Source organism: Variovorax sp. GW460-12-1-14-LB1, from assembly GCF_059423605.1.
Window position 1 is genome coordinate 55,004 of record NZ_JBWKYF010000007.1, and the last position, 54,016, is coordinate 109,019.

General features: G+C 65.1%; 59 protein-coding genes, 1 pseudogene and 1 riboswitch (2 of these 61 cut by a window edge). Of the genes and pseudogenes, 25 read left to right on the forward strand and 35 right to left on the reverse strand.

Annotated features, from left to right (window positions below):
- The 5 genes in view from AC07Y4_RS05535 to AC07Y4_RS05555 are tightly spaced (at most 33 nt apart) and all read right to left on the reverse strand, a layout consistent with a single transcriptional unit that may run on beyond the window.
- Positions 1–87: the beginning of a LysR family transcriptional regulator gene (locus tag AC07Y4_RS05535; protein ID WP_005304543.1), read on the reverse strand. 858 nt of this gene lie to the left of the window's left edge; only the first 87 of its 945 coding nucleotides appear in the window; its start codon is at positions 85–87; its stop codon lies beyond the left edge, outside the window.
- A 33-nt stretch (positions 88–120) separates the two neighbouring features.
- On the reverse strand, positions 121–432 hold the full coding sequence (locus tag AC07Y4_RS05540; RefSeq protein ID WP_005304546.1) for a DUF3861 domain-containing protein: 312 nt from the start codon (positions 430–432) through the stop codon (positions 121–123).
- Between the two features lie 30 nt (positions 433–462).
- Complete coding sequence (locus AC07Y4_RS05545) at positions 463–1,497, reverse strand: HlyD family secretion protein (RefSeq protein ID WP_005304549.1); 1,035 nt, start codon at positions 1,495–1,497, stop codon at positions 463–465.
- 7 nt (positions 1,498–1,504) lie between these two features.
- Positions 1,505–3,076: an MFS transporter gene (locus AC07Y4_RS05550; RefSeq protein ID WP_005304552.1), complete on the reverse strand. Its 1,572-nt coding sequence runs from the start codon at positions 3,074–3,076 to the stop codon at positions 1,505–1,507.
- Positions 3,073–4,608, reverse strand: coding sequence for an efflux transporter outer membrane subunit (locus AC07Y4_RS05555; protein WP_005304555.1), 1,536 nt, complete (start codon positions 4,606–4,608; stop codon positions 3,073–3,075). The genes AC07Y4_RS05550 and AC07Y4_RS05555 overlap by 4 nt, the downstream gene beginning before the upstream one ends.
- A gap of 212 nt (positions 4,609–4,820) precedes the next feature.
- Between AC07Y4_RS05555 and AC07Y4_RS05560 the strand changes: the two genes are divergently transcribed.
- On the forward strand, positions 4,821–5,480 hold the full coding sequence (locus AC07Y4_RS05560) for a TetR/AcrR family transcriptional regulator (RefSeq protein ID WP_005304557.1): 660 nt from the start codon (positions 4,821–4,823) through the stop codon (positions 5,478–5,480).
- 50 nt (positions 5,481–5,530) lie between these two features.
- Complete coding sequence (locus tag AC07Y4_RS05565; protein ID WP_258015702.1) at positions 5,531–5,929, forward strand: MarR family winged helix-turn-helix transcriptional regulator; 399 nt, start codon at positions 5,531–5,533, stop codon at positions 5,927–5,929.
- Here the strand turns inward: AC07Y4_RS05565 and AC07Y4_RS05570 are convergent.
- The 9 genes from AC07Y4_RS05570 to AC07Y4_RS05610 all read right to left on the reverse strand — a co-directional run bounded on the left by AC07Y4_RS05570 (position 5,918) and on the right by AC07Y4_RS05610 (position 13,366).
- On the reverse strand, positions 5,918–7,903 hold the full coding sequence (locus AC07Y4_RS05570; RefSeq protein ID WP_043373731.1) for a relaxase/mobilization nuclease and DUF3363 domain-containing protein: 1,986 nt from the start codon (positions 7,901–7,903) through the stop codon (positions 5,918–5,920). The genes AC07Y4_RS05565 and AC07Y4_RS05570 overlap by 12 nt on opposite strands.
- A gap of 448 nt (positions 7,904–8,351) precedes the next feature.
- On the reverse strand, positions 8,352–8,939 hold the full coding sequence (locus AC07Y4_RS05575) for a S26 family signal peptidase (RefSeq protein ID WP_068681399.1): 588 nt from the start codon (positions 8,937–8,939) through the stop codon (positions 8,352–8,354).
- A complete protein-coding gene (locus AC07Y4_RS05580; protein WP_043373725.1) occupies positions 8,936–9,481 on the reverse strand; it encodes a DUF2840 domain-containing protein in 546 nt (181 codons plus the stop codon). The genes AC07Y4_RS05575 and AC07Y4_RS05580 overlap by 4 nt, the downstream gene beginning before the upstream one ends.
- The gene (locus tag AC07Y4_RS05585) at positions 9,478–9,762 is read right to left on the reverse strand and encodes a hypothetical protein (RefSeq protein ID WP_043373393.1); all 285 of its coding nucleotides are present in this window, start codon (positions 9,760–9,762) and stop codon (positions 9,478–9,480) included. Before AC07Y4_RS05585 ends, AC07Y4_RS05580 begins: the two co-directional genes overlap by 4 nt.
- A complete protein-coding gene (parA, locus tag AC07Y4_RS05590) occupies positions 9,759–10,397 on the reverse strand; it encodes a ParA family partition ATPase (RefSeq protein WP_068681381.1) in 639 nt (212 codons plus the stop codon). Before parA ends, AC07Y4_RS05585 begins: the two co-directional genes overlap by 4 nt.
- A gap of 241 nt (positions 10,398–10,638) precedes the next feature.
- The gene (locus tag AC07Y4_RS05595) at positions 10,639–11,496 is read right to left on the reverse strand and encodes a replication initiator protein A (RefSeq protein WP_156867395.1); all 858 of its coding nucleotides are present in this window, start codon (positions 11,494–11,496) and stop codon (positions 10,639–10,641) included.
- A gap of 26 nt (positions 11,497–11,522) precedes the next feature.
- Positions 11,523–11,807 (reverse strand): helix-turn-helix transcriptional regulator, encoded by a 285-nt coding sequence (locus AC07Y4_RS05600; protein ID WP_026069907.1) that lies wholly within the window; start codon positions 11,805–11,807, stop codon positions 11,523–11,525.
- Positions 11,808–11,882: 75 nt separating this feature from the next.
- Entirely contained in the window at positions 11,883–12,680 is a 798-nt protein-coding gene (locus AC07Y4_RS05605) for a DUF2285 domain-containing protein (protein ID WP_028240160.1), read from the reverse strand.
- A gap of 335 nt (positions 12,681–13,015) precedes the next feature.
- Positions 13,016–13,366 carry a DUF2958 domain-containing protein gene (locus AC07Y4_RS05610; RefSeq protein WP_015476702.1) on the reverse strand — a complete coding sequence of 117 codons (351 nt, stop codon included), beginning with the start codon at positions 13,364–13,366 and terminating at the stop codon, positions 13,016–13,018.
- Positions 13,367–13,684: 318 nt separating this feature from the next.
- On the opposite strand from AC07Y4_RS05610, the gene AC07Y4_RS05615 reads away from it, so the two are divergent.
- Positions 13,685–13,978, forward strand: a complete 294-nt coding sequence (locus AC07Y4_RS05615; RefSeq protein ID WP_015476703.1) for a helix-turn-helix domain-containing protein — start codon at positions 13,685–13,687, stop codon at positions 13,976–13,978.
- A 70-nt stretch (positions 13,979–14,048) separates the two neighbouring features.
- Here the strand turns inward: AC07Y4_RS05615 and AC07Y4_RS05620 are convergent, their stop codons facing one another.
- From AC07Y4_RS05620 to AC07Y4_RS05635, 4 genes are all read right to left on the reverse strand, one after another.
- A complete protein-coding gene (locus tag AC07Y4_RS05620; protein WP_014646114.1) occupies positions 14,049–14,363 on the reverse strand; it encodes a DUF736 domain-containing protein in 315 nt (104 codons plus the stop codon).
- A 758-nt stretch (positions 14,364–15,121) separates the two neighbouring features.
- Complete coding sequence (locus AC07Y4_RS05625) at positions 15,122–15,331, reverse strand: hypothetical protein (RefSeq protein WP_028240162.1); 210 nt, start codon at positions 15,329–15,331, stop codon at positions 15,122–15,124.
- A 61-nt stretch (positions 15,332–15,392) separates the two neighbouring features.
- Positions 15,393–17,456, reverse strand: coding sequence for a ParB/RepB/Spo0J family partition protein (locus AC07Y4_RS05630; protein WP_028240163.1), 2,064 nt, complete (start codon positions 17,454–17,456; stop codon positions 15,393–15,395).
- 79 nt (positions 17,457–17,535) lie between these two features.
- The gene (locus AC07Y4_RS05635; RefSeq protein ID WP_028240164.1) at positions 17,536–18,363 is read right to left on the reverse strand and encodes a DUF932 domain-containing protein; all 828 of its coding nucleotides are present in this window, start codon (positions 18,361–18,363) and stop codon (positions 17,536–17,538) included.
- Positions 18,364–18,988: 625 nt separating this feature from the next.
- On the opposite strand from AC07Y4_RS05635, the gene AC07Y4_RS05640 reads away from it, so the two are divergent.
- From AC07Y4_RS05640 to thcA, 4 genes are all read left to right on the forward strand, one after another.
- Positions 18,989–19,465 (forward strand): TIR domain-containing protein, encoded by a 477-nt coding sequence (locus AC07Y4_RS05640; RefSeq protein WP_033041353.1) that lies wholly within the window; start codon positions 18,989–18,991, stop codon positions 19,463–19,465.
- Between the two features lie 105 nt (positions 19,466–19,570).
- Positions 19,571–20,173: a TIR domain-containing protein gene (locus AC07Y4_RS05645; protein ID WP_033041352.1), complete on the forward strand. Its 603-nt coding sequence runs from the start codon at positions 19,571–19,573 to the stop codon at positions 20,171–20,173.
- Positions 20,174–20,187: 14 nt separating this feature from the next.
- Positions 20,188–21,357 (forward strand): Thoeris type III anti-phage system protein ThcB4, encoded by a 1,170-nt coding sequence (gene thcB4 / locus AC07Y4_RS05650; protein ID WP_158407679.1) that lies wholly within the window; start codon positions 20,188–20,190, stop codon positions 21,355–21,357.
- Positions 21,354–21,923 carry a Thoeris type III anti-phage system protein ThcA gene (gene thcA / locus AC07Y4_RS05655; protein WP_033041349.1) on the forward strand — a complete coding sequence of 190 codons (570 nt, stop codon included), beginning with the start codon at positions 21,354–21,356 and terminating at the stop codon, positions 21,921–21,923. Before thcB4 ends, thcA begins: the two co-directional genes overlap by 4 nt.
- Positions 21,924–22,005: 82 nt before the next feature.
- Here the strand turns inward: thcA and AC07Y4_RS05660 are convergent.
- The 12 genes and pseudogenes from AC07Y4_RS05660 to dnaA form a co-directional block, all read right to left on the reverse strand.
- Positions 22,006–22,119 (reverse strand): annotated as a pseudogene (locus tag AC07Y4_RS05660) (JAB domain-containing protein); the annotation flags it as partial.
- 60 nt (positions 22,120–22,179) lie between these two features.
- On the reverse strand, positions 22,180–22,842 hold the full coding sequence (locus AC07Y4_RS05665; RefSeq protein ID WP_071534888.1) for a uracil-DNA glycosylase: 663 nt from the start codon (positions 22,840–22,842) through the stop codon (positions 22,180–22,182).
- 2 nt (positions 22,843–22,844) lie between these two features.
- Positions 22,845–23,975, reverse strand: a complete 1,131-nt coding sequence (locus tag AC07Y4_RS05670; protein ID WP_028240166.1) for a nucleoside triphosphate pyrophosphohydrolase family protein — start codon at positions 23,973–23,975, stop codon at positions 22,845–22,847.
- A 3-nt stretch (positions 23,976–23,978) separates the two neighbouring features.
- Complete coding sequence (locus AC07Y4_RS05675; protein WP_033045760.1) at positions 23,979–24,605, reverse strand: Nmad2 family putative nucleotide modification protein; 627 nt, start codon at positions 24,603–24,605, stop codon at positions 23,979–23,981.
- Positions 24,605–25,072, reverse strand: coding sequence for a TIR domain-containing protein (locus AC07Y4_RS05680; protein WP_028240167.1), 468 nt, complete (start codon positions 25,070–25,072; stop codon positions 24,605–24,607). Before AC07Y4_RS05680 ends, AC07Y4_RS05675 begins: the two co-directional genes overlap by 1 nt.
- Before the next feature lie 79 nt (positions 25,073–25,151).
- Positions 25,152–25,454 carry a helix-turn-helix domain-containing protein gene (locus AC07Y4_RS05685; protein WP_028240168.1) on the reverse strand — a complete coding sequence of 101 codons (303 nt, stop codon included), beginning with the start codon at positions 25,452–25,454 and terminating at the stop codon, positions 25,152–25,154.
- Positions 25,438–25,821 carry a type II toxin-antitoxin system RelE/ParE family toxin gene (locus AC07Y4_RS05690; RefSeq protein WP_028240169.1) on the reverse strand — a complete coding sequence of 128 codons (384 nt, stop codon included), beginning with the start codon at positions 25,819–25,821 and terminating at the stop codon, positions 25,438–25,440. Before AC07Y4_RS05690 ends, AC07Y4_RS05685 begins: the two co-directional genes overlap by 17 nt.
- A 13-nt stretch (positions 25,822–25,834) precedes the next feature.
- A complete protein-coding gene (locus AC07Y4_RS05695) occupies positions 25,835–26,134 on the reverse strand; it encodes a hypothetical protein (RefSeq protein WP_033045758.1) in 300 nt (99 codons plus the stop codon).
- Entirely contained in the window at positions 26,131–27,330 is a 1,200-nt protein-coding gene (locus AC07Y4_RS05700) for a tyrosine-type recombinase/integrase (protein WP_028240170.1), read from the reverse strand. Before AC07Y4_RS05700 ends, AC07Y4_RS05695 begins: the two co-directional genes overlap by 4 nt.
- Positions 27,331–27,579: 249 nt before the next feature.
- Positions 27,580–30,201: a DNA topoisomerase (ATP-hydrolyzing) subunit B gene (gene gyrB / locus AC07Y4_RS05705; RefSeq protein WP_062480420.1), complete on the reverse strand. Its 2,622-nt coding sequence runs from the start codon at positions 30,199–30,201 to the stop codon at positions 27,580–27,582.
- A 134-nt stretch (positions 30,202–30,335) separates the two neighbouring features.
- Positions 30,336–31,442 (reverse strand): DNA polymerase III subunit beta, encoded by a 1,107-nt coding sequence (dnaN, locus tag AC07Y4_RS05710; protein WP_056574900.1) that lies wholly within the window; start codon positions 31,440–31,442, stop codon positions 30,336–30,338.
- Positions 31,443–31,531: 89 nt separating this feature from the next.
- Complete coding sequence (gene dnaA / locus AC07Y4_RS05715; protein ID WP_062480418.1) at positions 31,532–32,911, reverse strand: chromosomal replication initiator protein DnaA; 1,380 nt, start codon at positions 32,909–32,911, stop codon at positions 31,532–31,534.
- A 308-nt stretch (positions 32,912–33,219) separates the two neighbouring features.
- Here dnaA and rpmH point away from each other — a divergent pair, with 308 nt between their 5' ends.
- The 7 genes from rpmH to AC07Y4_RS05750 all read left to right on the forward strand — a co-directional run bounded on the left by rpmH (position 33,220) and on the right by AC07Y4_RS05750 (position 38,918).
- Positions 33,220–33,354, forward strand: coding sequence for a 50S ribosomal protein L34 (gene rpmH / locus AC07Y4_RS05720; RefSeq protein WP_007834827.1), 135 nt, complete (start codon positions 33,220–33,222; stop codon positions 33,352–33,354).
- A 101-nt stretch (positions 33,355–33,455) separates the two neighbouring features.
- Positions 33,456–33,878, forward strand: coding sequence for a ribonuclease P protein component (locus AC07Y4_RS05725; protein ID WP_062480416.1), 423 nt, complete (start codon positions 33,456–33,458; stop codon positions 33,876–33,878).
- Positions 33,875–34,162 (forward strand): membrane protein insertion efficiency factor YidD, encoded by a 288-nt coding sequence (yidD, locus tag AC07Y4_RS05730; protein ID WP_056574909.1) that lies wholly within the window; start codon positions 33,875–33,877, stop codon positions 34,160–34,162. The genes AC07Y4_RS05725 and yidD overlap by 4 nt, the downstream gene beginning before the upstream one ends.
- A complete protein-coding gene (yidC, locus tag AC07Y4_RS05735; RefSeq protein WP_070063368.1) occupies positions 34,159–35,841 on the forward strand; it encodes a membrane protein insertase YidC in 1,683 nt (560 codons plus the stop codon). The genes yidD and yidC overlap by 4 nt, the downstream gene beginning before the upstream one ends.
- A 74-nt stretch (positions 35,842–35,915) precedes the next feature.
- Positions 35,916–37,328 (forward strand): tRNA uridine-5-carboxymethylaminomethyl(34) synthesis GTPase MnmE, encoded by a 1,413-nt coding sequence (gene mnmE / locus AC07Y4_RS05740; protein WP_487847710.1) that lies wholly within the window; start codon positions 35,916–35,918, stop codon positions 37,326–37,328.
- A 101-nt stretch (positions 37,329–37,429) separates the two neighbouring features.
- Positions 37,430–37,891 (forward strand): Crp/Fnr family transcriptional regulator, encoded by a 462-nt coding sequence (locus AC07Y4_RS05745; protein WP_095948399.1) that lies wholly within the window; start codon positions 37,430–37,432, stop codon positions 37,889–37,891.
- An 88-nt stretch (positions 37,892–37,979) separates the two neighbouring features.
- Positions 37,980–38,918 carry a zinc ribbon domain-containing protein gene (locus AC07Y4_RS05750; protein ID WP_487847709.1) on the forward strand — a complete coding sequence of 313 codons (939 nt, stop codon included), beginning with the start codon at positions 37,980–37,982 and terminating at the stop codon, positions 38,916–38,918.
- A gap of 16 nt (positions 38,919–38,934) precedes the next feature.
- Here the strand turns inward: AC07Y4_RS05750 and AC07Y4_RS05755 are convergent, their stop codons facing one another.
- Positions 38,935–40,920 carry a monovalent cation:proton antiporter family protein gene (locus AC07Y4_RS05755; protein ID WP_487847708.1) on the reverse strand — a complete coding sequence of 662 codons (1,986 nt, stop codon included), beginning with the start codon at positions 40,918–40,920 and terminating at the stop codon, positions 38,935–38,937.
- Between the two features lie 86 nt (positions 40,921–41,006).
- On the opposite strand from AC07Y4_RS05755, the gene AC07Y4_RS05760 reads away from it, so the two are divergent.
- The 4 genes from AC07Y4_RS05760 to AC07Y4_RS05775 are packed head-to-tail and all read left to right on the forward strand — an operon-like array spanning position 41,007 to position 44,032.
- Complete coding sequence (locus AC07Y4_RS05760) at positions 41,007–42,008, forward strand: KpsF/GutQ family sugar-phosphate isomerase (protein ID WP_144004542.1); 1,002 nt, start codon at positions 41,007–41,009, stop codon at positions 42,006–42,008.
- The gene (locus AC07Y4_RS05765; RefSeq protein WP_062473615.1) at positions 42,008–42,556 is read left to right on the forward strand and encodes a KdsC family phosphatase; all 549 of its coding nucleotides are present in this window, start codon (positions 42,008–42,010) and stop codon (positions 42,554–42,556) included. The genes AC07Y4_RS05760 and AC07Y4_RS05765 overlap by 1 nt, the downstream gene beginning before the upstream one ends.
- Complete coding sequence (gene lptC / locus AC07Y4_RS05770) at positions 42,553–43,203, forward strand: LPS export ABC transporter periplasmic protein LptC (protein ID WP_062473614.1); 651 nt, start codon at positions 42,553–42,555, stop codon at positions 43,201–43,203. The genes AC07Y4_RS05765 and lptC overlap by 4 nt, the downstream gene beginning before the upstream one ends.
- 43 nt (positions 43,204–43,246) lie before the next feature.
- On the forward strand, positions 43,247–44,032 hold the full coding sequence (locus AC07Y4_RS05775) for an SDR family oxidoreductase (protein ID WP_487847707.1): 786 nt from the start codon (positions 43,247–43,249) through the stop codon (positions 44,030–44,032).
- Positions 44,033–44,141: 109 nt separating this feature from the next.
- On the opposite strand, the gene rbp is transcribed toward AC07Y4_RS05775, so the two are convergent.
- Complete coding sequence (gene rbp / locus AC07Y4_RS05780) at positions 44,142–44,543, reverse strand: RNA-binding regulator (protein WP_495269350.1); 402 nt, start codon at positions 44,541–44,543, stop codon at positions 44,142–44,144.
- A 259-nt stretch (positions 44,544–44,802) separates the two neighbouring features.
- Positions 44,803–44,989, forward strand: a riboswitch (yybP-ykoY riboswitch).
- A 9-nt stretch (positions 44,990–44,998) separates the two neighbouring features.
- On the opposite strand from rbp, the gene AC07Y4_RS05785 reads away from it, so the two are divergent.
- From AC07Y4_RS05785 to AC07Y4_RS05800, 4 genes are all read left to right on the forward strand, one after another.
- Positions 44,999–45,562 carry a TMEM165/GDT1 family protein gene (locus AC07Y4_RS05785; protein WP_095747370.1) on the forward strand — a complete coding sequence of 188 codons (564 nt, stop codon included), beginning with the start codon at positions 44,999–45,001 and terminating at the stop codon, positions 45,560–45,562.
- Positions 45,563–45,689: 127 nt separating this feature from the next.
- Positions 45,690–46,847 carry a homoserine O-succinyltransferase MetX gene (metX, locus tag AC07Y4_RS05790; RefSeq protein WP_487847706.1) on the forward strand — a complete coding sequence of 386 codons (1,158 nt, stop codon included), beginning with the start codon at positions 45,690–45,692 and terminating at the stop codon, positions 46,845–46,847.
- Complete coding sequence (gene metW / locus AC07Y4_RS05795) at positions 46,844–47,431, forward strand: methionine biosynthesis protein MetW (protein ID WP_070063357.1); 588 nt, start codon at positions 46,844–46,846, stop codon at positions 47,429–47,431. The genes metX and metW overlap by 4 nt, the downstream gene beginning before the upstream one ends.
- 37 nt (positions 47,432–47,468) lie before the next feature.
- Entirely contained in the window at positions 47,469–48,056 is a 588-nt protein-coding gene (locus AC07Y4_RS05800) for an IMPACT family protein (RefSeq protein WP_487847705.1), read from the forward strand.
- Here the strand turns inward: AC07Y4_RS05800 and AC07Y4_RS05805 are convergent.
- Positions 48,001–48,933: an ion transporter gene (locus tag AC07Y4_RS05805; protein WP_159279256.1), complete on the reverse strand. Its 933-nt coding sequence runs from the start codon at positions 48,931–48,933 to the stop codon at positions 48,001–48,003. The genes AC07Y4_RS05800 and AC07Y4_RS05805 overlap by 56 nt on opposite strands.
- A gap of 115 nt (positions 48,934–49,048) precedes the next feature.
- On the opposite strand from AC07Y4_RS05805, the gene AC07Y4_RS05810 reads away from it, so the two are divergent.
- Entirely contained in the window at positions 49,049–49,564 is a 516-nt protein-coding gene (locus tag AC07Y4_RS05810; protein WP_062473600.1) for a bactofilin family protein, read from the forward strand.
- 33 nt (positions 49,565–49,597) lie between these two features.
- Here AC07Y4_RS05810 and AC07Y4_RS05815 read toward each other — a convergent pair whose 3' ends face one another.
- A complete protein-coding gene (locus AC07Y4_RS05815) occupies positions 49,598–50,452 on the reverse strand; it encodes a DUF72 domain-containing protein (RefSeq protein ID WP_495274297.1) in 855 nt (284 codons plus the stop codon).
- Between the two features lie 92 nt (positions 50,453–50,544).
- Between AC07Y4_RS05815 and AC07Y4_RS05820 the strand changes: the two genes are divergently transcribed.
- Together AC07Y4_RS05820 and AC07Y4_RS05825 are read left to right on the forward strand one after the other, a co-directional pair.
- Positions 50,545–52,056, forward strand: coding sequence for a M20 family metallopeptidase (locus AC07Y4_RS05820; RefSeq protein WP_487847703.1), 1,512 nt, complete (start codon positions 50,545–50,547; stop codon positions 52,054–52,056).
- Positions 52,053–52,928, forward strand: coding sequence for an alpha/beta hydrolase (locus AC07Y4_RS05825; protein ID WP_369645713.1), 876 nt, complete (start codon positions 52,053–52,055; stop codon positions 52,926–52,928). Before AC07Y4_RS05820 ends, AC07Y4_RS05825 begins: the two co-directional genes overlap by 4 nt.
- Before the next feature lie 3 nt (positions 52,929–52,931).
- Here the strand turns inward: AC07Y4_RS05825 and AC07Y4_RS05830 are convergent, their stop codons facing one another.
- A protein-coding gene (locus tag AC07Y4_RS05830) for an MFS transporter (RefSeq protein ID WP_487847702.1) crosses the window boundary here: on the reverse strand, positions 52,932–54,016 show its 3' portion. It continues 94 nt past the right edge of the window; only the last 1,085 of its 1,179 coding nucleotides appear in the window; its start codon lies beyond the right edge, outside the window; the stop codon is at positions 52,932–52,934.

The window sequence follows — 54,016 nt, forward strand, 5'->3', positions numbered from 1 at the left end:
TTGTTCAATATGCAGCTTCTCCGCCGCACGAGCGAAACGGAGTTCTTCGGCCACGGCCAGGAAGTATCGAAGGTGACGAAGCTCCATGGCGATTCACATCCCATTTCGCAAAGAGAACAATCAGTCTTTTCTTTGGCTGTCGGTTGATCCTGCTTTCAAATCCTTGACAAACTGATATAGCTGCGGCAGGAATGAAAATAGAAGCGGGTTGTCTTTGTTCGCCAGGATGGCTCCGCCAAACAGCTTCAGGCCAACCGCAAATGCCGCCGCATCTGCCTGGCTGCTGAAATCACCTCTGCTGCGAATCCACGTCACGACAGAGATGATGTCGTCATGATTCCCAACCTTAAACTGCAGAGGCTTGCGTTCACTGGGGACGCCATGTGAATCCGTCAATTGCTCCAGAGTTACGCGATAAAGGTATTGCCTCATTTGTGTGGCTCCTCATGTTGGAGTGATGACCTAGTCGCCGATGCGGATCTTCGGCGTTACGGACATACCGACGCGCAGATTCGCCGCATCAGGCTGGTCGGAGTCGATGCGAATACGCACAGGCAGGCGCTGGACGATCTTGGTGAAGTTGCCCGTGGCGTTGTGTGGCGCGACGGCCGAATAGCTGACGCCACTGGCCGGCCCCAGGCTCTCCACGGTTCCCTTCAACTCGGTACCCGGCAAGGCATCCACCTTGATGTCCACCGGCTGCCCAGGCCGCACGCGCGCCAACTGCGTTTCGCGGAAGTTGGCCGTGATGTAGACCGCATCCAGCGGAACGACGGCCGCCAATGGTTTGCCGGCATTCACGAACGATCCGACGCGCACTGACTTCTGGCCGATCACGCCACTGATGGGCGCCGTGATTTGGGTATAGGAGAGCTTCAACTCCGCTGCGGCCTGTGCGGCTTGCGCTTGAGAAAGCGCAGCCTTGGCCTTTTCAAGATCGGCTTTCAGGATGTCCGTCTGCTGCCGCGCCGCTTGCAGGCCCGCGCGATTCTTGTCCCGGCTGGCCAGCCGAATGGCCAACTGCGCCTCGGCCTGTTGCTGTGCCTGGATCGAACCTGATCCATCGGAGGCCAGGTTCCGGTAGCGTTTCTGGTTGGCCTCTGCCAATTTGAGTTCTGCATCGTCCACCGCAACGGCCGCCTGCGCCTGACGTATCGCGGTTTCCTGCTGCACCACACGCGCGGCAAGCCCCTCGACACTGGCCTCGGCAGCGGCGACCTGTGCCTTTGCCGTGTTCACCGCAACGATGAAATCCCGGTCGTCGATGGCGACGAGCAAATCCCCAGCCTTCACTGGCTGGTTTTCTTCGACCAGTACCTTTCCGATCACGCCGGACACCTGCGGCGCGACGAGGGTGAAATCGGCTTGGACGTAGGCATCGTCCGTAGATTGGGTCGATGCGCTGGACTCGGGACGATTCAGATAAATGACACAGCCCACTGCGACTGCGAGCAGCAGCACGGCACTGGTAATCTTGGCTTTCTTCGGCATGGCCATGGTGAAACTATCCTTGGGGCAAAGGTTTGGATTGAGGAGCAGCGGCCTGCAAGTCGGGGGCGGGAATGCAGGTCAGCCGCAATACGAAGGGGACCATCACCAGCGCCAGAACGCCGAGTACGCGATAGGCATCCGCGACTGACAGCACCAGCGCCTGCTGGCCGATGATTCCCATCAGTTGAGCGGGCTCCGGAGCAAGCGGGACGGAGTTGCCTACCAACGCAGCGTGGTCCAGCAGCATTTCCGCGTGGAACCGCTGTCTCACGGTCACGAGTTGCCCAACCACCGCGCCCCCGAGTACCGACCCCAGGGCGCGCAGCGTGTTGATGTTCCCCGACACATACGGGCCTTCGCTGGGATGTACGACGCTGGTACACAGGAACAGCATCGAGACGACAGCCATGGGCTGGCCAAAGGCTTGCAGCGTCTGCGTCATAACGAACTGGTCGCGGTTCCAATCGGAAGTCAATTGCGCACCAAAGAAGCACGCCAGGGCGATCAGCAGCAGGCCGCCCGCGAACACGAATCGGGCATCGACCCATTTCCGGTACAGGAACAGCGCCACCACGGAACCCAGGACCAGTTGAGGCAGCGCGACGATGAGCCCGATTGGTGCCATCTGAAGCGGTCGGTAGCTTTGGAGCGGCCCGAGATAGGTCATCGGCAACATCACGCCAGAGGTCAGCACGACCAGAAGGCAGATGAACAAGGTGAAGCCCAACGCCAGGTTGCGGCGGCTGAGCATCTGCAATTTGATGAACGGCGCCGGGTGATACCACTCCGTCAGCAGATAGGCCGCCAGCAGCGTCAGCCCGGCCACCAATGAGACGACGATGAGGGGGGAGTTGAACCAGTCCAGCCGCACGCCCTGATCCAGGGCGACGGTAATCAGGGCAAATGCCGGCATGCCGAAAGCCATGCCCGGCCAGTTGGCCTGCGGGAAGCGGTCTGTCTGGATCGGGTCTTTCGGCAGGCCCCATCCGATCAACAAGGCGGCAATGGCCGCGAGCGGAAGGATTTGCCAGTACACCCAGCGCCAATCGAACAGGCCATCCGTCCATTGCCCCGCCAGCCAGATCGAGAGGTTGGGGGCGAAGGTGGCCGTCAGTGCATACAGCGCCAGTCCGTGCAGCCGTATGTGGGGTGGCAGGAACTTCAACGCCGCCATCATCAGCACGGGAATCATCGTGCCGCTGGCGATGCCTTGCAGGAAGCGCATGGCCAGCAGCAGATCGAGGTCATGGATGAAGGGAATGCACACCGCCAGCAAGGTGCATGCGCCGATCATCCACAGCTCGAAGCGGCGCACTGAGAGCGTGATGGCGAACCATGCCGCAAACGGCATGGCGATCACTTCGCCGGCGCTATAGACGGTCGTGAGCCAGGAGGCGTCGTCCAGGCCGAAGCCCAGCGCGCCACGCACGTCCGCCAGCGCCAACGCGCCCACGCGGTTGTTCAGTCCGGCCATCATGGCCGCGATGAGGATGCCGACCAGCCCGGCGATCGCCCGCTTCGGAGGGGCTACCGCAGCAGCGGGTGCGGGTGGCGCCGCTGTCGGCTGCAACGCTGCGGCACTCATTGGCCGGCCTTTGATGGCGAGGTGGCAGACGACGCAGTGGTCGTCAGGGGCGCATCGCCGCCGGCCTGCCGGTCGGATGTGAGTGCGTCAGGGTCCCAGCCACCGCCCAGCGACTTGTAGAGATTGACCAGGGTGAGCGCGGCGTTGGTGGCGCTGGCATTGAGGCTGGTCTGGCTGGCAAGGACGCCACGCTGCGCGGCCAGGACATTCAGGTAGTCGGCAGCGCCTTCCTGATAGCCGCGCTCGGCAGCATGCAGCGCCTGCTTGTTCTGTTCATACGAAACCAGCAATTCGGCATGTCGGTGCTGCTGGGCTGCCCAGGCGTCCAGGGCGTTGTCCACTTCATGCCAGGCTTGCAGCACCGTCTGCCGATAGGCAATGGCGGCTGTTCTTTGCCGTGCCTCGTTCAGCGCCAGGCGCTGCTTCAAACGACCGCCCTGAAAGATCGGGAGATAGACTGTCGGGCCAACGGAGAAGAACCGGGAATCCCAACTGTCGAGGTCGTTGAACTCGAAGGCCTCGACGCCGACTCTTCCCCGCAAGCCGATCCGCGGGTAGAAATCGGCCTTGGCGACGCCGATGGCCGCCGTCGCGGCATGGAGCTGGGCTTCGGCGCGCTGTATGTCCGGCCGCCTGTGCGCCAATTCGGAGGGCAGGCCCACCGGCACATTGGAAGGAAGCGAAGGCAAGGGCATCGCCTCAAGCAACTGCGCATCGAGGGCGCGCGGCTCCTCCCCCTGCAGCAGTGCCAAGGCGTTCATCAGCGTGTTGCGGCGCTGGACCAGTTCTGGCACCAGCGCCTCCACCGTTGCCAGTTGCGCGCGCGCCGAAGCGGTTTCAAAGCGCGTGGCGACACCGTTGCGCTCACGGCTTTCGGCAAGGCGCAGGGTGCGATCGGCGACCTCCAGGTTCTGCCGGGTGATGTCCAGTTGCGCCTGCGTTCCTCGCAATTGGAGGTAGGTGCGGGCCACTTCGGCGGACAAGGCCACCCGTGCCGCCTCGCGCTCATACACAGTGGCCTCGAAGGCGGCTGCGGCGCCTTCGCGCGATCGCCGCGCGCGGCCCCACAGATCGAGTTCCCAACTGGCGTCGAATCCCAACTGCCAGAAATCGCTCGCGCTCGTCGGTGCACCCAACGCGGCAAACTTGCCGTGCTCGCTGAGGGCCTCGCGGGAATAGCCTGCCGATGCGCCCACGCTGGGCAGCAGCAGCGAGGAAGCAATCCCCAACTGCGCCCGGCTTTGCTCAATGCGCTCGGAAGCGATCTGCAGGTTCAGGTTGCCCGCCTGCGCACGGGCTTGCAGATCCGCTAACACGTCATCGTTGAACAGCGTCCACCATGACGATGGGAAGTTCGCAGCGGATGTTTCCTGAGCCTGCGCGTAATCCGCCCTGGGCGACAGTTGAACGGCTGCAAGCCTGTCGTCGGGTTTCACGAAGTCAGGACCCACCGCACAGCCGACCAGTGAGATCGTGCAGAGCGCCGTGCCTGCTTGTCGCAGCAGTTGTGAGAGCAGCGGTTGTGACGTCATGAAGGTTTATCCAATGCGCGAATAGTACCGAACCGCTCGGTGTGATTTACGATAAAAGTTAAGCCGACGGCTCACAAGAAACCTGCTTAGGTGCAGATGCCTGTGAGACGAATGGTTAGGTTGATGCGTACCGAGCGGTTTGGTACTATATAGAATCCTGGCCACCGTGTCAAAACTTCCGACCCAAGCAGATGCGACGAACCAACCAAGTCATGACCGCCCCGCCGCCGAGCAGCGGCGAGCTGAACGCCAAGGCTCTCACCGTTCTGCGCGCTGCGCGAAACGTCTTCCTGACCCATGGGTTCAGCGCGGCAACAACCGACATGATCCAGCGCGAGGCTGGCGTGTCCAAGTCCACGGTTTACGCGCACTACGCGAACAAGGAAGCACTCTTCACCGCGGTAATCGAAGCCGAATGTGCAGCGTTCACGAACACGGTGCAGGGCATCGAGTTCCGCCCGGGGAAGCTGCGAGAAACGTTGACCCTGTTGGCTCGGGCCTACTTGAACATCGTGCTGTCTCCGGGCGGGCTGGCTGTCTTCCGCGTCGTGATCGCCGAAGGCCCACGCTTTCCCCAGCTCGCACGGACGTTCTATCTGGCCGGCCCGCAGGTCATGACGGCGATGGTGGCCGAACAACTGGCCAATGCGGCAGCATCCGGCGAGGTCGATCTTGGCGAGATTGGCCGCGAGACGGCCGCCAGTCTGTTCATCAACCTGGTTCGGGGTGAACCCCAGCTTCAGTGCCTGACTCATCCGGATGCCGCGCCTTCCTCGGCGCAGATTGACCAGTGGGCGAATGCAGCCGTAATGACATTCATGCGTGCCTATGGTTGCGGCGAGGACTCGCCCAATAAGCGTTCCCGGTCATGATGCCGAATGGGTCAATCGGCACGGAGAAATCAGACGACGCCCTTCGGGTGATGGAGCTTTCTACGGCCATCACGCGGCTTTGCACAGCAAGGAATCAAGTGCTGAATCGCGTGGCTGCTCCGTTCGGTTTGACCGCTGTGCAGGTGATGGCGCTACACCATATTTCAGCCACTCCAGCATGTACGCCTAGCACTTTGGCCCGCAGTCTGGCAGTCGACTCAGCCTCTGTGACAAGGCTATTGGACCGTCTTGAAAACAAGGGCATGCTCCAAAGAGCAGCACAAGAGCGCATGGATCGCACGCATGACCGCAGAGTTGTCGAGATTATTCTGACTGAACATGGATGCAACGCGATACGTGAGTTGAAGTCACATTGGCAGTCCGCTCGCTCGGAATTGACCGAGGCTTTCAAACAAAGCGAAATACATGGGTTAGCACTAGCTGATTGACGGCCCACGCTGCCGCCCAATCTCCCACGACACCCCGCCGCCGCGCACCGTGGCGGCAAGTTGCTGCCCCAAGCGTTGTTCGATCACGGGTTTCCACGGCACCAGTGAGAACCCCATGCCGTCATCGAGCATCGCGTAGCGCCCACTGGCGAGCATGACGGAGCGCCGGTAGATGCCAGCCACGCGCTGCCCGTCGGCCACCGGGCGATGCTCTAAGCCGGTGTCGGCCGCAATGTCTTTGGCGACCTGCGCCAGGTCCTGGTTGCGCAGCGTGCCCAGCAGGTTGCGCGCGAGGATCACACGCTGCCCGTGCCGCTCGGCCAGCCCCTGTTCGGCCAGAAAGTCGGCGCGTTGCTGCATCGCCTGTCTGGCCTCGCCACCAAAACCCAGGTCGCCCAAGCCCGAGCCACCAGCGATCAGTTGCTGGTCGAGCCAGGTGGCTCCGATCACGCGGGCCTGCCGCTCGATGGGCAGGTGCGATTTCAGTTCCACGGCCACGCCGCCCAGGCGCTGTGCGTCATAGCGGCGGCCCTGTTCGGCCAGGTCGTCCGGCACCTTCCATAGCCCCTCGGCCACGCGCTCCACGATGCCTGCGCGGCGCAGGGCTTCCAGCCGGCGGACGTGGGCCGCGACGACTTCCTGCGGATCGCGGCCGGGCACGGCTTGACCCTGCGCAACGGCCAGGTGATGGTCGGTGCGGTATAGGCCGCCGCTCGCCAGTGCGGTGATGTTCTTGTCGGCAGCGCGCACGTCAGCCGATCCCTTCACCTCCACCACCGCGCCGGTCGGATAGTTCGCCAGTTCGTCGCGGGCATTGAGCGCGACGTAATGGGCTTTGCCGTCCACGCCGTCGATGACCAGATAGCCCCGGTCGCGCAGCTCGTCGGCCAGCCCCTTCGCGGCCACGCGACCGACGATGGTTCGGCCATCGTCCCCCGGCTCGAACACCGCCAACTCGCGCGGCTCGCCACGCATGGCCCGCTGCATGGTGCGGATGATGTCGCCACGCTCGCCCAGGGCACGCAAGGTCTTCTCGGCGTCGGCATGGAAGGCCAAGGTGCCCGGCCGCAGCTCGTCGGCCAGGCCAAGGCGCTGCAAGCGTTGCAGGCGGCCGATCAGCAGCAGGCGCTGACGTTGCAACCGCGGTTCGTTGAGGCGTTCGACATGCACTCGGCCATCATCGCCGGCCTCACGTTGCAGCGTGCGGTCGAGGCTCGTCCATCGCTCTTGCTCGACCTCGCGCTGCAAAGTCTGCTGGATCTCCAGTTCGGTGCGCGGCCCCAGCCATTCGGTCGCCAGTTCGGCGGCGCGATGGCGGAAGCCATCGGCGATGTAGTCGCCCGCGATGATGAGGTCTTTGCCGGTGTCATCGCGCCCGCGCACGACGATGTGCGTGTGCGGGTTGTCGGTGTTCCAGTGAGTGACGGCCACCCAATCGAGGCCCGTGCCCAGGTCGGCCTCCATGCGGCCCATGAGGTGCCGCGTGTAGGTGCGCAGGTCTTCCAGTTCCGCGCCATCCTCGGGCGAGAGGATGAAGCGGAAATGGTGTCGGTCGTCGGCGCAGTGTTCCTTGAAGGCGTCGAGGTCGGCAGCATCGGTCTGCGGCCCATAGGCTTGGCCCGGCTCGCCATCGCGGCCCACACCGTCGCGCTCGATGTAGCGCAGGTGCTTGGCGAGCGACTGCGGGCTGGCTTGGCGCTGGTTGACCAGCAGCGTCTTGATGGTCACGCGCCGCGACATGGGCGTGAGCTTCGCTCCGGCGAAGCGCGCCGCCGTGTGGCCGCGCCCCAGGCGCGAGCCGGGCCGCTGGCCGGTGCCCCTCCCGGTGCCGCTCGCAGTGCCAAGACGGCGCACAGTGGACTTGCCGCTGCTGGCCTTGCCTGCCTGCTTGAGCACCTTGGAGACGAAGCCCTGGCCCCGGTTCTTTGGGGCGCTGGGGCGGATGCGGAAATCATCGTCGCGGCGGTCGGTCATGGCTGCGCTCCCTGCAAGCTCTGGCGTGTCCGGTCGTGCGAAGCACGCGGACATGCCTGCATTGGCGCGGGCCTCGCGCCCCAAGCGGCACGGTGGCGAAGCCGCTGCGTGCCGCGCCACCCCCATGTGCAGACTGGCTTTCGACGCGGCCCGGTGCCGCGTCCTTTTGTCTTGCCTTCCGCCTTTGCCCCTCGCTGGCGCTCCGGGCAGCGGCGGCCCGGCGGCGCTGCTGCGCGAGCGGCCAGCGCGCCGGCGAACGCGGCGACGGCCACAGGCCGGGCGCGTTCGAGGCAAGACGCCTGCACGTTGGACGGCTGCGCCGAAGGCAGCGCGAAGTGCGGTGCGAATGCACCCGCACTGCATGCGCGACGACACGGCGACGAGCAGCAGAACGACACGCCCGATGGCACGATGAGATGCACGGCGACGTGCAGCGAATCGAAGGCCATCATGGGCGAGATTCCAGCCAGACCGGATGCGCGATGCCGATCACGGCGCCCGCATTGATCGGCCCGAAGTACCTGCTATCGAACGACGCCGGGTTGGTCACACTGAGCAGGAACAGTTCGCCGGGTTCAAGGCGACGGCATTGCTGCCAGGATGGCAGCGGCCGGCCCCAGCGGTCGGCAGGCAGCACGGCGGCCGCAGGCACGCCGTCGATGCGGACGATGCGGCCAGTGATGCACACCTCCTGCGGCGCGACTGCGCCCACGCGCTTGAGCAGCGGCACGCGCGCCGGCAGGTAGCCGCGCTGCGCGGCCAGCGCGGCGGCGTCTGGCGGCAGCGTGGTCAGGACGATGCTGCCGACGGAGAAAGAACGCGGCAGCGAGTCGGTGCCGTCGCCCAGCGGATCGACGCGATACCAGCCGACCGCCACGCTGTCGGATGGGTTGTAGATCAGGCGCGGCAGCGGATGCACGAAGGACGCCCAGGCCAGCGCAGCGAGGCCGCAGGCGGACAGACCCGTCAGCACGATACGAGCGCGCAGGCGCGAGCGAGGACGCGGCGCGGTGCCGGCAGTGGAAACGGCGGTCATGGCAGTGCCCTCGCGGTCAGCCAGGCGGCGTGCCGCTCGGCGGTGTATTCGGGCAGCGGCAGGCGGGCAGCGAGCCGGTTGGCGAGCGTGCGCCAGTACGCGGGCGAGACAGCGGCGGGGGCGATGTCCAGCGCCTCGATGGCGTCGATGCGCTCCAGCACGGCGCGCACCTGGTTCTCGCCCTCGGCGTGCAGCAGCAGGCGTGCGCCGGGCTGCACGCCGGGGATGCGCTGTGCCGCATCGAGCGGCGTACAAGCCTGCATCACCATGAGCTGCCAGCGAACGGTGCCGTAGTCGTTGGCCTGCCAGCGGATAAGGCACAACATGGCGCCTGGCAGGAACACCGCGCAGCGACGCCAGCGGTCGAGCTGGTGCGTGCGCGCAGGTTCACCGAAGCGCAGGTAGAGCTTGAAGCGCGGTTCGATGTAGGCCAGCGCCACGCGCGTCAGCGGCGCGCCGGCAGGCTGGTCGAAAGGTACTGCGAGCTCAGCCGTAGCCGCGAAGGCAACAGGCGCGGGAGCAGACGAAGCGGATGCAGTCATGGCGTGTTCTCCCTGCGGTGTTCTGGAAACTCCCGCTCCAGCAGGCCGCGCAGCAGGTCGGCTACGGTCACGCCTTGCGTGAAGGCGGAAACCTTGATGCGCGCCCGCATGGCGGGCGTGATGTCGAGGGTCAGGCGTGCCGTGTAGAGGTCGCCCTTGTTCAGCGCATCGGCGTCGCCCTGGCGAATCCACGCCTCGGCGTGCGGATTCGCGGGCGGACGCGCGCCGATGCCGACGCGCTTGGCCGTGCGTTTGCTGTTCGGTGGCGGCTTCGCTGTCATGTCGGCCACCGCAGCAGTTCGTCCGCCAGTGCGGTGATTTCGCGGGTGGCGGCGCTGTCCGGTGCCGTCTCGCGTGCAAGCCGGCCAGCGGCCACGCTGTCGGCGAACACGATGCGCTGATGCACTTCCGCGCGCAGCGCAGGAAGCGGCTGGTCAGCAAGCGCCTGGCGCGCTTCGCGCCCGATCACGGTGGTGCTGACGCGCCGATTGATGACGAAGGCCGCGCGCAGCGCAGGCCGAAAGACCTGCGCCTCGCGGATCAGCGCCACCATCTCGGCGCTGGCCCAAAGGTCATACGGGCTGGGCTGCACGGGAATCAGCACGCGCTCGGCCGCCAGCAGCGCGGAACGCGCCAGGGCGGCGATGCGCGGCGGGCCGTCGATGATGATGTGATCGGCGCGGCGGGCCAGCTCCGGCGCTTCCTGATGCAGCGTTTCGCGGGCGAGGCCCACGGCGCTGAACAGCCGTGGCAAGCCCTGCTGGCTTCTGCGCTGCGTCCAGTCCAGCGAAGAACCCTGCGGGTCGGCGTCCAGCAGGATGACGTGCAGCCCGCGCATCGCCAGCTCGCCCGCGATGTGGGTAGCGAGTGTGGTCTTGCCGACGCCGCCTTTCTGGTTGAGAAACGCGAAGATCATGGCGCGGCCCTCCCTGCTGGAAAGCCGGCCTGGCCGTGCCGTTTCGTGGTTGTCCACCGAAACGACGCGTTTCTACTAAAAGTTAGAGATTTATAGTTAGGTAAGTTAGAGGGGTCGCAAACCCGCGCCGTTACTGGCTTTGCGGCGTTTTCGTACTCCTGATAGCACGATAGGCGTACTCCCGATAGCACGATACCCGGCACTCCTGATAGCACGAGGCCGTCCACAGCTTTTCCCGCAGTTATCCCCGTGCCGTGAACGGCACGGGCCGGAAGGTCAGCAGTTCCAGCTTCTCGTCCGGCATCGACTCGATGCCCAGGACGTAGCCGGGCAGCGACTGCCGCGCGACCAGCACGCGCAGGTCGTAGGCGAAGTCCGAGAAGCGCGCCGCGCTGCCGGACTTGCGGTGCAGATGCCGGAAGTCGAATTGCCAGCCGTGTTCCTGCCGCCCGCCGTGCTTGCGCACCAGGCGATACAGCCAGCGTTCGATGCCACCTTTCAAGCGGAAATAGGCCGGGTCGATGGTCAACACCAGGGCGGCATCGAGCACGCCGGCATAGAACCAGTCCGGCAGGATCAGCTCGATGCCCAGCGGCGTGCCGCTGGCGTCGGCCAGCTCGCGCCATTCGTTCACCCACGAAAAGCGGTGCAAGCGCCTCCCGGTGGTTTCGCGGATGGAAGTCGCCACGCTGGTCGATTGCAGCCGGTCGAGCGCGGCTTTCAGGCGCTGGTAGTCGTTCAAGGACGTGCCGCGCCCGATGAAGCGCAGGATTTCGTAGGGCGTGGCGTGTATCCAGCGCGACGGGCGAATGCCTGCGTCGCGCGCCTCCACGATCTGCGAGGCCGCCCAAATCAACACGTCGGCATCCCATATCGTGGCGATGCCGTGCTCGGCCGTGCCTTCCACGCGGATGGTGATGTTCCCGCTGCGGAAGTCGATCGGCGCCGTGCGCCGCGACTTCGCCAGCGAGAAGAACGGAAAGGCCATCAAGTCCTGGCTGTCGCGCGGCGCCATGCCGTCGCCCGGCAGCGCGCGGAACAGGTCGAGCTGTTCCCGCTGCTGCGATCGCTGCCCCGACGGCAGCGATGGGCTGGACATGACGATGGCCACCGGCGAGCCGACGATCAGCGGCCATCACGGTAGTCGCCCGCGTGACGCTCGGCATATTCCGGGTCGGACGTGGCCTCGTAGCTGCGCTGGTCGGCCCAGGCATCGAGGTCGGCCACCGCGTACATGACGCGGCGGCCGAACTTGCGGAACTTCGGGCCGCCGCCGATCACGCGCTGTTTCTCCAGCGTGCGCGGCGACAGACGCAGGTATTCGGCGGCTTCGTCGTTGGTCAGGTAGCGTTGGGGCTGCACGGGCGCAGCGACAGCAGCGGCGGCAGGCCGCAAGGGAGCGGGTCGCATGGGATGTACCTCCATCAAGCCCGGCCACACCACGCGGCCGGATAGAGGCACTTTCAAGAAAGCAAGGCTTCCTGCTCAGGGACGTTTTGCAGGGGATGCAGCGCGTCCCTGTGCAACGGGCGGAAGCTGTGCCAGGCGGCGATAGCCGCCGCGCATCAGCGCATCGCCCCGGTGCACCAGTCGCCGCACGCGGGCGCGCAAGGCGCTATCGGCGTACCAGTCGGCGGCGACAGCATCGACGCCGAACAGCCCTTCGGCCACGTCGCGCAGGGACGCGCCCGCGAGGGTGCCGTCGAGCGCCTGGAGCGTGTTCAACTCCAGCAGCGCAGCGGGTGCCGGCCGCGACCGTGCCGTTCCCGCTGGCGCTGCATCGCCAGCGGCGGCCAGCTTGTCCAGTTCGGCCGCCAGCGCCTGATAGCGTCCGCAGGATGCGGCGCAGGCGCGAATGGCATAGGCGTAAGCCATGCCGTCGGCCAGGCCGGGAGCGATCACCAGCCGCAGGCAGCAGCCCAGCCAGCGTGTCAGCAGCACCAGGCGCTTGCCGTCGTGGATCAGGTGCTTCTGGCCGGGAAGGCACCAGAACGCGAAAGCCACCGCGTCGGGCGGCGGGTCGGCGTCCGGGTAGAGCTGCACTACCGCATCGTGATCGGGGAACCAGGCCGGGTGCGCGTCGCGCGCATCCAGGGCGGGATCTTCCAGCAGGCGCAGTCCCCAGCGCGCGGCGGCCTCTGGCCGGCGGCGGCGGCGCAGCCAGTCGCGGCGGTAGTCGGGGTGGCGACGCAGGTATTCCCACGCCAGCGCGGGGCCGTCGAGGTGCAGCATGTAGAGATACGCGGCGGTCGGATACCAGTGTTCGGCGCTCGGGTCAGCCATGACGCAGCCTCCTGTCATTCAGCAGGAACGTCGCCACGGATTCCGCTGTGCGGGAGCTATCGAGTCGCCATCAAGTCGTCATCGAAATCGGGGTACTCTGTAACTGCGGTGTCAAGACCGATTGGCTCCAGGGCATTGCGGAAATCGTCTGAATGCGACGGTTGCGCGCCACAAAAATGGTGCGCAGCATGGAGCACCGTGCAGCAGCCCGCGCCATAGATCATGACTGTTTGCATCAGAAGCGCACCGCTTCGGTGCAAGAGTGCGGATTCAGACCAATCAGGTCTTGGGTAAGACTGAAATAGTCAGAATGCGCCGTCGTTGGCTGGGACTGCTCAGTCGGTGATCGAACCGTTTTCCTCGGCCAGCCGCAGGTACTCCGACAGCCGCCGCACGGGCTGGAAGTAGCGATCGCGCATCACAGGTTGCTTGTGCGGCCCGACGATGGACGCCAGATCGGACAGCTTCACATGGCCCAGGCCGGGCATGCCTATTCCCAGGTCGATCAGCCCCCATGCCGTATCGCCATCGGCCGGGTCGAGCGCGGCCAGCAGCCAGGTGGCGTGCGCGTCGGGGGTGAACAGTCGCACCGCCGGCATTGGGTCGATGCTTCGGCCAGCGGCGCGTGCCGCGCCGACGGCGAGCAGTTGCGCCCGCTGTTCAGCGGTGACGAGCGGCTGGGTCATGGCCCGAATCCCCACGCATCCGAGGATGCACGGATACGATTTTCCACCGAAGCGCGGAACCGCCGAAGCGGATGCGTGCTTTGGCGGGAAAGCACGAAGGCGCAAGCCATCGAATCCGTACATGCACGGAAACGCGGAAGCGGAATTGCGCAGGCCAGGAAAGACACAGATGCGGTTCCCAGATTCTGTCGGAATCCGCCCATGCGGATTTCTGCAAAGGCACGAATACGGAAATCAACGACACCAAATGCGCACTATAGTTTGTAGCCCTATAGTGCGCAATCGGCTGTCATCTTGGTTTTCTAAGGAAAACCATAGGTGGCGGCGAAAGACTCATTGGCGACAGCAATACGGACGGTCAGGAAAGCGCGCGGCTTGAGCCAGGAAGCGTTCTCCGACGTGTCCAGCCGTACCTACCTGAGTTTGCTGGAGCGCGACCTGAAGAGCCCGACCATGCACAAGCTGACCGAGCTGTGCGAGGTCATGGACGTGCATCCGCTCACGTTGCTGACGCTGGCCTATGCCGGCGACAGCACGCGCAGGGCCGATCAGCTTCTGGCGCAGGTGCGCCAGGAGCTGGAGGCGGTGTTGAAGGAACGCGACACGCCGTAGGCGCGTGCGTGACGTGCTGCGCCAGCAGCACGGCGCCCCGCCGCAATGGACGGGGCGCGGTGGGCGGCCGTCAGGCTGCCTTGGGCTTGCTGCGCGACCAGATCAGGTCGTGCGTGCCGTCCTCGTTCTCGATCAGGCGGGCATAGACCGTCGCCGGGAACGAAGGGTCGTCGATGCTCACGGACAGGTACTCGCGCCCGGCCTCACTGGTCTTCTTCCACGCCGCGCCGATCTCGTGGCCGGCCGCCTGAAGGTGGAAGTCGGGGGCGTTCTCGCTGTCGCCCTTGTCGTTGGGAACCAGCTTGACCTTGACGTTCAGGGTCAGGGTGCGGAGCTGGCCGGTGAAGCCGTCTTTCTCTGCGGTGAAGGTGCCGATGTTAGCCATGATGTTTCTCCTTTCGGGTTGAACAAGGTCGCGCCAGTGCGTCCTTGTTGTGATCCGGCCGGCGGGGGATGGGCTGGCCGCACCGCGCAGCGGTCGCAACACCGTGGAGAACCTGGAAGCGAAAAGAATTTGCCGCGCGAGGAAGCCGCGCAGCGGCGGGGAAATTGTTTTCGCTGGAAGGTTGCGGCCATGAAGCCCAAGGCGTAGCCGTTCCCTCGCCAGGATTCACGACAAGCCAAGGACGCACGGGCCGCCCGCCCCCGAAAGGAGACATGGCCGACTCGGCATCCCCGCGTGACGGCTGCACCGGCTTGCGCCCTGACGCGAACCAGGTCAAAGCCCCGACGACAAGGCCAGAGCGCCCCTGCCGCAGCGCGCGACCACATGCTTGAGGCGTGGTGTGGATGCTCCATAGCGAGGCCGGGTGGCGTGTCGGTGAATCGCCCTTCGTGACGTACAGGCGCGAATCGCCAGCGTCGGGGACGGCACGCTATCGCACAACCTGCCGCAGCAAGCCGGGGCGTAGCCCTACAAGCCCCGCCCATTGCGGCGGGGCGCCATCGAAACCTTGCCCGCGCCAGCGGGCACCGATGGACGTGTCGCGTGCAAGGCACTTGCACGTCCGCCCCGTTGCCGCCTGGACGAAGGCGGCAACGGGGCGATTTTGACTTCGACGTTGGAACCGGGCGCGGCCACCGACGCCCCGGATTTTTGACCACCGGCCCCAAGGCGGAACGGCTTGGGGCCGGTGCTGCTCGTTATTCCTTGGTTTCGACAATCCACCACGCGGCACGCGGCAAGGTGTGGCCGGTAATGGGATGTAGGTCGGTCAGGTCGGCGCGGGCCGTCCAGCCACGCGGCGGACGGTAGCCGCGCACGTCGCCATCGCCGTGCCAGCGGCGGGCGCGTACCGTACCGGGGGCATAGATCGCCGCCATGCGCGGGCGGTCCGTGGTGTTGCGGCTCATGATAGGAATCCTTGGCGTGAAGCGCCCCGGCCGGAACCGGGGCGCTATCTGCGGTGCAGGATCACGCGGCCAGTGCCTCGGCCTGCGGCAGCTCATCCGCCACGGCGGCGACTTCCTCCGGCGCTTCGGCGCCCGCATCCACTGCCACGGCCTGCGCGTCCTGTTGCGGGCTTTCGGTGCGGAAGATGGCGGGCATCCAGCCCGTACCATCGGCCAGCCGTTCCGCTTCGCTGGCAATGTCGGCCTTCTTCAACTTCGCCAGCCGTGCAGCGTGCGACGGTGCGAACTCGCCCACGGCTTCCAGAATCGCGGCCTTCGGCACATGCTGGAAATACCCGTCTGCGGTGGGCTGCCACCATGCGGCCATGTCCAGCCCCACAGCCTGCGCCAGTTCCGCGCCCGGCTGGTGCGCAGTGGCGCGAGGCGTCACCACGTCCACGGTCGCCGCTACGCATACCGCCAGCAGCCGCACCAGTTCGCCTTGCTCCATCGCCAGCAGCGCGACGAACAGTTCGGCGCTGTCCTGCGGCAGCGCTTCGCCCGCGACCTGCTGCAACTCGCGCTGGGCGACGGCGGCGGGCGACTCGGGCCAGTCGGGGGCCATGCCTTCCAGCCGGTCTTGCACTTTCAGGCTCACGCCCAGCGGCAAGTCGTGGCCGTAGTGGTTGTCCTGCAAGACGCTCTGCACCATGCCATGCACCAGCGCGGCCAGCGCGACTTGCGGATGCCGGGCGACTTCGATTTGCAGCGCGGCGGTGCGGTGCGCGCTCAACCGCTGCGCCAGCCGGTCGGACAGGCTCGCGGCCTTGGGCTGCTCGGTGTCCTCGCCTTCGTCGTCGTTCCCGGCCTCGCCTTCCGCGCTGCCGAAACCCTGCCGCAAGCGTTCCAGCGTGCGCAGCGCCTTGGCTTCTGCCTCGCGCAGCAGCCCGCGATGAATCACGGCTTCGCCGCTGCGGTCGAGGGTGACGATGGCGCCGGCCACGGCGCGCACATCCGGGGCGTAGCCCTGCAAGGCTTCCTCCACGGCTTGCAGTTCCCCGGCAACCTGTTCGCGGCGCGGTTCCAGCGCTTCGGTCTTGTCCTCGTCCTCGGCGTCGTAGGCTTCTTCCAGTTCGGTGTCGATCTTGTCGAGGCGGGTTTGCAGCGAGGCGATGCGGCGGGCTTCGCGGGCGCTCGGTTCGCGGCGCTGGCGCGGTGCGTTCTGGAACGCCTGCCGCTCGGCGTAGCTCATGTGCGGCACGGCTTCGACCCACGCCCAACCCTCGGCGCGCACGTCCCCAGCCAGCGCATCCAGCTTGCCGCGCACCAGCGTTTCCAGCAGCGTGGCGTCGGTCAGGTAGGTTCCGGCATCGCCTTCCGCGAACAGGTCGCGGCGGATGCCGCCGCCCGCCGCCGTGTAGGCGTCCAGCCCGGCGAAGCGCACCAGCGGATGCGTGGCGTCGATTTCGCGTTCGGTCAGGCGTTCGCGCAGCGCGGACGCGCCACGCTGCCATTCTGGCGCACCGTAGAACGCGCTTTCCTGCGCGGCGTGGTCGTCGGTGATGGTCAGGGCCATCAACTGTTCCAGGGTGACGGCTCCGGCGCGGTAGTCGGCCAGCAGGCGCGGCGAGACGTTGGCGAGTTTGAGACGGCGCTGCACCACCAGCGGGGTCACGCCGAAGTCGGCGGCAATGTCTTCGATGGGGCGGCCTTCCTTGACCAGTGCGGCGAACGCCTCGAACTGGTCGGCCGGGTGCATCTGCTCGCGCAGCAGGTTTTCCGCGAGGCTGACGGTACGGGCCGAAGCATCGGGCACCAGCAGGCACGCCACTTCGTAGTCGGCAGGGATGCGCTTCTTCTTCGCCAGCAGCTTCAACGCGGTCAGTCGGCGGTCGCCGGCCACCACTTCGTACTGCTCGCCATCGGCGGCGAGGATGACGACGAGATTTTGCAGCAGGCCGATGCGGGCGATGCTCGCGGCCAGTTCGGGAATGGACAGGCGCGGGGTCTTGCGTGCGTTGCGCTTGGAGCGGCGCGGCAGCAACTGCGAGAGTGGAACCAAAATCAGGTTCTTGCTCGGGTCGGCCACTTCCAGCGGCGCGGCAGTTTCGATGGCGCGGGTTTCGGTTTGGGTAACGGCGTTCATGGTGATAACTCCTTGCGGTTAGGGATGCAGCAGCGAGAGAAGCGGCAAGGGCTGCTGCCTGCCCCTGCCGCGTGGGGGTTCAGGCTTTCAACTGGCGCATGCCATCGGCCAGCAGCCAAAGCGCACGGTTGAGGCGGATGTTCTGGTCGATGCCCTGTACCGGGCGGGTTTGCTGGCGGCGTCCGTTGGCGCTGCGCCCGCGCAGGCCGCCTTGGGTCAGGTTCTCTTGCGTGCGGTTGAACACGCTCCACAAGTCCGGGCGGCGGTCATCAAAGCGGCGCGGCATCAGGATTTGCGATTCCGTGATGGGCGCGGGCTTGTCGGGGTCGTCGTACTTGAGGGCCAGCGCGGCGCGGGCGAACACTTCGGATTCGCCATCGTTCAAGGTGATGGCGCGCATGGAATCGCGGGATTCCTGCACGCGGTCGAAGCCGCGCAAGACTTCGTAAGCGCCTTCGATGACGGAACCGGCCACGTCGCCTTTGTGGGGCACGCGCACGTCCGCCACCGTGTCGCCGCAGACAAGGCCATTGCTGCACACGAACCGGAACATTCCGGCCAGCATCTGATAGCTGCTCGTGCCGTCATGCGAGTTCAGCAGCACGATTTCGTTAGCCTCCGCGCCGTTGATCTGGCTGGCGTGGCGCAGGCGCAGCATGTGTTTGGTGTAGTCGCGGCGGTCGTCGTGGCGCACGCGGGTTTGCGCTGCCATGAAGGGTTCAAACCCTTCCTTGCGTAGTTCCGCCAGCACGGCGGCGGTGGGGATATAGGCGTACCGTTCGGAACGGCTTTCGTGCGGCGCGTCCGCGAAGATGGACGGGGCCACACGGCGGATTTGGTCATCGGACAGCGGGTAATCGCTGCGCAGCGACGGGGAACGGGAAGCGAATCGGGATGCGAGTTGCATTGCATTTCTCCTGACGAAAAGGGTTTGCTGTTCAAACCGCACACCGGATTCCTAGATTCGGAGCCCAGCCTTTCGGCTGTTCGGTGCGGTCGGCACGAGGAACCCGGTTGGCCCTGTTGCCACCGTCTTTCCTGAGTTCATCGCCCGCGGCCAAAGGAGCGCGCGGACGGGGGCCGTCAAGGAGACAAGCGCAGGGTTGGTGCGGCCCGCAGGCGCAGCCGAGGACACGGCCCTGCGCGCCTTGACGGCACACGGGAGCGGGCTACGGTCGCGGGTAAGGTGATGAAGTCAGGGGAGACGGCTGGACAAGGCAACGGCCATCCCTTTGTGCTGACCGCACGCAAGCGAAGCGCGCAGGCCCGAAGCTGGAAGCCGGGCCGGAGGCGTCAGGGATGTGGAAGGCTGGCGAATGCCAGTCCCGTCAGGGATGAGCGAATAGCGAACCTGGAGCAGCGCGGTCCGCGAAGCGGAGACGCAGGCGCACACTTTCAGCTATCATTTGTAAGGAAATTTACAAGAAAGTATTTCAAGCCAGCGATTAATTACGACTTCAGTTAAATAACTATCGCAATCCTCAATTCGAGATTTGCTTCATCGAAGCACCAACGACAAATGGAGATAAGTCATGGCGAATAAATGCTTTCTGAGCTTTCACTATAAACAGGATAGTTGGCGCGTGTCGCAAGTTCGGCAAATCGGAGCTATCGAAAAACAGCCTCTACTGGATTCGAACAAATGGGAAGAAATCAAGAAAGCAGGCGATGATGCCATCAAAAAATGGATCGCCGACAACATGAAAGGCAAAGAATGCCTTGTCGTACTTGTGGGCGAGAAGACTGCCAGCCGCCGCTGGGTCAAACACGAGATAAAGAAAGCCTGGAAGGACGGGCTGGGTGTACTCGCCATCCATGTCCACAATCTGAAAGACTCAGACGGAAATCAGTCGTCGAAAGGATCTAATCCGTTTACAGGCCTCACCGTTGATGGAGAAGCTGTCACGGGTAAAGTCTACGATCCGCCATACACCACCAGCACCAATGTGTATGACTACATCAAGTCGAATATTGAAACTTGGGTCAGCGACGCTATAAAGGCACGATGAACCGGCAATATCTGAATTGCATCCTGCGAGGTGTCGTTTGCTGTGGAGGATGCGGGTCACCTACATCCAAATTTGCCTGGGTTTAGTGTAATAGATGGAGTCAAAATGCCACGCAGAACATTCTTTTCTTTTCACTATGAGCCTGATGTATGGCGCGCCTGGAATGTCCGCAACAGTTGGGTTGTGAAGGAATCCGATGAGGAAAGCCGGGGCTTCTTTGACAGCAGCGTGTTTGAGGCATCGAAAAAAGAGAGTGACGATGCACTAAAGACTTTTCTCCGCAAGGGGTTGGAGAATACTTCGGTAACTTGTGTCCTTGCTGGAACCCATACATGGTCACGGCGATGGGTGCGCTACGAAATTGCTCGCAGTGTTATCAAGGGAAACGGCTTGCTAACCGTTTTCATTCACGGTGTCCAGAATAAAGACAAAGCGACATCTACAAAGGGTGCTGATCCATTGGCGCAGATGGGACTTTATAGAACCGATCGCGGCATATATCTCGCCGAGTGGAAGGACGGAAAGTGGGTGGCCTACGCAGATTACACGCTTGCGATTCCTGAGGGTGATCTGTGGTTCACAGCACCAAAAACGAATAGCGTAGTCCAACTGTCAAATCACTGCCTGAGTTACGATTTCATAGGCCAGGATGGCAGGAAAAATATTGGCGGATGGATTGAAACTGCTGCGGGAATGGCTGGCCGATGAGCGAGAACTCAAGCATGAGATCACCCTACCAGCTTATCCTGCTGGGTGCGGTCCATGGGCATGACACTCGCCTCCGCCGTAGCGTTGATCTGGCGCTTCAGGGGCTCGGGATTCCGAGCAACGCAATTACGTTTCTCAGCGATGCCAACGCCTCTAACCGCAGCTTAAAATCGCCGGTGATGGCAGTATTTTTCGGCTCGTCGGAAAGCACTGCCGATACCGCACTTGTGACGGAGTTGATTGATGACTCGATCGTTATCGCTCCGGTCGTTTCGGATTTGTCCCAGGTTCATGCAGAAATTCCGCCGCAGCTCAGACATGTCAATGCTATTGTATTGGGCACCAACGATGAAGGCATCACCCGCCTCGTTACGCTAGTCCTTGAGACATTTAGGCTGTTGCGACGTGAGCGACGACTTTTCATCAGTTACAAACGAACAGGGTCTCAGCCGCTGGCCGATCGGTTGTACGATGCGCTCGATGCTCGTGGCTTTGACGTTTTCATCGACGTGAGGTCAGTGCCTCCAGCCGCAGATTTCCAATCACAACTCTGGCACAGGATGTCGGATTCCGATGTCGTGGTGCTGATCGACACACCTGGCTTCAGAGAAGGTCGTTGGACGGCTGAAGAATTGGCGCGCGCAAACGCGACCAATGTGCAAATCTTGCACCTACTATGGCCGGGGCAAAAGGAAGACCCTGCATCGTCCTTCAGCCACTTCATGAAGCTTAGGCGTCGGGACTTCTTTGGATTTATTCCAATGCGGGGGCGTTGGGCCACGAAGGGATTGGTGACGAGAATTTGCGACGAGGTCGAACGGCTACGCGCACCAGCAATTGCCGCCCGCCACCGATATTTGGTCGATAACTTTTGCGACGCCGCCCGCGACGAGGGACTTGATCCAAGTGTTCAGATTGAAGGCTGGATTTCTCTCAAAACCGAGTCCAATCGAACGCTGGCGATCGTACCGGCAGTGGGAATACCAACCGCTGATCGCATCAACGAAGTGTTCGAAGCCATTACCAACCCCACTGTTGAGACGAGAGAAATATGGGTGATTTACGACAATAGAGGTGTACTGAGAACGTGGCTCTCTCACCTAGATTGGCTTGACTCGTATTTGCCGATCCGGGCCGTGCAAATGTCGAAGGCGCCACAACTTCTGAAGGAGCTCACCGCATGATAGATATATTTCTATCTGCCAGCGTGCCTTTGCCTGATCGCAATCGGGTATTTTTCGACACCGCCGATGTTCTTGCTATACGGGAAGCAATCAAGGCTTTGGTTGAAGTAGTGTTGCCGATTGGACGAATCACGTGCGGCGGCCATCCGGCGATAACGCCGCTATTGGCTCTCTTTTCCCGCGAGGCAAACCTTGACCGCAACAGGGTGGCGATTTACCAAAGTAAGCTTTTTGAGGGTCGATTGCCTCCTGAGCTAGCGGAGTTCGTCGACGTGCATATGGTGCCAGCGGTTGATGGCAACAGAGAAGCCAGTTTGACGGCCATGAGGCAAGCAATGATCGAAAGCCGCCGTTTCAGCGCAGCGGTGTTCGTCGGCGGCATGGAGGGGATCTATGAGGAGCATAAATTGTTCGTCGAACACCATCCCAAAGCTACAGTGCTCCCGCTTTCAACAACAGGGGCCGCCGCCAAAATAATTTATCAACAGGGAGAATATGATCCAATTTTTTCACGCGACCGAACCTATTCCAGCTTATTTCGTCGAAAGCTTCTGCCTGTGGATTAGCCGGGAAATTTTGCAGTAACTGCGTTCAGTAAGCTTGATGGAGCGAATAAAAAAATGGGGCCGCCTGTGCAGCCCCCTCGGTTCACAATAGCCCTCGCTCTGCAAATGAAGTTGTTTCCTGCCCGGCCACAACGACGTGATCCAGTGTGCGCACCTCCACCAGCGTCAGAGCCTCTTTCAGTCGCTGCATCAGTGAAAACCTGGCGAGTTGGATAGAAGGGGCGGTATCCGCTCGCTAAAATGCTGGAGCAATTCGTCAGAACAGCGATCCAGTCTTCATTGGATGTCCATACAGTTCAGAGATTTGCCCTTGAAACTGCGTCTGTCCGCCATAGCTCGGATGCCTCACGCAGATAACAGGCACGCTATCCGTGATTCGATGAGCGGCTGCGGCAGCATCGTTGCCGATGGCGACGATGCGCGAGGGACGAAGCAGAACGATGAGCTGTTGTAGTAGCTCTTCGCCGGCTCGCCTTTCACGGGCGTTGTGTTGCCGGTTGGTGAACGGATCCCCTGATTCATGAGGGTGAAGTGGGAAAACATTCCAGAGAAAGATGCGAGCATCAATGTGCTCTAGCATTCCCCATATAACCGCAGCGGTTCGCTCGGCTACGGCATTGCCGACTGTGGGCCGTTCTGGAGCCAGATCGACATTCCAACGTTTGGCATGTTGGCTCATGTGAACATCGTCAGTCAGGGCCAACCCAGTTCGGCGGCCTCCGCGATACCCCAAATCTCGACCGATCCAAATCGCATCTACAGGCTCCTCTGAAGCGCGACGCAATAATGCGGAAAGTGCGGCGGCGCGGCGGCGGGGCGCGTCTCGACGATCATGAACTTCACAGCGATCAGAATAAGGATTGAAGCAGTCCTCAAATTGCAGCGAGGAAACTGATTCAACAAAGGGGTGGATTTTCATTCTTAAGACTCAAGCGGCATATATTGTAGGGTGCGTTCTTTTCGGTTGCCGATGATCCAGCCGCCTTGATTTTTCTTGATTTGACGGAATACGGAATATCCGTCCATGATGGCTTTTTCCCAAAGCTTTAGCGGGCACTTCTCAACCTCATAGCCACTCACAAACTCTTCAATGGTTTTGAGAATCCCAAGGGAAACCTTTTCTTGATTCTCAAAATAGTTTAATTCCTTGGCTCTAGAGAAAATCCATGCCGTAAGCCCTTCCTCAACGACGATTGCCCGGCCGCTGTCTTGCTCTTCATCATATTTGGACTGGCTCTTTCGCTTGTGCTTGATCAATGCCCGTATTACAGGTGACCAATGCAAGATGGCTGCATATGCAAAATGGAAAACATCATGAAATCGGTAGCCATCTCGGTCAGCGATGTTGTCGGTCAGGGGATCACCTATGAATACGCCATTCCATTGGAGATAGCTTTTGCCGCTACCGCGTTGATTGACTCGGATCTTGAACTCTCTAGGGAGCTGCTCTTCTATTCCAAACTCGCTATCGAAATCAAGGCCAATCAGGTCAACCGCCTGTGGCTCCAAGAATGCACCCCTAGCTTTCCGGAGGTTCCCCCGCGCTACGTCCGAGAACGCCAACTCTGCGGCATGGATTGCATCGAGATAGGCTCGCGCGAAGGTGACCACGTCATTGCGCGCAGGCCCACTTCCCAGCAGAGCTGCGGCCGCCTGCCCCAAGCGTACCAAGGTAATGTCCAACGACGCAGGGGCCGCCACAGGCATGGCGATGTAAGCGAATGCACCTTCGGCTATGTCGCTTGCTGCCCCTATGTTCTTGAAGTTCCCGTGATTCGCCGCCTCGGCAAAGATATCTTCAAGTGGAGCTTGCATGCGCCGGCAGATCGCAGCCAAATACCAAAGCGTATCACCGAATTCTTCTTCCGCCGCCCTTCTGAAACCAGGGTACGCAGATTTTTCCCGGACATGTTTTTTGACAGTAGACATTATTCCACCGACTTCCCCATAAAGCCCTTGAAGGACAGGATTGAAATCGGTTGGACTGAGTACATCCGTAGCTGCAATTTCCGAAGCGTAGTCCGAAAGCAGCAGAGAACCTTCCTTGTGCATCGGTTACCTCCGAAGCGTCAGCCATTCGAATGGAGCGCCCTGATATCCATTCAGCCCAAAGCTACGAACCCATTGCTCTAGGTTCGCAATCAGTTTTGGATCGTCAAAAGTAGTTAGACCTATTCCTGTTTTGCATAGAGACCGGCCTTGCTGGTCTTTTAGCTCTTCCGGGAACTCCGGCCCCTCTCCTCCGAAGTACACGAAGTCATTGCTGATGAGAACCCTGTTTACACCCGTGTCGCGAGTGACGTGATCAGGATTAAGTGAACCATCGGGGCGAGAGTGAAAGGAATCTCGTTGCTGCCAGACGGCCGCTGGTGCGGCTCTGAAGTAGATATTGTCCCCGCAACTTTGCTTCCGACTACCGTTGCGATAGGGCTTTTTAGATTCAAACCGTGGATCTGCCCCATATTCATCAAATGTCATCGTTTCGGTGACTTGCATCGCATAAACCAGATACCCGCCTCGCCGAACACTTCGATCATTGCTGCCACTGCCTACCACCCAATCACCGATGTCAGCGCCCTTGCGGATATTTGGCTTGCAGGTTGCAAGCGTGCAGTATTCGTAAAAGGGATTGGGTGCGAAACCACTGTCGTACCGCACCACGTAGGAGTGGACACGTGCCATCAGCAGGGATGCCTTTTCAGAGGAACCGGATCACAGGCGCCACCGTCGGGTTTTTCCCATGTATCTTTTCCGTTGATCGCATCAATGATTGAGTCACCATTCCAGCCGACCAAGGCATCGGCGTATTCTTTCAGTGCCTCAGGAATGTCGCATTCCTTCTCACCATGCTCCCAGATGCCAACAATACGTTTGCCTTGCTTGGCTGCATATTCGATTTCCCAGGTCACCCAGTCGCTATCTTTCGTCTGGGGTGAGACGTAGCAAATAAATACGCCCGCCCAGTTTATCGCTGGGGCCAGAATCTGCGTCTTGATGTAATGCTCATCCGTGGCGTTGTTGAACTTTCCTGTATGGATGGAGGAGTCCCTTACATCCATCCCTTTCGGAGCCAGCAGATCTTTGAGCTTTTGGAGCCCATGATCGTCCTTATGGACATGGCTGATAAACACGTTCCTTTTCTCTGCCATCTGTCACCTCCATCGACGTTTTGATAGCGTAAAAGATCGTAACTGAAATTAGGTGGTTATGGCAGAAAACGCAGATCAATCAAAGGATCGCCCGGAGCCCCTTGTCGGCGATGATGTTGAGCAGCTTCAGCGCCGGGCCAGCGGGTCGGGTTTCACCTTGCTCCCACTTGCGCACGGTCGAGGCCGAGGTGTGCAGGTGATGCGCGAACACCGGCTGGCTGAATTTCAGCGTCTCCCGTAGGCGCCTAATGTCCTCGGCGCCAAACTCCCGCACTGGCGGCGGGCAGATCGCGTCGAACTCGCGCATCGTCACCTTGCTGATCGCACCCACTTCATGAAGCGTGGCCAGGTCGTCACGCAGGGATTCAATGATCTTGCTCACAATGCACCTCCAATAACACGCCCGACTGCAACGCCTTCGATAACGTTTCCCCGGACAGTTGCAAGAACGCTTTGCCGGCGAATTGCAGCGCCTTCTTCTCGTCCTGCGTGATGTTCGCCTTGTCGTTCTTCGGGAACCCATGCAGGAACACGTAGCGGCTGCCGATCCTGGCCGATACCAGTGTGCGGTAGCCGCCGCTTTTACCACCACCGGGGCGGGCCACCCGCTTCTTGTAGAGGGAGCCGCCCAAGTCCGCGTCGATCAGACCGCTTTCCATCTCCTGAACCGCCTTGCACAACGCGGCATCGGACAGCTTCTCGCCCGACTGCCAGCGTGCAAAGTCCTTGCGCTTGAGGATGACCGTCATTTCGACCTCCAAACTATACCCGAAACGGGCATACTTTTCCAGTCTCCGGTGTAGCACCTAGATAGAAGGGATGGCCCGCCCGATTGTCGTGACGCCGGCACGACAATCGGAGCCGACTGGACGGGATGCCGGCCACCGATCCGCGGGCATCCTTGACCGAAATCAGCAGCGCATAGGCCGACCACGGCAGCGTGAAGACCTTGGCCAGCTCGGCGAGGCCGAATTTCCCAGACACTGTCTCGGAAATTGCGGAACGGGGATAGTCGGCCGCCAAGGCAGCGGGGGGCGCCACCGAAAGCGTCCTCTTGCTCATGCCGTGGCCTCCGCAGGGCGCCGCGCGCCCGTGATGGCCTGCCGCCGACTCGCCACCAGTTCGGCAGCATCCCGCACCGGCTTGTCCTCGGTGTGGACGTAGTGCATGAACATCGCCACGGTCTTGTGGCCCGTCAGCTTCATGCCTACCTTGGTCGGCACTCCCGAATTGGCAATGTCGGTCGTGGAGCGGTGGCGGATGCCGTGCGTGCCGACGTGTGGGACGCCGGCTGCCTTGAGCACCCGGCACCATCCGCCATAGTGCTCGCCAAAGGTCAGGTGCTTGGTCGGGTCGTTGGGCGAAGGCAGGACGTAGGGGCAACCTTCTCGGCGCGGTGCCGTCGAGAACAGTCGATAGGCTTCCGCGCTCATGGGCTTGGAGAGGCCGCCGGTCTTGCTGTCGGGCCAGACCACGCGCCGGTTCTCCAGATCGACCCAATCCCATTCAAGCATGCAGATTTCGGAGCGGCGGCCGGCGAACTCGAATTGCAGGCGAATCGCCAGCGGGATGACGTAGTTCTCCAGTCCTTCCGCCTCCAGCTTCTCCAACTGGCGGAAGATCAGCGCCAGTTCGTCGTCCACGATGAGCCGGGTTTCCTCGCCGGGCGGGTACATCGGGACGTGGCGGCACGGGTTCGTGCCGTCCGGGCGGTAGCCCCACACTTCGGCCAGGTTGAACATCTTGCGCAGCACGCCGAAGGCGTTGTTCGCCTCGGCGGGCTTGTAGGCCAGTTTCTCCATCAGCCCGGCAATGTCGGGCCGCTTCACGTCCTGCACCTTCTTGCGGCCGATCAGCGGGACGATGCAGCGGTCGATGACGGCCTGATAGCCGCGCTGCGTGCTCGGCTTGTTGCGCTTCTTGGAGTAGTCCTCCATGAACTTCTTGCACAGCGCTTCGACCGTGGGCGCCTTGCGCGCCTCGGCCTTGGCGCCGCCGGGGTCGCCGCCTCGGCGAACCTCGGCCAGCCAGTCCTGCGCCATGACGCGGGCCTGCTCCACGGTCAGTTCCCCGAACAGGCCCAGCGAGGGCTTGCGGGGCTGCCCGGAGTTCGTGCGGTACTGGAGCATGAACACCCGACGGCCCTTCGGGGTAATCTTGCAGAGGAAACCCGGCACCACGGTATCCCGTAGTTCGATGTCCTTGGCCTGGGGTTGCGCCGACTCTACGGCGGTCTTGGTGAGCTTGATCTTCGCCATGATGACTCCTTGGAACGACCCGAATTCCAAGAGCCAGATAGGAGCGGCGCGAGGGAAAACCGGGTCAAGTTTCAGAAAGCACCGGCATATGATGGACGCGCGTAAGTCCTTGATAAACCTGCTTCATCGAGCTACGGCGCAGTCCAGCGAAGTACCGGGCTGGAGTCATCGTCAAACAAAAAAAAGGGGCGCTTGCAGGCGCCCCCTTGGTGAACAGCGCGACACCACCGGTGCCGCGCCATCGGTCGATCAGACGTCGATGTTCGCCGCGCGCAGCGCGTTCTGCTCGATGAACTCGCGGCGCGGTTCCACCTCGTCGCCCATCAGCATCGTGAACACGCGGTCGGCCTCGATCGCGTCGTCGATCTGCACGCGCAGCAGGCGGCGCACGGTCGGGTCCATGGTGGTTTCCCACAGCTGCTCGGGGTTCATCTCGCCCAGGCCCTTGTAGCGCTGGCGCGAGGTGGCGCGTTCGGCTTCGCCGATCAGCCACTTCATGGCCTGGCGGAAGTCGTCGACCTTCTCTTCCTTGCCGCGTTCGCCCTCGCCGCGCTTGACCAGCGCGCCTTCGGCGCTCAGCAGGCCGCGGAAGGTGTTGGCGGCCTGGGCCAGCGCGTCGTAGTCGGCGCCGTGCACGAAGTCCTGCGAGATCACGCTGGACTTGATGTTGCCGTGGTGGCGGCGGCTGATGCGCAGCAGCGGCTTGTCGGTGCGGGCGTCGAACTCGCTGCTCACCTCGGCCGGCACGCCGGTCGTGTTGAGTTCGCGCAGCTTGGCCTGCAGCGCCACGGCCGAGGCCTCGGCGGCGGCCGGCGTGTCGAGGTCGAGCGCCACGCCGTCGGCGATGGCGCGCAGGGCTTCGGCGTCCATGAAGTTGCGCAGGCGCGCAATCACGGCCTCGGCCACCTGGTGCTTGCGCGCCAGCTCGGCCAGCGTGTCGCCCGACAGCGTGGTCGAGGCGGCGCCGCCGGTCTCGATGCTCGCGTCCTTCAGTGCCACCTTGAGCAGGAAGGCGTCGAGCGCGGGGCCGTCCTTCAGGTACTGCTCTTCCTTGCCGACCTTCACCTTGTACAGCGGCGGCTGCGCGATGTAGATGTGGCCGCGCTCGACCAGCTCGGGCATCTGCCGGTAGAAGAAGGTGAGCAGCAGCGTGCGGATGTGCGCGCCGTCGACGTCGGCGTCGGTCATGATGATGATGCGGTGGTAGCGCAGCTTGGCGACGTTGAAGTCGTCCGCGCCGCCGCCCGCGGTGGTCGCGCCGGCGCGGCCGATGCCGGTGCCGAGCGCGGTGATCATCGTCAGGATTTCGTTGCTGGTCAGCAGCTTCTCGTAGCGCGCCTTCTCGACGTTCAGGATCTTGCCGCGCAGCGGCAGGATGGCCTGGAACTTCCGGTCGCGACCCTGCTTGGCGGAGCCGCCGGCGGAGTCACCCTCCACCAGGTAGACCTCGCACAGGGCGGGGTCCTTTTCCTGGCAGTCGGCCAGCTTGCCCGGCAGGCCCATGCCGTCGAGCACGCCCTTGCGGCGCGTCATTTCGCGGGCCTTGCGCGCGGCTTCGCGGGCACGGGCGGCCTCGACGATCTTGCCGCAGATGATCTTGGCGTCGTTCGGGCGCTCCTGCAGGTAGTCGGTCAGCAGGCGGCCGACGATGTCTTCCACCGGCGCGCGCACTTCGCTGGACACCAGCTTGTCCTTGGTCTGGCTGGAGAACTTGGGCTCGGGCACCTTCACGCTCAGCACGCAGCACAGGCCTTCGCGCATGTCGTCGCCGGTGACCTCGACCTTCGCCTTTTTCGCGAATTCGTTCTCTTCGATGTACTTGTTGATGACGCGGGTCATCGCGGCGCGCAGGCCCGTGAGGTGGGTGCCGCCGTCACGCTGCGGGATGTTGTTGGTGAAGCAGAGGACCTGTTCGTTGTAGCCGCTGTTCCACTGCATCGCCACTTCGACGCCGATGTGCGTGCCGGGAATGCCGCCGTAGGTGTCGGCCGGCTTCTCGCCCGCGGCGTAGAACGAGTTCGGGTGCAGGACGGTCTTGCCCTTGTTGATGAACTCCACGAAGCCGCGCACACCGCCGGCGCCGGAGAAGTCGTCTTCCTTGCCGGTGCGCTCGTCGAGCAGGCGGATGCGCACGCCGTTGTTCAGGAAGCTCAGCTCGCGCAGGCGCTTGCTCAGGATTTCGTAGTGGAAATCGTTGTTTTCCTTGAAGATTTCCGTGTCGGGCAGGAAGTGCACTTCGGTGCCGCGCTTGTCGGTGTCGCCGATGACCTTCATGGGCGAGACCTCGAAGCCATTCACGGTCTCGAGCAGGCGGTTCTGCACGAAGCCGCGGCTGAATTCGAGTTCGTGGATCTTGCCTTCGCGGCGCACGATGAGGCGCAGCTTCACGCTCAGCGCGTTCACGCAACTCACGCCCACGCCGTGCAGGCCGCCCGAGACCTTGTAGCTGTTCTGGTTGAACTTGCCGCCGGCGTGCAGTTCGGTGAGCGCGATTTCAGCGGCCGAGCGCTTGGGCTCGTGCTTGTCGTCCATCTTCACGCCCGTGGGAATGCCGCGGCCGTTGTCGGTGACGGAGATCGAGTTGTCGGAGTGGATCGTGACGACGATGTCGTCGCAATGGCCCGCGAGCGCTTCGTCGATGGAGTTGTCCACCACTTCGAACACGAGGTGGTGCAGGCCCGTGCCGTCGGAGGTGTCGCCGATGTACATGCCCGGGCGCTTGCGCACGGCTTCCAGACCTTCGAGGATCGTGATCGCACCTTCGCCGTAGCTGGAGTCGGCGGGGACGCCTTCGGGCGCCACGATCTGGATTTCGGGGGTATAGACCGGCTCGGTGTGCGGCACGTCGGGCTTGTTCTCTTCTGCACTCATTCGGATATTCCTCTGTCTCTCACGGGTTTCCCGTGATTTTTCGGGCTCTCAAAAGCTCAATTCGCCGCCTCTTGAAAGCGCAAACCCGCGGGGGGCCGCGGGTCGTGTGCGCAAGGCGCTGTGTTTTCCAGGGTCTAGATGCGCATCGGCATCACGACGTACTTGAAAGATGCGTTCTCGGGGATGGTTAACAAGGCCGAGCTGTTGGAGTCGGCCAGATCCAGCTTGACCATGTCCTGGTCCATGTTCGACAGCGCGTCGATCAGGTAGGTGACGTTGAAGCCGATCTCGATGCTGTCGCCGCCGTAGTCGATGTCGAGCTCGTCCTGGGCTTCTTCCTGCTCGGCGTTGTTCGACGCGATGCGCAGCGTGCCCGGCTCGATGTTCAGGCGCACGCCTTTGAACTTCTCGCTGGTCAGGATGGCGGTGCGCTGCAGGCTGGCCAGGAGCGGCGCGCGGCCCAGCGTGACGGTGTTCTTGTGATTCTTGGGAATCACGCGGTTGTAGTCGGGGAACTTGCCCTCGACCAGCTTGGTGACGAACTCCATGCCGCCGAAGCTGAACTTGGCCTGGTTGTTCGCGAACTGCATCTCGATGGCGCCTTCGGCGTCCGACAAGAGGCGCTGCATTTCGAGCACGGTCTTGCGCGGCAGGATCACTTCCTGGCGCGGCACTTCGACGTCGAGCATGGCCGAGGAGAACGCCAGGCGGTGGCCGTCGGTGGCGACCAGGCTCAGTTGCTTGCCTTCGGCCACGAACAGGATGCCGTTCAGGTAGTAGCGGATGTCGTGCACAGCCATCGCGAACGAGACCTGCGAGAGCAGGTCTTTCAGCGTCTTTTGCGGCACGCTGAACACGGGGCCGAAATTGGCGGCTTCCTGCACCAGCGGGAAGTCTTCGGCGGGCAGCGACTGCAGCGTGAAGCGGCTCTTGCCGCCCTTGAGCACCAGCTTGCTGGCGCTCGATTCGAGGCTCACGGTCTGGTCGGCCGGCATGGTGCGCAGGATGTCGATCAGCTTGCGCGCACCGATGGTGGTCGTGAAGTTGCCCTCGTCGCCGCCGAGTTCGGCGGTGGTGCGGATCTGGATCTCGAGGTCGCTGGTGGTCAGCTGCAGCTGGCCGCCGGTCTTGCGGATCAGCACATTGGCCAGGATCGGCAGGGTGTGACGCCGCTCCACGATGCCGGCCACCGACTGCAGCGCGGCAAGAACTTTGTCTTGGGTTGCCTTCAAAACGATCATGTCTTCTTCCTCTTCTCTTATCTCTTTGAATCAGCTTTCAGGACGCCATTCTCCGCTGTCGCGAGGGGCGTTCTTGATGACATTCGGCTTCAGCCTTTGAGGGTCTGTTCGAGGACGTGCAGCTGCTGGTTGAGTTCGGTGAGCTGCTGGCGCTCGCCCGAAATCTTTCGCACTGCGTGGAGCACCGTCGTGTGGTCGCGACCGCCGAACAGCTCGCCGATTTCCGGCAGGCTCTTCTGCGTGAGCTCCTTGGCCAGGTACATCGCGATCTGCCGCGGCCGCGCAATGCTGGCCGGGCGTTTCTTGCTGTACATGTCGGCGACCTTGATCTTGTAGTAGTCGGCCACCGTCTTCTGGATATTTTCGACCGAGATCTGCCGATTCTGGATCGACAGCAGGTCGCGCAGCGCCTCGCGCGCCAGGGCGATCGAGATCTCTTTCTGGTTGAAACGCGAGTACGCCAGGATCTTGCGCAGGGCGCCTTCGAGCTCGCGCACGTTGGAGCGCACGTTCTTGGCCACGAAGAAGGCGACTTCCTCGGGCATTTCGGTGCCTTCGACGCGGGCCTTGTTGATCAGGATCGCCACGCGCATCTCGAGCTCGGGCGGCTCGATCGCCACCGTGAGGCCCGAATCGAAGCGCGACACCAGCCGCTCGTGGATGTCGGCCAGCCCCTTGGGATAGGTGTCGCTGGTCATCACGATGTGCGACTTCTTGGCCAGCAGGGCCTCGAAGGCGTTGAAGAACTCTTCCTGCGTGCGGTCCTTGTTGGCGAAGAACTGCACGTCGTCGATCAGCAGCAGATCGAGCGAGTGGTAGCGCTCCTTGAACTCATCGAAAGTCTTGCGCTGATAGGCCTTGACCACATCCGACACGAACTGCTCGGCGTGGATGTAGAGAACTTTGGAATCGGGCCGGTCGGCCAGCAGCCGGTTACCCACAGCGTGCATCAGGTGGGTCTTGCCCAGGCCGACGCCGCCGTAGATGAAAAGCGGGTTGTACAGGTGGCCCGGCATGCCGGCCACGTGCATGGCCGCGGCGCGCGCCATGCGGTTGGCCGTGCCCTCGACCAGGGTGTCGAAAGTGAGCCCCGAATTGAGCCGGTTCTTGAAGCCGGCGGCCGCCGGTTCCTCGCCCGGGCCGGCCACGTCGCGCGGCACATCCGTTTCGGCCATGATGGCCATGGGCGCAACGCGGACGGGGGTTTCTCGCGGAGCGAGCGCTAACTCGATGGTGACCGGCTGGCCGTACATCTTCTCGGCCATGGCCGCGATCTTGCCCGCGTACTGGGCACGGATCCAGTCGAGCTTGAAGCGGTTGGCGACGAACACCGTCATGCGCGAAAGGTCGTCGGCGACCTGCGCGGTGAGGGGCTTGATCCAGGTGTTGAACTGCTGCTCGGACAGCTCCTGCGCGAGCTGGTCGACGCAGGCCTGCCACAGGCTTTCGCCGATGCCGTCAGTCGACATGGGCGCTTGAAAAAGTGATGGAACCCTCGGGCATTTCTTGTATAGGTATTGTGGATATTCTCTGCTGGAAGGCGCTGGGCATTCTAACTTGTCAAAACCTTATCCACATGCTGCGCTGCACATGGAAAGGCCCGCAAATCCAGTCGAAGATTGTTCCGGCGGCCAATGTTTGCGATAATTGCGGGTTTCCCTGAAAAGCCTTCACAGCGTCTTTCGGGGGCCATCCGAAACTCGCTCCCCCAGCGCTCGCCGGGTTTTTGCATGCCTTCATGCGGAAACCGGCGCAAACAGGGAATCAGGAAACCATCATGAAACGCACTTACCAAGCATCCAAAGTCCGCCGCGCCCGTACCCACGGCTTTCTGGTCCGCATGAAGACCCGTGGCGGCCGCGCCGTGATCAACGCACGCCGCGCCAAGGGCCGCAAGCGCCTGGCCGTCTGACGGCACCCCACCTGCCGTTGTCAGCCGCCGACACGTCCGCGCAGGCTCCTGCAGCTTCTGCGCCTGGCCCCGCCAGCAGCGACGTCCGCGGCCCGGCTTCCTTGCAGCGGCTCAAGACCCGCGCGCAATTCCAGGCCGTCCTCGCAGGTGCCACCGTGGCGCGCACTGCCCATTTCGCATTGCACCGCTGTGCGCTCGATGTTTCCCCATCGGGCGCCGCTTCGCTGTTTCCGTCCGATGAGGTCTGGCTGGGCGCCATGGTGCCCAAGCGCTGGGCACGCCGCGCGGTGACGCGCAACGCCATCAAGCGCCAGATCTACGCCGTGAGCGCCGCGCCCGGCGTCGTGTTGCCGCGTGCCGCGCACGTGGTGCGTCTGCGCGCCGGTTTCGATCGCAAGGCGTTCGTGAGCGCCTCCTCGGACAAGCTCAAGGCCGCCGTGCGCGCCGAGCTCCAGCAATTGCTGGCGCGCGCCGGACGTCCGCCGGCACCGGCTGCCGCCTCCCCCGCACCTGCTTCCGCATGAAACGCCTGCTGATCGGCCTCGTGAAGGGCTACCGCCTGCTGCTGAGCCCCTGGCTCGGGCAGTCGTGCCGCTTCACGCCGACCTGCTCGGTGTATTCGATCGAGGCGCTGGAAGTGCACGGCGCGCTCAAGGGCAGCTACCTGACACTGCACCGCATCGCGCGCTGCCAGCCCTGGTGCCAGGGCGGCCACGATCCGGTTCCACCGAAATCTCAGCGTCGCACTGACAAGTCAGGATCGCTGTTTTCGTCTCTTCTCTCCTCCGACAAGAAGTCTTCGTCATGAACGATATCCGCCGCACGATCCTGTGGGTGATTTTTGGTTTCTCGCTCGTGCTGCTGTGGGACCAATGGCAGGTCTTCAACGGCAACAAGCCGACCTTCCTGCCGTCGACCAAGCCCGCCGCCACGGCGCCGGCCACGGGCAGCGCGGCCAACAACGGCGTGCCGACCGCGGCTGCCGCAGCCGGCGGCACCGCAGGCGCCGTGCCCACGCAGGCGGCCCCGGCCACGCCGCGCGAGCAGGTCGTGGTGACCTCCGACCTGTTCAAGGCGACGATCGACAGCGAAGGCGCCACGGTCAACCACCTCGAACTGCTCAAGTACGACGAAGCCGACCGCACCAAGCGCGTCGTGCTGTTCGAAAACGGCTCGCCCGCCACGCGCTACGTGGCGCAGACCGGCCTGCTGAACCCCGTCGCCGGCGACGCCTTCCCCAACCACCTGACGGCCATGACGCCGAAGGCCGGTCCGCGCACGATGGCCGACGGCCAGAACACGCTCGAAGTGAGCTTCGAAAGTGCCCCGGTCGGCGGCCTGAAGTACATCAAGACCTACGTGTTCAAGCGTGACGACTACGTCATCGGCGTGCGCCACGAAGTGGTCAACGTGAGCGACCAGCCGCGCGACGCGCAGCTGTACATGCAGCTGCTGCGCCACGGCACCGTGGCCGCCGGCACCATGTTCGGCACCAACACCTTCACCGGCCCGGCCGCGTACACCAACGAGAAGAAGTTCCACAAGCTCGACTTCAAGGACATCGCCAAGGGCAAGGTCGAGCCGCCGCCGCCGGCCAACGACGGCTGGATCGCGATGGTGCAGCACTACTTCGCGTCGGCCTGGCTGCTCAAGGGCGACCCGGCCAGCGAACAGCTGCGCCGCGAATTCCGCGTGAAGGACCTGGGCGACAACCTCTTCACCGTGGCCATGGTCGCCACGCTGCCGAAGATCGCCCCGGGCGCCACGCAGGTCGTGAACAGCGCGCTGTTCGCCGGCCCCGAAGAAGAAAAGAAGCTCGAAGCCATCGCCCCCGGCCTGGACCTGGTGAAGGACTACGGCATCTTCGCGATCATCTCCAAGCCGCTGTACTGGCTGCTCACGCAACTGCACGGCATCCTGGGCAACTGGGGCTGGGCGATCGTGGCGCTCGTGGTGCTGCTGAAGGCGGCCTTCTACTGGCTCAACGCCAAGGCCTACGCCAGCATGGCCAAGATGAAGGCCATCAACCCGAAGATCATGGAAATGCGTGAGCGGCTGAAGGACAAGCCGCAAGAGATGCAGCAGGAAATGATGCGGATCTACAAGACCGAGAAGGTCAATCCGATGGGCGGCTGCTTCCCCATCGTGATCCAGATCCCGGTGTTCATCGCGCTGTACTGGGTGCTGCTGTCGTCGGTTGAAATGCGCCACGCCCCGTGGATCGGCTGGATCACCGACCTGTCGGCACCCGATCCCTGGTACATCCTGCCGATCGTGATGACGGCCACCTCGCTGTTCCAGACCTGGCTCAACCCGACGCCGCCCGATCCGATGCAGGCCAAGCTGATGTGGATCATGCCGCTCGCGTTCAGCGTGATGTTCATCTTCTTCCCGGCCGGCCTGGTGCTGTACTGGATCACGAACAACGTGCTGTCGATCGCGCAGCAGTGGTTCATCAACAAGCGACTGGGCGTGCTGGGCAAGTAAGCCAGCCGGCCTCCGCCACCCGCAAAGGGCCGCATCCGCGGCCCTTTGCTTTTTGCTGAAAGAATCGCGCTGTCATGACCCTCGCCCGCACCACCGATCCCATCGTCGCCATCGCCACCGCCCCGGGGCGCGGGGCGGTCGGCATCGTTCGCGTGTCGGGCGCCCGGCTGGCGCCGCTGGTCCAGGCGCTGTGCGCCCGCGCCCTCAAGCCGCGCGAAGCCACCTACCTGCCCTTTCGCGATGCGCTGGGCGAGCCGGTCGACCACGGCCTGGCGATCCATTTCCCGACGCCGCACTCTTACACCGGCGAAGACGTGCTCGAGCTGCAGGCGCACGGCGGCCCGGTCGTGCTGCAGCTGCTGCTGTCGCGCTGCCTGGAAGCCGCGGCCGAAGTCGATCCGGCCACCGGCCGCCCGCGCCTGCCGGGCCTGCGCGTGGCCGAGCCGGGCGAGTTCAGCCAGCGCGCCTTTCTCAACGGCAAGATCGACCTGGCCCAGGCCGAGGCCATCGCCGACCTGATCGACGCGAGCACCGAGGCCGCCGCGCGCAGCGCCGGGCGCTCGCTGTCGGGCGCGTTCTCGCGCGAGATCCACACGCTGCGCGACGCGCTGATCCACCTGCGCATGCTGGTCGAGGCCACGCTCGACTTCCCCGAGGAAGAGATCGACTTCCTCCAGAAAGCCGACGCGACCGGCCAGCTGCAACGGCTGGAGGCGCAGCTGGCCGCCGTGCAACAGCGCGCCAAACAGGGCGCGTTGCTGCGCGAAGGCATCAAGGTGGTGATCGCGGGCCAGCCCAACGCCGGCAAGAGTTCGCTGCTCAACGCGCTGGCCGGCGCCGAGCTGGCCATCGTGAGCGCCATCGCGGGCACCACGCGCGACGTGGTCTCGCAGACCATCCAGATCCACGGCGTGCCGCTGCATGTGGCCGACACCGCCGGCCTGCGCGACAGCACCGACGAGGTCGAGCAGATCGGCGTGGCGCGCGCCTGGGGCCAGATCGAAAGCGCCGACGCCGTGCTGTTCCTGCACGACCTGACGCGCGCCGGCCAGCCCGACTACGCCGCCGCCGACGCCGAGATCCTGGCCGGCCTGCGGCGCAAGCTGCCGGCGAGCGTGCCGGTGCTCGATGTGTGGAACAAGCAGGACGCTGCGGCGTCGGCCGCGCCGCCGTCCGAAGGCATCGCCCTGTCGGCCAAGACCGGTGCGGGCATCGAGGCGCTGCGCGACCAGCTGTTGGCGATGGCCGGCTGGCAGGCCGTGCCCGAGGGCGTCTACCTGGCGCGCGCGCGCCACGTGCAGGCACTGGCCCGCGTCGAGACGCACCTCGCGCTGGCGGCCGCCCACCTGGCGGCGCAGGCCCAGCTGCTCGACCTGCTCGCTGAGGAGCTGCGGCTGGCGCAGAACGCGCTCAACGAGATCACCGGCGAGTTCGGCGCGGACGACCTGCTGGGGGTCATCTTTTCGCGCTTCTGTATCGGGAAATAGCGACACATGCGTGCGCTTCGCTGGGGAAAGCGTAAACAGTTGTAGCCGAACCTCGGGGCCTTCGCGGATACTTCGGATCACTTGCGGGGGTCGAGAAAAACATGTCCATCCAGAACCTGAGCCGCTCCATTGCGGAGAACCTGAGCGCCGACGCGTTCGCGCTGACCTTGAGCGTCGCGCAGTGGGACACGCTCGCGGGTTATCTGCAGCCCATCGAGACCGGTGTCGGCGACGTGCTGATCTCGCAGGGCACGCACGACCGCTCGGTGTTCTTCGTCGAAAGCGGCGCCATCAGCGTGCATCGCGTCAGCAGCAAGGAGCAGATGCGCCTGGCCGTGCTGTCGCCGGGCTCGGTGGTGGGCGAAGGCTCGTTCTTCTCGCGCGAGCCGCATGCGGCCAACGTGGTGGTCACCGGCGCGGGGCGCGTGTGGCGCCTCACCGCCGTGCGGTTCTCCGAAATGTCGAACCGCCAGCCCAACATGGCGCTGGACATCGCGATGGCGCTCGGCGCCGTGATCGCCAAGCGCATGGCGCACCGCTCCAAGCGGGTAGCAGTCACCTGAGCTGAGCTTCCGGCTCGCCGCGCGCTGCCAGCCGCCGCAACAACAAGAACAAGTCTTCGTTTCCGATCCCGAGAATTGCTGGTGAGCCATGGCCTTGATCTGCCCGGTCTGTGACGCGGACAACCGCGAGGGTGCCAATTTCTGCAGGAACTGCGGTGGCCGGCTGTCGGCCGCCGACCACGCGCCACCCCCGGCGCCCAGTCCTGCCGACCGCGAATGGGCCACCACCGCGCCGGCCCAGTTGCGTGCGCCGACCATTCCCGCGCCGCTGTTCGATCCTGCCGAGTCGAAGCGCGCGTCGTCGCCGGCGTCCAGTGGCTGGAGGCCCGAGCCGCCACCACCTCCTCCGCCCGCGGATGAAAAAACCGTGATCGTCGCGCCGGGACGCGGGGGTGCCGCATCGTCTTTGCCCTCGTCCCCGCGGGCCGACCGGCCAAAGACGCGGATCAAGGTCAAGCGCATCAAGCCGCCGGAACCGGTGCTGCGCCCGCGCGGCATCGGGTTGTGGCTGGGGCTGCTCGCGGTCGCGCTGCTGCTGGTGGTCGCGGGCTGGCTGGGCTACGGGACCGGCAGCAAGGCGCCCGAGCCGACCGTGGCACCGCTTCCTGTCGCAGCGCCGGCTCCCGCCGCGACGCCACCGGTGGTCGAAGCACCGCCGGTCGCGACCGAGCCTGAGCCGCCCGTGGCCGAAGCGCCGCCCGCGGAAGCGATCACCGAGCCGGCGGAAGCCGCACCCAAGCCGACACCCGTCGCGAAGCCGCGCAAGCCGGTGACGCCTCCCCCGCCGACGCCCCAGGCTCCAGCAGCCGCGGCGCCCGTGGCGGCTGCCCCGGCACCTGCGCCCGCGTCTCCGGCCCCGCCGGCCGACCCGCAGGCCCAATGCGGCGACCGCAACTTCATCGCCAAGGCGCAATGCATGGCGGCCCAGTGCGTGAAGCCCGAGTACAGGTCGCACGCACAGTGCGAGGCGGTGCGCCGCCAGCAGCGCATCGAAGAGGAAAAGCGCAACCCGTCGCTCTTGAACTGAGCCCGCGCCGGCGCGCTCAGCCCTTCTGCAGCCGCTCGATGGCAATCGCCAGCGCGGCGGGCTTGCCCGACAGCACCAAGGTGTCGCCGTCCGACAGCAGCGTGTCGTCGGCCGGCACGCGCGCCTGGCCGTCCTGGCGGCGCAGGCTGGCCACCCGCACGCCCAGCGTCGGCAGCGCAATCCGTCCGAGCGTCTGGCCGATGGCGCGTGCGCCCGGCGTGAGCGTGAAGCTGTTCAGGCGCTCGTGGTCGATCTCGTCGGCGTTGTCGTCGTCGGCGCCGTGGAAGTAGCCGCGCAGCAGGTTGTAGCGCGCGTCGCGCTGGTCCTGTACCACGCGGATCACGCGCCGCATCGGCACGCCGACCAGCGCCAACGCATGGCTGGCGAGCATCAGCGACCCCTCGATGGCCTCGGGCACCACCTCGGTCGCGCCGGCGGCCTGCAGCTTCTCGAGGTCGTGGTCGTCCTGGGTGCGCACGATCACCGGCACGTGCGGCGCGTGGGCGCGGGTGTTGGCCAGCACCTTCATCGCGCCGCCCACGTCCAGGTAGGTGACGACCACCGCACTGGCGCGCGCCAGGCCCGCGGCCATCAGCGCCTGCAGCCGCGCCGCGTCGCCGAACACCACCGAATCGCCGGCGGCTGCGGCCTGGCGCACGCGGTCGGGGTCCAGGTCGAGCGCCATGTAGGGGATGCCTTCGCGCTCCAGGATGCGCGCCAGGTTCTGGCCGCAGCGCCCGTAGCCGCAGATGATCACGTGCTGCGCGGTGTTGATGGTCTTGCGCGCGATGCTCGTCATCTGCAGCGACTGCTGCAGCCAGTCGCTGGCCACCAGCTTTCGCACGATGGCGTTGCTGTACATGATGATGAAGGGCGTGGCCAGCATCGACAGCACCATCGACGCCAGCACGGGGTTGGCCAGCCATGGCGGCAGCAGCTTGCGGTCCTGCGCGAGCGCCAGCAACACGAAGCCGAACTCGCCGGCCTGCGCCAGGTACAGGCCGGTGCGCAGCGACACGCCCGAGGTGGCGCCCAGCACCCGCGCCAGCACCGTCACCAGCCCCAGCTTGAACAGCAGCGGCACCAGCAGCAGCACCGCCACCAGCAGCCAGCGCTCGACCACGATGTGCCAGTCGAGCGACATGCCGACGGTGATGAAGAACAGCCCCAGCAGCACATCGTGGAAGGGGCGGATGTCGGTCTCGACCTGGTGCTTGTATTCGGTCTCCGACACCAGCATGCCGGCGATGAAGGCGCCCAGCGCCAGGCTCAGGCCGGCCAGCTCGGTGAGCCAGGCCAGGCCCAGCGTGATCAGCAGCACGTTCAGGATGAACAGCTCCTCGCTGCGCCGCCGCGCCACCAGCGTGAGCCACCAGCGCATGATGCGCGGCCCGCCGTACAGCAGCACGCCGATGAGGAAGGTGGCCTTCACCAGCGCGAAGCCCAGCGCCTTGGCCAGCGCCTCGGGCGGCGCGCCCAGGGCGGGAATCAGCACCAGCAGCGGCACCACGGCCAAATCTTGAAACAGCAGCACGCCCATCACGCGCTTGCCGTGTTCGCTCTCCAGTTCGAGCCGCTCGGCCATCAGCTTGACCACGATGGCGGTGCTGCTCATGGTGAGCGCGCTCGACAGCGCCAGCGTGGTCTGCCACCCCAGCTGCCAGGCCGGCGGCAGCTGCGTGGCGATCAGCAGCGCGCCGGCCGTGGCCAGCGCCATGGTCAGCAGCACCTGCGCCATGCCCAGCCCGAACACGTGCTTGCGCATGGCGCGCAGCTTGGGCAGGCTGAACTCGAGCCCGATCACGAACATCAGGAACACCACGCCGAACTCGCCCAGGTGGCGGATGCCTTCGGAGTTCTGCGCCAGCGCCAGCGCATGCGGGCCGATGAGCACGCCGGCCGTCAGGTAGCCGAGCATCGGCGGCAGCTTGAGCGACCGGCAGGCCACCACGCCGATCACCGCGGCCAACAGATACAACAGCGTGAGATCGAACGAAGACATAGGCGCCGATGCTAGAGCAATGTCCGTGCCCCGGGCTTCCCCGGGCCATGTGATCGCCGACCGCGCCCGCCTCGTAAAATCCGGCGATGAGCTCCCGCCCCGCCCCGACCCACGTGGTCGACCCCGACGCCATCCTGGCCCGGGCACGCGTCACATTCGACATCGAAGCCGAAGCCGTCCTCGGCCTGAAGGCCCGCGTCGGCCCGAGTTTCGTCGAGGCCGTGCGCAAGATCCTGGAAGTGCGCGGCCGTGTGGTCGTGATGGGCATGGGCAAGAGTGGCCACGTCGGCCGCAAGATCGCCGCCACCCTCGCCTCCACCGGCACGCCCGCGATGTTCGTGCACCCGGCCGAGGCCAGCCACGGCGACCTCGGCATGATCAAGGCGGTCGACCTCGTGCTCGCCATCTCCAACAGCGGCGAGGTCGACGAACTCACCGTGCTGCTGCCGGTGGTCAAGCGCCAGGGCGTGCCCCTGATCGCCATGACCGGCCGCCCCGACTCCACGCTGGCGCGCCATGCCGACATCGTGATCGACGCCGGCGTCGCCAAGGAAGCCTGCCCGCTGAACCTCGCGCCCACCGCGAGCACCACCGCGCAGATCGCCATGGGCGACGCACTGGCCGTGGCCCTGCTCGATGCGCGCGGCTTCGGCTCCGAGGATTTCGCCCGCTCGCACCCCGGCGGCGCGTTGGGCCGCAAGCTGCTCACGCACGTGAGCGATGTCATGCGCTCGGGCGAGGAAGTGCCGTGCGTGCCGCCGACGGCCACCGTCAGCGAGCTGATGCGCGCGATGAGCATCAAGGGCTTCGGCGCCGCCGCGGTGGTCGAGCCCGACGGCCGGGCGCTGGGCATCTTCACCGACGGCGACCTGCGCCGCCTGATCGAGGCGGGCGCCGACCTGCGCACGCCCAAGGCGGCCGACATCATGCACCGCGACCCGCGCACCATCCGCGTGGACGCGCTGGCGGTGGAGGCGGCCGAACTCATGGAGCAATGCGGCATCACCCGCCTGTTCGTGATCGACGGCGCGGGGGTGATCGTCGGCGCGGTGAACACCAACGACCTGATGCGCGCGAAGGTCATCTGATGCCGCTTGATTTCCAGGCCGAGACCCTGCTGGCCGCGCAAGATGTGCGCATCGTCTTCTTCGACATCGACGGCGTGCTGACCGACGGCGGCGTGTACTTCACCGAGCACGGTGAGACGCTCAAGCGCTTCAGCATCCTCGACGGCTACGGCCTCAAGCTGCTGCGCAAGGCCGGCATCACGCCGGCCGTGATCACCGGGCGCGACTCCAAGCCGCTGCGCGTGCGGCTCGAGGCGCTGGGCATCGAGCACGTGCGCTACGGCACCGAAGACAAGCTGCCCGCCGCCGAAGCCATGCTGAAGCAGCTCGGCTTCACCTGGGCGCAGGCCGCCGCCATCGGCGACGACTGGCCCGACCTGCCCGTGCTGACCCGCGTCGGCTTCGCGGCGGCGCCGGCCAACGCGCACGCCGAAGTGCGCGCCGTGGCGCGCTACGTCACCACCGCGCGTGGCGGCGAAGGCGCGGCGCGCGAGTTCTGCGACCTGCTGTTGACGGCCTGCGGCCAGTACCGCCCGCTGCTCGACGCTGCCCTGGGCCCCCGACCATGAGCCCGCAGCTGCGACGCGCCTGGCACCTCACGCGCGATGTGCTCGACCGCACCACCATCTACCTGCCGATCATCCTGATGGCAGGCGTGGCGCTGGGCACCTACTGGCTGGTGCGCAATGCGCCCAAGCTGCTGGAGCCCACCGTCAAGGCGGCGCCCACGCACGAGCCCGACTACTTCATGCGGGACTTCGTCATCAAGAACTTCCTGCCCAACGGCGACCTGCGCAGCGAGCTGCACGGCACCGAGGGACGGCACTACCCGGACACCGACACCATCGAGGTCGACCAGGTGCGCATGCGCTCGGTGTCGCCCGAGGGGCTGGTCACGCGCTCGTCGGCGAACCGGGGGCTGTCGAATTCCGACGGCAGCGAGATCCAGCTGTTCGGCAACGCGATCGTGATCCGCGAACCCGCGGTCAGTGCGAGCGGCAAGGCCACGCCGCGGCTGGAGTTCCGCGGCGAGTTCCTGCATGCGTTCCTCGACACCGAGAAGGTGCAGTCGAACAAGCCGGTCACGCTCATCCGCGGCAGCGACCAGTTCACGGGCGATACGCTCGACTACGACAACCTGAGCGGCGTGGCCAACCTCACAGGCCGCGTGCGCGGCGTGCTGGTGCCGTCGGCCGCCGCAGGCAAGCCGCGCTGAGCGGCTGCCACACAAGAACAAGTTCCCGGGAGACGATCCACGCATGACCACCGCCGCACCGCTCGTCTTCATCACCGGCGCCTCCAGCGGCATCGGCCAGGCGCTGGCCGCGTGCTTCTATGACGCGGGCTATCGGCTGGCGCTGGTCGCGCGGCGCACGGGCGAGATCGAAACATGGGCGGCGGGCCGCCAACTGGACGCGGGCCGCTACCAGGTCTACGGCGCCGACGTGGCGGACACCGACAGCATCGTGGCCGCCGGCACCGACTGCATCGCGCGCCAGGGCGCGCCCGACGTGGTGATCGCCAACGCCGGCATCAGCATCGGCATCGACACGGCCGAGCGTTCGGACCTCGACGTGCTGGCGCGCACCTTCGCCGTCAACAACGTGGGGCTGGCCGCCACCTTCCATCCCTTCGTGCAGGCCATGGTGCAGCGCGGCAGCGGGCGGCTCGTGGGCATCGGCAGCGTCGCCGCCATCCGCGGGCTGCCGGGGCACGGCGCCTACTGCGCGAGCAAGGCCGGCGTGGTCGCGTACTGCGAGAGCCTGCGCGGGGAACTGCACAACAGCGGGGTGAAGGTCGTCACGCTCTGCCCGGGCTACATCGACACGCCGCTGACCCAGGGCAACCGCTATGGCATGCCCTTTCTCATGCAGCCCGAGGATTTCGCAGCTCAGGCGCTGCGCGCCATCGAGGCTGGCACGAGCTACCGCGTGATTCCGTGGCAGATGGGTGTGGTCGCCAAGGTCATGCGCCTGCTGCCCAATGCCGTGCTCGACCGCGCGGTGCAGGGCCGGGCGCGCAAGAAGCGCAGCGGCGAAGCCTGAGCTTCATCGCCGATTGCACGGCGGGCACAGCGCGCAGGCAAAGAAAAAGGCTCCCGAGGGAGCCTTTTGTGTTTGTGTGCCGTGAGGCATGCGAAGGAGTGAACGGGGTTCAGTACCCACCGTTGCCGCCGCCGCCGTAGCCGCCACCGCCGCTGCGACCACCGCCGCCGCCACGGGGACCTGCGCCGTAGGGGCTGCGGAAACCGCCATCGCCACCACCGCCGCCGCCGTAGCCGCCGCCACCGCTGCGGGGGGGGCGTGCTTCCATGGGACGTGCTTCGTTGACGACCACGCTGCGGCCGCCCAGGGGTTGGCCGTTCATGCCGTTGATGGCGGCCTGTGCTTCCGCGTCACTGCCCATCTCGACGAAGCCGAAGCCCTTCGAGCGACCCGTGTCGCGCTCCATCATGACCTTGGCGCTGGTCACTGCGCCGAACTGGCCGAAGGCCTGCTCGAGATCACCGTCGCGCACCGAGTAAGGCAGGTTGCCGACGTAGAGTTTGTTGCCCATCAAGGGACTCCTATAAACACATCAAGAAAAGCGATGGAGTCCCGAAAGCATCACTCAAACGAGAGCCGCCGAGCCGCGCGAAACTGACCGATCACCGAATTGCTCCCGCCCAAAATCAAGAGGGATGCTCGTGCATTATGGGTGAAATATCAAAAAAGCAAGCAGGAATTTGCGTCTTGAGGTAGCACCTTTCGAAACTAGTAGAAGTTAGCGCACGCCTACCTGTTTGAGCCGGGGGAATTGACGATGCGGCTACAATTTGCCGGTCATTGGGGAGTAGCCGCCTTCCGCATGCGAGAAGGGTCCGCGTCAACAGACTTGTCCTTGCCCCACGAGGACATGGCGCGTGCAGTGAACACACCTGGCGAGACCTTTGACCGCACAACTTCGGGAATATGGCCGAAGGTGTTGTGCGGTCAATTGCGTCCTTCGGCCCAAGGAACCCCACATCCATCATGGAAGCTTTTCTCGTTGCAACGGGCGTGGTCGCGCTCGCCGAAATGGGCGACAAGACCCAACTCCTGGCCCTTCTTCTGGCCGCGCGCTTCAGGAAACCCTGGCCGATCGTGCTCGGCATCTTTGTCGCCACGGTCATCAATCACGCGCTGGCCGGCGCGGTCGGCAACTACATCACGCGCTGGCTCGGCCCCGAGGTGCTGCGCTGGATCCTGGGCGGCTCGTTCATTGCCATGGCCGTCTGGATGCTGATTCCCGACAAGCTCGATGAAGACGACGCCCCCGGCGTCTCGAAGTTCGGCGTCTTCGGCACCACGGTGATCGCCTTCTTCCTGGCCGAGATGGGCGACAAGACCCAGATCGCCACCGTCATGCTGGCCGCCCGCTTCACGCAGGACTACGCCTGGGTCGTCGTCGGCACCACGCTGGGCATGATGCTGGCCAATGCGCCGGTCGTGTGGCTGGGCGACAAGATCGTGCGGCGCGTGCCGATCAAGCTCGTGCACGGCATCTCGGCGGCGATCTTCCTGGTGCTGGGCGTCGTGATGATCGTCGGCTGGTAGCAGGAAAAAGTCACGGGGCTATACTTGCCCTGCGCCGATTTGCTTCAGCTTGCGGGCGCTTTATAAATTCTGCTAAAGACGGCTGCCGAACCCGGCTCGTTTTTGGCGAGGCCGGGTTTTTTCATTCATGTCGTCGTCACCTTTGGTCGTCACCCCGCAGTCGATGCAGTTCGCAGGCCCGCTGGCCCTGCGCAGCGGCGCCTCGATCAGCGGCTACACGCTCGCCTACGAAACCTACGGCACCCTCAACGCCGAGCGCAGCAATGCGGTGCTGGTGTGCCACGCGCTCAACGCCTCGCACCACGTCGCGGGCGTGTACGAGGGCCAGGCCCGCTCCGAGGGCTGGTGGGACAACATGGTGGGCCCGGGCAAGCCGCTGGACACCGACCGTTTCTTCGTGATCGGCGTCAACAACCTCGGCTCCTGCTTCGGCTCGACCGGCCCGATGCACGTGAACCCCGCCAACGGCCGCGTCTACGGCGCGGACTTCCCGGTGGTCACGGTCGAAGACTGGGTCGACGCCCAGGCGGCGCTGCTCGACGCGCTCGGCATCCGGACGCTCGCTGCGGTGATGGGCGGCAGCCTCGGCGGCATGCAGGCGCTGTCGTGGACGCTGCAGTACCCCGACCGCGTGCGGCACGCCGTGGTGGTGGCCAGCGCGCCCAACCTCACGGCCGAGAACATCGCCTTCAACGAGGTGGCGCGCCGCGCCATCGTGACCGACCCCGACTTCCACGGCGGCCACTTCTACGAATACGGCATGGTGCCCAAGCGCGGCCTGCGCATCGCCCGCATGATCGGCCACATCACCTACCTGAGCGACGACGTGATGAACGCCAAGTTCGGGCGCATCCTGCGCAGCGCTGTCGAAGGCGAAGTGGCGGGGCTCGACTACCGCTATTCCACGCAGGACGTCGAGTTCCAGATCGAAAGCTACCTGCGCTACCAGGGCGACAAGTTCAGCGAGTACTTCGACGCCAACACCTACCTGCTGATCACCCGCGCGCTCGACTACTTCGACCCCGCGCGCCACCACGGCGGCCAGCTCAGCACCGCGCTCGCGCAGGCCACGGCCAAGTTCCTGCTCGTGAGCTTCAAGACCGACTGGCGCTTCTCGCCCGCGCGCAGCCGCGAGATCGTGAAGGCGCTGCTCGACAACCGCCGCAACGTGAGCTACGCCGAGATCGACGCGCCGCACGGCCACGACGCCTTCCTGCTCGACGACGTGCGCTACATGGGCGTGGTGCGTTCGTACTTCGAACGCGTCGCCAAGGAATTCCAATGAGCGACCTTGCACACCAACGACTGATTGCACAGCTCGTGCCCCAAGGCTCGCGCGTGCTCGACCTGGGCTGCGGCGACGGCGCCCTGCTCGACCTGCTGCAACGCGAACGCGGCTGCACCGGCTACGGCGTGGAGATCGCCGACGGCAACGTGCTGCAGTGCATCCGCCGCGGCGTCGACGTGATCCAGCTGAACCTCGACGAAGGCCTGGCGATGTTCGACGACGCCACCTTCGACGTGGTGCTGCAGATCGACACGCTGCAGCACCTGCGCAATGCCGAGGTCATGCTGCGCGAGACCGCGCGCGTGGGCCGCTTCGGCATCGTCGCCTTTCCCAACTTTGCGCACTGGCCCAACCGCCTGAGCGTGGCGCGCGGGCGCATGCCCGTGACGCGCCGCCTGCCCTACCAGTGGTACGACACGCCCAACATCCGCGTCGGCACCTACAAGGACTTCGAGGTGCTGGCCGGCAAGAACAACCTGCGCGTGCTCGACGCCTTCGGCCTGCAAAACGGGCGCGACGTGCGCTGGCTGCCCAACGCGCGCGCCAGCACGGCGGTGTTCAAGTTCGAGCGGGGCGGCTGAGCACGCCGCCCTTGCACCGCACGGACATCGGGTCGGAATGAGCTTCACGCTCGCGCAGCCGGTTCACAGCGACCTGCTCATCAAGAAGAGCCGCTTCATCGGCTGCGTGCAACCGGTGCCCGACCGCGCGGCCGCGCTTGCGGTGGTCGCCTCGCTGCGCGCCGAACACCCGGGCGCTGCGCACGTGTGCTGGGCCCTGATGGCCGGCGGCCAGTCGGCCGCGAACGACGACGGCGAGCCCGGCGGCACGGCCGGTCGCCCCATGCTCGAGGTGCTGCGCCACCAGCAGGTGGAAGGCGCGCTCGCCACCGTGGTGCGCTACTTCGGCGGCGTGAAGCTCGGTGCCGGCGGCCTCGTGCGGGCCTACACCGATGCCGTGGCCCAGGCCCTGCTCGGCGCCACGCTGGTGCCGCTCGTGCGCCAGCGCCACCTGGAGTGCGCCGTGCCCTACGCGCTCGAAGGGCTGGTGCGGCGCGAGCTGGCCGCCATCGGCGCGGTGCTCGAAGACGTGCAGCACGGCGACGACGTGCGCTTTGCCTTCGCGCTGCCTGAGCCCGAGGCCGATGCCTTCATCGCGCGCCTCGACGATGCTGCGCAAGGGCGCGTCGTCTGGCCGACGGCGTGAGCCGCTTCGCCGGCGCCTTGCCTGAAGCCGGCTCCGCCGCCAGCGCGAGCACGCCGCGCGAGGCCAGCGCGATCGGCTCCGCCAGGTCGTCGTCGACGCCGCGCCGCGTCATCTCGGCCGTGACGATGCCGGTGGGCACGGCCAGCACGCCCCAGCCCAGCAGCATCATCACCGAGGCGATCGCGCGGCCCAGGTCGGTCTTGGGCACGAGGTCGCCGAAGCCGACCGTGGCCATGGTGGAGATCGCCCAGTAGATCGCCACCGGAATGCTGGTGAAGCCGTGCGTCGGGCCCTCGACCACGTACATCAGCGTGCCCATCACCAGCACCACCAGCATCACGAAGCCCACGAACACCGTGATCTTCCGGCGGCTCGATGCCACCGCCGACACCAGCGCGCGGTACTCCACCGAATAGCGCGAGAGCTTGAAGATGCGGAACACGCGCAGCAGCCGCAGGATGCGCACGTCGATCAGGTACGCCAGCTCGGGCGCGAAGGCCACGAGAAAGGTCGGCAGCAATGCCAGCAGGTCGATCACGCCATAGAAGCTCAGCGCGTAGCGCAGCGGCTTGTTCACGCAGCACAGCCGTGCGATGTACTCCAGCGTGAAGAGAATCGTGAACACCCATTCGAGGGCATTGAACAGTGGGCGCCACTGGTCGCGGATCGACTGCACGCTGTCCAGGATGACGACCAGCACGCTCATCACGATCACCGCGATGAGCGTCAGGTCGAACCACAGGCCGGCGGGCGTGTCGGCCTCGAAGATCACGGTGAACAGCGTGCGCCGCCAGCCGCGCGCGGGCTTGTCGAACCGCGAGTCGGTGGCGGCGGGCGTGGACAGGGCTTCGATGTTCGGTCGGATCAGGCGGGTCATGCGGGGCATTGTCAGGGGCCCCGGGCGACTTATTCAGTTACGCTTATTGCGCAATGAAGTGCCGCATGCCGTGAGTGCGTTCTTACGATAGTCCCCTTTCTTGAGGAGCTCCCCATTGGCCACACAGTCCCCCTTTTTCGGCAAGCGTGATCGTGACACCGACTCGCTGACGTCCCGTCCCGCACCGCTGGTTGGTTCGGGCACCAATCTCTCGGGCACTCCCGTCAATCCCTCCTCGTTGACCGCACAGGCCGGCCTGGCCCCGGCGGCTGCGCCTGCTGCCAAGGAAGGCGGCAGCAAGCTCACCGTCGGCCCGAACATCAAGCTCAAGGGCGTCGAGATCACCGATTGCGACACGCTCGTGGTCGAAGGCCTGGTCGAGGCGACGATGGATTCGCGCCTGATGCAGATCGCCGAACAGGGCGAGTTCAAGGGCTCGGCCGAGATCGACATCGCCGAGATCCGCGGCGTGTTCGACGGCAACCTCACCGTGCGCGAGAAGCTCGTCATCCACTCGACCGGCAAGGTCACCGGCAAGATCCGCTACGGCAAGATCGTGATCGAAGAAGGCGGCCAGCTGTCCGGCGAAATCAGCTTCGGCGCCAAGCCGTCGCTGCAGGCCGCCGCCTGAGGCACCTGACGAGCCCGGTCTGACGACCGTCGATCAGGGCGCTTTCTTTTTCGGTGGGGCCTTCTTGGCCGCCGGCTTCGGCTTGTCCGCGGCGGCGGCCATTGCTGCGTCTGCAGCCGGCGGCGCCCACCCCAGGCGCTGCAGCAAGGCACCGGCCGCGGCCGGTGCCCTTTCCTTGGCGCCGTTGATGAAATACACGAACACGTCGCGCGCCTTCGGCGTCGTGGTCCAGCCTTGCGCGCGCGCGGCCCAGGTGTCCAGCGCCTTGGGCGCGTAGCCGGTCGCGAGCGACGCGTCGGCCATCATGAGCCGCGCGTAGGCGACATCGCCCTCGGGCTCCTCGAACGACGGAAACTTGTCGGCGTCGGTGAACACGGTCGACACCTTGTGCTTCTTCGCGAGCGCTTGGTAGGCAGGCGTGATGAAGCTCTCGTGGCGCACGTCCATCACGTGACGCAGCACGCGGCTGCCCTCTTTCTTCGGCAGCAGCTCCAGGAATGCCTCGAAGTCTTCCGCATCGAACCGCTTGGTCGGCATGAACTGCCAGACGATCGGCCCGAGCTTGTCGCCCAACTCGGCCACGCCGCTGTCGATGAAGCGCTGGATCGACTCGCCCGCGGTCGCCAGCACCTTGCGGTTGGTGGTGAAGCGCGAGGCCTTCATCGAGAACATGAAGTCATCGGGCGTGTCGTCGCGCCACTTGCGGAAGGTCTCGGGCTTGAAGGTGCTGTAGTAGGTGCCGTTGATCTCGATGGCGCTGACCTGCCGGCTGGCGTGGTTCAGCTCCTTCGCGTGGGCCAGGCCCTTGGGGTAGAAGTTGTCGCGCCAGGGCTCGTAGGTCCAGCCGCCGATCCCCACCTTGATCCGCGTCGATGTTGCCTTGCTCACATTGCGCTCCGGGTTTTGAGATCGCCCGCACTCTACGCGCGCTCGCCGCGAGGCGCAAAATGCGGTTTTTCGTCCCCGCGGAGAATCCCCCGATGAACGCCCCCCTGCACCGTGAAATGCCCGCCGGCACGCTCGACGCGACGCGCGCCCTCTCTGATGTCACCGCCCGATGGGACGGCGACATCGTCAAGCAACTCACCGACTACATCGCCATCCCCGCCAAGTCGCCCGGCTTCGACAAGGACTGGTCGGCCAACGGCTACCTGGAGACCGTGCTGCGCAACGCCGCGGCCTGGGTCGAGGCGCAGAAGGTCGAAGGCCTGAAGCTGGAGATCGTGCGCCTGGAAGGCCGCACGCCGGTGCTGTTCTTCGAAGTGCCGGCCACCGGCACGAACATGGCCGAGACCGTGCTCATGTACGGCCACCTCGACAAGCAACCCGAGTTCACCGGCTGGCGCAACGACCTCGGCCCGTGGACGCCCAAGTACGAGAACGGGCTGCTCTACGGCCGCGGCGGCGCCGACGACGGCTACGCGGTGTACGCCAGCGTGGCCGCGCTGCAGGCGCTCAAGGCCCAGGGCGTGGCGCACCCGCGCATCGTCGGCCTCATCGAGACCTGCGAGGAAAGCGGCTCCTACGACCTGCTGCCCTACGTCGACGCGCTGCGTCCGCGCCTGGGCGAGGTCGAGCTGGTGATCTGCCTGGATTCGGGCGCCGGCAACTACGACCAGCTGTGGCTCACGACCTCGCTGCGCGGCATGGCCAGCGGCACGCTCAAGGTCGAGGTGCTGACCGAAGGCATCCATTCGGGCGACGCCTCGGGCCTGGTGCCTTCGAGCTTCCGCATCATGCGGCAGGTGCTCGACCGCCTCGAAGACAGCGCCACCGGCCGCCTGCTGCCCGCCAGCTTCCATTGCGAAGTGCCGGCCGACCGGCTCGCGCAGGCCAAGGCCACGGCCGCCATCCTCGGCGACGAGGTCTACAAGCGCTTCCCGTGGGCGCACTACGACTGCGGCGGCTCGACCATGTTCGCGCTGCCGACCACCACCGACCCGGTCGAGGCGCTGCTCAACCGCACCTGGAAGCCCACGCTGTCGGTCACCGGCGCCGAAGGCTTCCCGGCCCTGAAGGATGCGGGCAACGTGCTGCGCCCCTACACCGCCTTCAAGCTCTCGCTGCGCCTGCCGCCGCTGGTCGATGCAGCCGAGACGGTGCAAAAGCTCAAGGCCCTGCTCGAGGACAACGCGCCCTACCAGGCGCGCGTCACCTTCGAAAGCGGCGGCGGCGCCACCGGCTGGAACGCCCCCACCATCACGCCGTGGTTCGAGGACGCGCTCAACAAGGCCTCGCGCGCGCACTTCGGCGCCTCCTGCGGCTACATCGGCCAGGGCGGCACGATCCCGCTGATGAACATGCTGAGCGCCGGCTTCCCGACGGCGCAGATGATGGTCTGCGGCGTGCTGGGCCCGAAGAGCAACGCGCACGGCCCCAACGAGTTCCTGCACGTGCCCTACGCCAAGAAGCTGACGGCCGCCGTGGCCGAGGTCATCGCCGCCCTGCCCGTCGCGCACCGCGCCGCGGCGTCGGAGCCGGTGGCCGTTTGAGCGACGCGCTGCCCTTGCCGCACCGCGTGTCGCTGTCCACGCCGGACGGTGAGACGCTGGCGCTGCGGCGGCTGCCCGCCGCGGGCACGCCCCGCGCCGTGGTGGTCGTGGTGCACGGGCTGGGCGAGCATGCGGGGCGCTATCACGGCCTCGCCAAGCAACTGCATGCCTGGGGCTTCGCGGTCTGGGCGCACGACCATCACGGGCACGGCGAATCCACCGGCGCGCGCGGCGGCCTGCCCGGCGAGCTGCGTCTGGTCGACGACCTGGCGCTGGTGATCGACGACGCGCGCCGCGAGAACCCCGGCGTGCCGCTGGTGCTGCTGGGCCACAGCCTGGGCGGCCTGGTCGCCGCGAGCCTGGTGGCGCGCGGCGTGCGGCCGGTCGATGCGCTGGTGCTGTCGTCGCCGGGGCTCGACCCGGGGCTGAACGGTTTCCAGAAGATGCTGCTGGCGGTGCTGCCGCGCATCGCGCCCAACCTGCGCGTGGGCAACGGGCTCGACGACAACTACCTCTCGCACGACCCGGTGGTGGTGCAGGCCTACCGCGACGATCCGCTCACGCACGACCGCATCGGCAGCCGGCTGGCGCGTTTTCTCGCCTACGAAGGTGCCACGGTGCAGCAGCACGCGGCGCGCTGGCCGGTGCCCACGCTGCTGATCTACGCGGGCGACGACCGGCTCGTGCGGCCGGCAGCGAGCCGCGCCTTCGCGGCCGCCGCGGCGCCCAGCGGCAACGTCGAGGCGAAGTGCTTCGACGCGCTGTACCACGAGCTCTTCAACGAACTCGATGCGGAGCCCGTCTTCGACACGCTGCAGCGCTGGCTCGACCGGCGGTTTCCAGCGGCGGCTGTCTCCGCGCGCGTGGCCTGAGGCTCAGGCCTTGGCCACCGGCGCGCGCCGGCGTTGCGTCTGCGCGAGCCAGAGCAGCGCGGCACCGGTCAGGGCCACCGGCACCAGCGAGCCGTAGTTCAAAAGCTGCCAGCCCTGCGTGGTCACCAATACGCCCGAGGCGAACGAGGTCAGCGCCAGCGTCGCGAACACGCAGAAGTTGAGCGCGCCCTGGGCCCGGTCGCGCTCCTCGGCCGTGTAGGCCGTGAGCGACAGCGTCGTGCTGCCGGTGAACAGGAAATTCCAGCCCACGCCGAGCAGGAACAGCGCCACCAGGAAGTGGTGCAGGTCCACGCCCGACAACGCCACCACGATGCAGCCGAGGTTGAGCGCCAGCCCCATCCCCATCACCGGCAGCGCGCCGAAGCGGCGGATCAGGTGGCCGGTGAAGAAGCCTGGCGCGAACATGCCGATCACGTGCCATTCGAGCACCAGCGCCGCGTCGGAAAACGGCAGGCTGCAGATCTGCATCGCGATGGGCGTGGCGGCCATCAGCAGGTTCATCACGCCGTAGCTCAGCGCGCCTGCGGCGGCCGACACGATGAACACGGGCTGGCGCATGATCTCGCCCAGCGGCCTGCCGCCGGCGGCTTCCTTGCGGGTCGGCGAGGGAGGGAATTCGATGAAATGCATCACCGCCATCGAGAGCAACGCCACCGCCGCCAGCGCGATGTAGGCGCCGGCGAAGGGCACGGAGAGCGCTTCGCGCGTGAAGGTCGCCAGGTTCGGCCCCGCCACCGCGCCGATCAGGCCGCCGGCCATCACCATCGACACGGCCTTCTCGCGCCAGGCCGGCAGTGCCAGCTCGGCTGCCGCGAAACGGTAGAGCCCGGCGTTGGCGTTGTAGTAGCCGGCGACCACGGTGGCGAAGCACAGCAGCCAGAAGTTCTTCGAGGACGCCGCGTAGGCGCACAGCAGCGCCGAGCCGACCGCCACCGCCAGCCCGATCTGGAACGAACCGCGACGGCCGAAGCGCTGCTGCGTGCGCGCCACCAGCCCCGTGCTCAGCGCGCCGCCCACCACGTAACCCATCACAGGCAGCGTGGCCATCCATCCCAGCGGCGCGATGC

Excerpts from the sequence above, each read along its gene's own strand:
- AC07Y4_RS05540 (WP_005304546.1), bottom strand. The coding sequence starts at position 432 with ATGAGGCAATACCTTTATCGCGTAACTCTGGAGCAATTGACGGATTCA.
- AC07Y4_RS05545 (WP_005304549.1), bottom strand. The coding sequence starts at position 1,497 with ATGGCCATGCCGAAGAAAGCCAAGATTACCAGTGCCGTGCTGCTGCTC.
- AC07Y4_RS05550 (WP_005304552.1), bottom strand. The coding sequence starts at position 3,076 with ATGAGTGCCGCAGCGTTGCAGCCGACAGCGGCGCCACCCGCACCCGCT.
- AC07Y4_RS05555 (WP_005304555.1), bottom strand. The coding sequence starts at position 4,608 with ATGACGTCACAACCGCTGCTCTCACAACTGCTGCGACAAGCAGGCACG.
- AC07Y4_RS05560 (WP_005304557.1), top strand. The coding sequence starts at position 4,821 with ATGACCGCCCCGCCGCCGAGCAGCGGCGAGCTGAACGCCAAGGCTCTC.
- AC07Y4_RS05565 (WP_258015702.1), top strand. The coding sequence starts at position 5,531 with ATGGAGCTTTCTACGGCCATCACGCGGCTTTGCACAGCAAGGAATCAA.
- AC07Y4_RS05570 (WP_043373731.1), bottom strand. The coding sequence starts at position 7,903 with ATGACCGACCGCCGCGACGATGATTTCCGCATCCGCCCCAGCGCCCCA.
- AC07Y4_RS05575 (WP_068681399.1), bottom strand. The coding sequence starts at position 8,939 with ATGACCGCCGTTTCCACTGCCGGCACCGCGCCGCGTCCTCGCTCGCGC.
- AC07Y4_RS05580 (WP_043373725.1), bottom strand. The coding sequence starts at position 9,481 with ATGACTGCATCCGCTTCGTCTGCTCCCGCGCCTGTTGCCTTCGCGGCT.
- AC07Y4_RS05585 (WP_043373393.1), bottom strand. The coding sequence starts at position 9,762 with ATGACAGCGAAGCCGCCACCGAACAGCAAACGCACGGCCAAGCGCGTC.
- parA (WP_068681381.1), bottom strand. The coding sequence starts at position 10,397 with ATGATCTTCGCGTTTCTCAACCAGAAAGGCGGCGTCGGCAAGACCACA.
- AC07Y4_RS05595 (WP_156867395.1), bottom strand. The coding sequence starts at position 11,496 with ATGTCCAGCCCATCGCTGCCGTCGGGGCAGCGATCGCAGCAGCGGGAA.
- AC07Y4_RS05600 (WP_026069907.1), bottom strand. The coding sequence starts at position 11,807 with ATGCGACCCGCTCCCTTGCGGCCTGCCGCCGCTGCTGTCGCTGCGCCC.
- AC07Y4_RS05605 (WP_028240160.1), bottom strand. The coding sequence starts at position 12,680 with ATGGCTGACCCGAGCGCCGAACACTGGTATCCGACCGCCGCGTATCTC.
- AC07Y4_RS05610 (WP_015476702.1), bottom strand. The coding sequence starts at position 13,366 with ATGACCCAGCCGCTCGTCACCGCTGAACAGCGGGCGCAACTGCTCGCC.
- AC07Y4_RS05620 (WP_014646114.1), bottom strand. The coding sequence starts at position 14,363 with ATGGCTAACATCGGCACCTTCACCGCAGAGAAAGACGGCTTCACCGGC.
- AC07Y4_RS05625 (WP_028240162.1), bottom strand. The coding sequence starts at position 15,331 with ATGAGCCGCAACACCACGGACCGCCCGCGCATGGCGGCGATCTATGCC.
- AC07Y4_RS05630 (WP_028240163.1), bottom strand. The coding sequence starts at position 17,456 with ATGAACGCCGTTACCCAAACCGAAACCCGCGCCATCGAAACTGCCGCG.
- AC07Y4_RS05635 (WP_028240164.1), bottom strand. The coding sequence starts at position 18,363 with ATGCAACTCGCATCCCGATTCGCTTCCCGTTCCCCGTCGCTGCGCAGC.
- AC07Y4_RS05640 (WP_033041353.1), top strand. The coding sequence starts at position 18,989 with ATGGCGAATAAATGCTTTCTGAGCTTTCACTATAAACAGGATAGTTGG.
- AC07Y4_RS05645 (WP_033041352.1), top strand. The coding sequence starts at position 19,571 with ATGCCACGCAGAACATTCTTTTCTTTTCACTATGAGCCTGATGTATGG.
- thcB4 (WP_158407679.1), top strand. The coding sequence starts at position 20,188 with ATGAGATCACCCTACCAGCTTATCCTGCTGGGTGCGGTCCATGGGCAT.
- thcA (WP_033041349.1), top strand. The coding sequence starts at position 21,354 with ATGATAGATATATTTCTATCTGCCAGCGTGCCTTTGCCTGATCGCAAT.
- AC07Y4_RS05665 (WP_071534888.1), bottom strand. The coding sequence starts at position 22,842 with ATGAAAATCCACCCCTTTGTTGAATCAGTTTCCTCGCTGCAATTTGAG.
- AC07Y4_RS05670 (WP_028240166.1), bottom strand. The coding sequence starts at position 23,975 with ATGCACAAGGAAGGTTCTCTGCTGCTTTCGGACTACGCTTCGGAAATT.
- AC07Y4_RS05675 (WP_033045760.1), bottom strand. The coding sequence starts at position 24,605 with ATGGCACGTGTCCACTCCTACGTGGTGCGGTACGACAGTGGTTTCGCA.
- AC07Y4_RS05680 (WP_028240167.1), bottom strand. The coding sequence starts at position 25,072 with ATGGCAGAGAAAAGGAACGTGTTTATCAGCCATGTCCATAAGGACGAT.
- AC07Y4_RS05690 (WP_028240169.1), bottom strand. The coding sequence starts at position 25,821 with ATGACGGTCATCCTCAAGCGCAAGGACTTTGCACGCTGGCAGTCGGGC.
- AC07Y4_RS05695 (WP_033045758.1), bottom strand. The coding sequence starts at position 26,134 with ATGAGCAAGAGGACGCTTTCGGTGGCGCCCCCCGCTGCCTTGGCGGCC.
- AC07Y4_RS05700 (WP_028240170.1), bottom strand. The coding sequence starts at position 27,330 with ATGGCGAAGATCAAGCTCACCAAGACCGCCGTAGAGTCGGCGCAACCC.
- gyrB (WP_062480420.1), bottom strand. The coding sequence starts at position 30,201 with ATGAGTGCAGAAGAGAACAAGCCCGACGTGCCGCACACCGAGCCGGTC.
- dnaN (WP_056574900.1), bottom strand. The coding sequence starts at position 31,442 with ATGATCGTTTTGAAGGCAACCCAAGACAAAGTTCTTGCCGCGCTGCAG.
- dnaA (WP_062480418.1), bottom strand. The coding sequence starts at position 32,911 with ATGTCGACTGACGGCATCGGCGAAAGCCTGTGGCAGGCCTGCGTCGAC.
- rpmH (WP_007834827.1), top strand. The coding sequence starts at position 33,220 with ATGAAACGCACTTACCAAGCATCCAAAGTCCGCCGCGCCCGTACCCAC.
- yidD (WP_056574909.1), top strand. The coding sequence starts at position 33,875 with ATGAAACGCCTGCTGATCGGCCTCGTGAAGGGCTACCGCCTGCTGCTG.
- yidC (WP_070063368.1), top strand. The coding sequence starts at position 34,159 with ATGAACGATATCCGCCGCACGATCCTGTGGGTGATTTTTGGTTTCTCG.
- mnmE (WP_487847710.1), top strand. The coding sequence starts at position 35,916 with ATGACCCTCGCCCGCACCACCGATCCCATCGTCGCCATCGCCACCGCC.
- AC07Y4_RS05745 (WP_095948399.1), top strand. The coding sequence starts at position 37,430 with ATGTCCATCCAGAACCTGAGCCGCTCCATTGCGGAGAACCTGAGCGCC.
- AC07Y4_RS05750 (WP_487847709.1), top strand. The coding sequence starts at position 37,980 with ATGGCCTTGATCTGCCCGGTCTGTGACGCGGACAACCGCGAGGGTGCC.
- AC07Y4_RS05755 (WP_487847708.1), bottom strand. The coding sequence starts at position 40,920 with ATGTCTTCGTTCGATCTCACGCTGTTGTATCTGTTGGCCGCGGTGATC.
- AC07Y4_RS05760 (WP_144004542.1), top strand. The coding sequence starts at position 41,007 with ATGAGCTCCCGCCCCGCCCCGACCCACGTGGTCGACCCCGACGCCATC.
- AC07Y4_RS05765 (WP_062473615.1), top strand. The coding sequence starts at position 42,008 with ATGCCGCTTGATTTCCAGGCCGAGACCCTGCTGGCCGCGCAAGATGTG.
- lptC (WP_062473614.1), top strand. The coding sequence starts at position 42,553 with ATGAGCCCGCAGCTGCGACGCGCCTGGCACCTCACGCGCGATGTGCTC.
- AC07Y4_RS05775 (WP_487847707.1), top strand. The coding sequence starts at position 43,247 with ATGACCACCGCCGCACCGCTCGTCTTCATCACCGGCGCCTCCAGCGGC.
- rbp (WP_495269350.1), bottom strand. The coding sequence starts at position 44,543 with ATGGGCAACAAACTCTACGTCGGCAACCTGCCTTACTCGGTGCGCGAC.
- AC07Y4_RS05785 (WP_095747370.1), top strand. The coding sequence starts at position 44,999 with ATGGAAGCTTTTCTCGTTGCAACGGGCGTGGTCGCGCTCGCCGAAATG.
- metX (WP_487847706.1), top strand. The coding sequence starts at position 45,690 with ATGTCGTCGTCACCTTTGGTCGTCACCCCGCAGTCGATGCAGTTCGCA.
- metW (WP_070063357.1), top strand. The coding sequence starts at position 46,844 with ATGAGCGACCTTGCACACCAACGACTGATTGCACAGCTCGTGCCCCAA.
- AC07Y4_RS05800 (WP_487847705.1), top strand. The coding sequence starts at position 47,469 with ATGAGCTTCACGCTCGCGCAGCCGGTTCACAGCGACCTGCTCATCAAG.
- AC07Y4_RS05805 (WP_159279256.1), bottom strand. The coding sequence starts at position 48,933 with ATGACCCGCCTGATCCGACCGAACATCGAAGCCCTGTCCACGCCCGCC.
- AC07Y4_RS05820 (WP_487847703.1), top strand. The coding sequence starts at position 50,545 with ATGAACGCCCCCCTGCACCGTGAAATGCCCGCCGGCACGCTCGACGCG.